The following is a 53,919-nucleotide window of genomic DNA, read 5'->3' as shown; positions in this document are numbered from 1 at the left end:
CGCGGGCGTGGCCACGCCGCTGCCGGCTTCGCCGGCGCTGGTGTCGGTGCCGGTCGCGCCGGGCACGCGCAACTTCGCGCAGGAGCCGGCGATGAGCACGGCGCAACTGCATGCCGCGCTGGCGGCGGGCGCGGCGCGCGTGGCGCACCACGCGGCGCTCGGCACCAACGTGATCGCGTTCGGCGAGATGGGCATCGCCAATACTTCGGCGGCCGCCTGCCTGATGAGCCGCCTGGTCGGCGTGCCGCTGGCCGACTGCGTGGGTCGCGGCACCGGCCTCGACGATCGCGGGCTGGCCCACAAGCGCGCGGTGCTCGAAAAGGCGCTCGCGCGCGACGCCGGGGCGATTGCGCCGCTCGACGTGCTGGCCGCGTTCGGCGGCTTCGAGATCGCGATGATGACGGGCGCGTTCCTGGCCGCCGCGCAGGCGCGCATGACGATCGTGGTGGACGGCTTCATCGCCAGCTCGGCGCTGCTGGTGGCGGTGGCGCTCGAACCGGCCGTGCGCGACTACTGCGTGTTCTCGCATGTGTCGGACGAGAACGGCCATCGCCGCATGCTGGCGCATTTCGGCGCCGAGCCGCTGCTCGCGCTCGACCTGCGGCTCGGCGAGGGCACCGGCGCGGCGCTGGCCTTGCCGCTGCTGCGCGCGGCCACCGCGTTCGTCAACGAGATGGCGAGCTTCGACGCGGCCGGCGTCGACAATCGCGACGACGCCTGAGGCGAGACGCACGATGCGCGCATCCGCCGAACTTCGCTATTTCTTCGTTGCGCTCGGCTATTTCACGCGCGTGCCGGTCCCGAAGCGGATCGGTTATGCATCCGGCGACCTCGATCATGCGGCGCGCTATTTCCCGCTGATCGGCGTGTGCATCGGTGCGCTGGCCGCGCTCGTCTACGGGCTGGCGGTGCGGGTCTGGCCGCCGGGCGTGGCGGTGCTGCTGTCGATGGCGGCCACGCTGATCGCGACCGGGGCGTTTCACGAGGATGGCCTGGCCGACAGTTGCGACGGCTTCGGCGGCGGCTACACGCGCGAGGACGTGCTGCGGATCATGCACGATTCGCGGATCGGCACGTTCGGCGCGGTGGCGCTGGTGGTGTCGCTCGCGCTGAAGTGGCAGGCGCTCGCGGCGCTGCCGCCGTGGCGGGCGGCCTGGGTCTTGCTGGCCGCGCACGCGGCGAGCCGCGTCGCCGCGGTCAGCCTGCTGGTGTCGCTCGATTACGTGCGCGGCGAGGGCAAGGCCAAGCCGGTCGCGCAGCGCATGTCGGCGCGCGCGTTCGCGTTCGCGGCGGCGTGCGGGCTGCCCTGGCTGTTCTGGCCGGACTGGCGGCTCGGGCTGCTGACGCTCGGCGTGCTGGTGCTGTTGCGCGCGGCCGTCGCCCGTTATCTGCTGCGGCGGCTCGGCGGTTATACCGGCGATTGCCTCGGCTTCGCGCAGCAACTGGCCGAACTCGCGATCACCCTGACGGTGCTCGGATGGATGTCGTCCTGATCCGCCATCCGGCGCCGGCCGTCGAGGCGGGCCTCTGCTACGGCGCGTCGGATGTGCCGCTGGCCGGCGATGCCGCAAGCGAGGCGCGCGCGATCGTCGCGCGGCTCGATGCGCGGCTCGATGCGCGCGGGTTGGCGTGGCCCGGCGTGATCGGCAGCAGCCCGCTCGTGCGTTGCGCATCGGTGGCGCGGGCGATGGGCGCGGCGTTGCAATGCGAGGTGCGCGTCGATGCGCGCCTGCGCGAGATCGATTTCGGTGCGTGGGAAATGCGCAGTTGGGACGCGATCGGCGGCGACGCGCTCGATCGTTGGCAGTCCGATTTGATGGGCGCGCGCGAACATGGCGGCGAGAGCGCGACGCAGTTGATGGCGCGGGTGGCGCCGCTCGGCGCGGAGTGGCTCGAAGGCGCGGCGCAGGGCAGCGCCGTGTGCGTCACGCATGCGGGCGTGATGCGTGCGCTGGCCGCGCAATGGCTCGGCGTGCCGCTCGCGAGTTTGCTCGCGCGCCGCATCGCCTATGGCGGATGTCTGTGGTTCACGCACGATGCCGCGCACGGCTGGCAACTGCGCTGGTGGGACGACACCGTTGCGTAACGATGGCGTCGGTGCTCGACGTCAACGCCGGCGCGAGCGCGCCACATCCAGATCGCGGCACACCTGCTCCGCACCGAGCGCGAGCCGTGGTGTCGGCCGCGTCAACCAATCCCCATCGATCGCGAACAGGTTGCCGCGTGCGACCGCCGTCAGTTGCGGCCAGCGTCGCCAGCGATCGAGGCTCGGCAGCGCGGCGTCGCCGACAGTCGCGCCCTGCGCCGTCGCCACGATCGCTTCGGGGTTGGCGGCCAGCACGGCTTCGTCGTCGACGGTCGGCGCGACCGGCTTCAGCGCCGCGAACACGTTGCGGCCGCCGCATACAGTCAAGACATCGCTGACGATCTGCGTGCCGTTCAGCGTGGTCAGCGGGCGATCCCAGATCTGCAGGAACACGTCGACGGGTGGTTTCGACGCGTAACGCTCACGCAGCGCGGCGATCCGCTGCCGATACGCGGCGGCCGCCGCGTCCGCCGTGTCGCGCGTGCCGAGCAGGCGGCCAAGCTTGTCGAGCGAGACGGCCACGTCGTCGAGCCGCTTCGGTTCGCTGACGTAGACGGGGATGCCGAGCGCTTCGAGCTGCGCCGTCTGGCGATCGGCGTTGCCGTGGCGCCAGACCACGATCAGGTCGGGCTTCAGCGCGACGATCCGTTCGAGATCGAGCGAGCGGTTGTCGCCGACGCGCGGCAGCGCGCGGGCCGCCTCGGGATAGTCGCTGTACGACACCGCGCCGACCATCGCCGGGCCGCCGCCGGCCGCGTAGAGCAACTCGGTGGCGTGCGGCGCGACGCTGATCACGCGCTGGGCCGGCGCGGCGAGCGTGACGGTGCGGCCGGCGTCGTCGGTCACGGCGATGCCGGCCGAAGTCGATGCGCAAGCCCATGTGGAAGCGGACGCCGCCCACAGCGCGACGGCGAGTGCGGCAACGTGAATGCGCGCCATCGTTCAGGATTCCGATGCAGCGGCGTGCGCCGAATAGCCGGAGAGTGCGGCTTCGAGCCGTTGCCATTCGTCCGGCCTGCCGGGCAGGCCGATCCGGATGCTCGGTGCGTGCGCGAAGAAGCGCGTCCAGATGCCTTGCGCGGCCAGCGCCTCGTGCAGCGCGAGCGCACGCGCGTCGTCGGTCCAGCAGAACAGCGGCGTGGCCTGTACCGCGAAGCCGTGCGCGGCCAGCAGCGCGGCAAGCCGCGCGCCGTCGGCGGCCAGGCGGGTGCGTGCCGCCTCTTGCCATGCGGTGTCGGCCAGCGCGGCCATGGCCGCATGCTGGGCCGGGCCGCTGACGGTCCACGCGCCGAGCGCGCCGCGCAATTGCGCGAGCCGCGCCGGCTCGGCCAGCACGAAGCCGACGCGTACGCCGGCCAGCCCGAAGAACTTGCCGACCGAGCGCAGCACGAACAACCCCGCCAGGTGCGTGTCGGCGGTGAGCGTGGCCGGTTCGTGCGCGCTGGCCGTATCGGCGAACGCTTCGTCGACGATCAAGGCGCCGCCGCGCGCGGCCAGTTGCGCGTGCCAGTCGAGCAACTGCGCGCGCTCGATGCGTTCGGCCGTCGGGTTGTTCGGATTGCCGACGATCACGTAGCGCAGCGCATCGGGCAGGCGCGCGGCGCCGATCGAGAAGCGCTCGACGGCGTGGCCGTGTCGCACGAAGGCCGGCGCGTATTCGCTGTAGGCCAGCGCCGCGACGCCGGCCGTGCCCGGCTCGAACAGCGCGGGCAGCGCGCGGATCGCGGCCTGGCTGCCGGCCACCGGCAGCACGTGCGCCGCGTCGGGCGCGCCGTAATGGCGGGCGGCCAGCGCGGCGAGTGGTGCATCGTCGCCCGGCAGTTGCCGCCACGCGGCGGCCGGTACTGGGGGCACCGGGTAGCCGATCGGATTGATGCCGGTGGAGAGGTCGAGCCAGTGCTCGAGCGCGATGCTATAGCGGCGCGCGGCGTCGTGCGGGTTGCCGCCATGCGTGATGGCGGGCGGGATCGGCGGGGAATCGGTCATGACACGGGACGAAGAGGGCGACGCGGGAGGCAGCGAGGAAAGGCGCGAGGAAGGACGCGACGCAGGCGACCAGGAGCGAGGCCGCGCGTGGCGGCCCGGGCCTCAGCCATGATGGGTGGCGACCGCGATCGCCGCGCAGGCGAGCAGCAGCGCGAGCCAGAGGACGACGGTGCGCATCACCAGCGATAACGCCGCGCGCACGTGTCCGGGCGCGGCCGGCTCGCCCGAGCCGAGCGTCGGGCGCGATTCGAGTTCGCCGTGATAGACGGCCGGCCCGCCGAGCAGCACGTTGAGGCTGCCCGCGCCCGCGGCCATCACCGGGCCGGCGTTCGGGCTGTCCCAGTGGCGCGCCTGGGTGCGCCAGCAGCGCCACGCGTTGACGGTGTCGCCGAGCAGCGCGTAGCTCGCGGCCGTCAGCCGGGCCGGCACCCAGTTCAGCGCGTCGTCGATGCGCGCGGCGGCCCAGCCGAAGCGCAGCAGGCGCGGCGTGCGATAGCCCCACATCGCATCGAGCGTGTTGGCGAGCCGGAACATCAGCGCACCCGGGCCGCCGACCAACGCGAACCAGAACAGCGCGCCGAAGATCGCGTCGTTGCCGTTTTCCAGCGCCGATTCGACGGCCGCGCGCGACAGCGCCGAGGCGTCGGCGTCGCGTGTGTCCCGCGAGACGATGCGGCCGGTCAGCGTGCGCGCCGCGTCGAGATCGCCGCGCGCGAGCGCCACGCCGATCGGCGCGATGTGTTCGGTCAGGCTGCGCGCACCGAGCGCGAACCACAGCAGCGCGACGTGCACGGCCGCCGCGAACGGCCAGGGCAGCAGGGCGATCAGCAGCAGCGCGGCCAGCACCGGCGGCAGCACGGCGAGGCACCAGGCCGCGACGCCGAACGGGCGGCCGAGCCGGCCTTGATTGAGCCGCGCCTCGATCGCCTGCGCCAGCTTGCCGAACGCGACGAGCGGATGCGCGCGGCGCGGCTCGCCGAACCGCCAGTCCACCAGAAACGCGGCGACGGCGAGGATCGCGACCGCCGGCAACGAGAGCATCAGCATCGCGGCTCCGTGCCCTTGATGGCCATCGGCAGGCCCGCCACCACCAGCGTCACGCGCGTGGCGAGCGCGGCGATGCGCTGGTTCAGGCGGCCCAGTTCGTCGACGTAGCGGCGCGTTTCGGCGCCGAGCGGCACCACGCCGAGCCCGATCTCGTTGCTGACCACGATCACGCGTGCGCGCGAGGCGAGCAGCGCGGCTTCGAGCGCGCCGATGCGGGCCTGCAGCGTGGCGTCGTCCACGCCCATGCAGTCGGCCGGGCACAGCAGGTTGGCGAGCCACAGCGTCAGGCAGTCGATCAGCACGCAGCCGTGCGGATCGTCGAGCGCGGCGACCGCCTCGGCCAGCGTGTCGGGCGCCTCGACCAGCGCCCAGGCTGCGGGCCGGCGCGCGCGATGATGGGCGATGCGGGTGTCGAATTCGGCGTCGCCGACCGTGCGCGCGGTCGCGACGTAGGTGACGGCGCGGCCGCTGTCGGCCGCGAGCCGCTCGGCGTGGGCGCTCTTGCCGGAGCGCGCGCCGCCGAGGACGAAGGTGAGGTCATGCGAAGTCATCGCGTGATTGTAACGGCGCGGGCGATAATGCGGCCTTCGCTTTCCGCCTGGCCGCCCCGCACCATGACCGCTCCCGACCGCCCGCTTCCCCCGTTTCCGCGCGGCGCGCTGATGATCCAGGGCACCACCTCCGATGCCGGCAAGAGCACGCTGGTGGCCGGGCTGTGCCGGCTGGTGCGGCGTGCGGGCGGGCGCGTCGCGCCGTTCAAGCCGCAGAACATGGCGCTCAACAGCGCGGTGACGGTGGACGGCGGCGAGATCGGCCGCGCGCAGGCGCTGCAGGCGCTGGCCGCCGGCATTCCCGCGCATACCGACCTGAACCCGGTGCTGCTCAAGCCCACCAGCGATCGCGGCTCGCAGGTCATCATTCACGGCCATGCGCGCGCCAATCTCGACGCGCGGGCCTATCACGCCTACAAGCCGGTGGCCTTCCAGGCGGTGCTCGAATCGTTCGGGCGCCTGCGCGGCGGCTACGACGCGGTGATCGTCGAAGGCGCGGGCAGCCCGGCCGAGATCAACCTGCGCGAGGGCGACATCGCCAACATGGGGTTCGCCGAGCGCGTCGATTGCCCGGTGGTGCTGGTGGCCGACATCGATCGCGGCGGCGTGTTCGCGCATCTGCTCGGCACGCTCGCGTGCCTGTCCGACAGCGAGCGCGCGCGCGTGCGCGGCTTCGTCATCAACCGCTTTCGCGGCGATCCGGCCTTGCTGAAGCCCGGCCTCGACTGGCTGGAGGCGCAGACGGGCAAGCCGGTGCTCGGCGTGGTGCCGTATCTGCACGGGCTCGCGCTCGACGCCGAGGACATGCTGCCGAGCCTCGCGCGCACCGAGGCCTCCGATCGCGCGGCCGGGGTGCTGCGGGTGGTGGTGCCGGCCGTGCCGCGCATCAGCAACCACACCGATTACGACGCGTTGCGCGCCCATCCGCGCGTCGATTTCAGCTACTGGAAGAGCGGCCCGATTCCGGCCGCCGACCTGGTGATCCTGCCCGGCTCCAAGAGCGTGCAGCGCGATCTGGCATGGCTGCGCGCGAACGGCTGGGATACCGCGCTGAAGCGGCACCTGCGCTACGGCGGCAAGGTGATCGGCATTTGCGGCGGGATGCAGATGCTCGGGCGCGGCATCGACGATCCGCACGGCGTCGAGGGCGAGCCGGGCCGGGTCGAAGGCCTCGGGCTGCTCGATTTCGAGACCGAACTGCTGGCGCGCAAGACGCTCGTGAACGTCACCGGCCACCTGGCCGACGGCGGCGCGAACGTGGCCGGCTACGAGATCCACATGGGCGAGACGCGCGGTCCGGCGCTCGATGCGCCGGCGCTGCTGCTCGACGAAGCGCACGGCGAGCACGGCGTGCGCGGCGACGGCGCGCGCTCGGCCGATGGCCAGATCCTTGCCACCTACGTGCACGGCCTGTTCGATGCGCCGGCCGCCTGCGCCGCGCTGCTCGACTGGGCCGGGCTCGATGGCGCCGAGGCGGTGGACTGGGCCGCGCTGCGCGAGGCGTCGATCGAGCGGCTGGCCGATACGCTCGGCGCGCACCTCGATCTCGATCGCGTGTTCGGCGCATTTGCTTGAGGCTGGCGTGGCGGTTCGATTGATTCCTGTTGGGAAGTAATTTAAGTCTGATTGGCGATTTTTCGGTTGTCATGGTTCGAATACAGTTCGCTCCATCCCATCCGAAACAGGAGTTCGCCATGCATCCCAACCGATCCGCCGACCTTGGCGCCACGCTGCTGCGCGTGGTGCTCGGCATCTGGTATCTCGCCCACGTCGCCCAGAAGGTGTTCGTGTTCACGCTGCCGGGCACCGCGCAGTTCTTCGTCTCGCTCGGCCTGCCGGGCTGGCTGGCGTACCTGACGACGGCCGTCGAATTGCTCGGCGGGCTCGCGCTGCTGACCGGTATTCAGGTTCGGATCGCCGCGATCGTGCTGCTGCCGTTCATGCTCGGCGCCGTGCACGCGCATTTCCCGAACGGCTTCGGCTTCGCGTCGCCGAACGGCGGCTGGGAATACCCGGCGTTCTGGGCGGCCGCGCTGGCGGTGCAGGCGCTGCTCGGTGCGGGCGCCTATGCGCTCGGCGGCAAGCGGGCCGGAGCGAACCCGGCCGCGGCGCGGCACGCGGCCTGAGCGGGCGGGGCCGGCGCGGAGGGCCTGGGGCTCACGCGTCGGCACCCGCTTTGCCGGCTGGGCCGATCCGCGCGCCGGCCTACGCCTCGTCCGATCGGCAAAACGCCTCGCGCCATCGCGGTGCAGGGCGTTTTGCCGATATCATCGCTCCCTGTATCCGCAACTTTTCGCGGCGCCCCCACCGGCGCCGCGTGGCATTCCGGGGGTGTACATGACGGTGATCGTGGTGGCAAATCCGAAGGGCGGCGTCGGCAAGAGCACGCTGTCCACCAATCTGGCGGGCTTTTTCGCGGCCCAGGGCGCCTGGGTGGCGCTGGCCGATCTCGATCGCCAGCAATCCTCGCACGGCTGGCTCGGCCTGCGGCCGGCCACGCTGCCGGCGATCGAGGCCTGGGCGCTGGATCCTTCCTCGCCGGCCAAGCCGCCGCGCGGCCTCGAATACGCCGTGATCGACACGCCGGCCGGTCTGCACGGCAACCGGCTCGACGTCGCGCTCGATCTGGCCGACAAGGTGATCGTGCCGCTCCAGCCGTCGATGTTCGATATTCTCGCGACCCAGCAATTTCTCGAACGCCTGGCCACCGAAAAGGCCGTGCGCAAGGGGCATGTGCAGGTCGGCATCGTCGGCATGCGCGTCGATGCGCGCACGCGCTCGGCCGAGCAGCTCCAGCGCTTTGTCGAGGGCCTGAAGCTGCCGGTGCTCGGCTACGTGCGCGACACGCAGAACTACGTCCAGCTCGCCGCGCATGGCCTGACGCTGTGGGATGTCGCCCGGAGCCGCGTCGAAAAGGATCTCGAACAGTGGCAGCCGATCGTCGAGTGGGCGCAGGCGAAACCGGCCAAGGGCGACTGAGCCGGGCCGGCTTGCCGGCCGCCGCGTGTTCCGCGCCACAAAGCAAAAAACCCGCCGTCCGCGAGGACGACGGGTTTTTTCTTGGCGGGTCGGCCGGCCGAATACCGCGCCGGTTCAGGTCCAGGTCTGGGTCGGGACGTGATCGCGGCTGTCCTTGATCTTGTTGGCCTCGTCGACGAATACCAGGTCCGGCTTCCAGCCGGCCTTCAGGTCGGCCTCGTCCACCACCGCGAACGCGGCGATGATCACCAGGTCGCCGAGCTGCGCGCGCCGCGCGGCCGAACCGTTCAGCGAGATCATGCCGCTGCCGCGCTCGCCCTTGATCGCATAGGTCGAGAAGCGCTCGCCGTTGTTGATGTTCCAGATGTCGATCCGTTCGTTTTCGACGATGTTCGACGCTTCGAGCAAATCTTCGTCGATCGCGCACGAGCCTTCGTAGTGCAGCTCGCAGTGCGTGACCGTGGCGCGGTGGATCTTCGATTTCAGCATGTGACGCTGCATGGCGTGTCCTGATGCGGGTTGGGCAGAAACGGCGGCCGTCGGCCGTCAGATTTCGAGGTTGTCGATGAGGCGCGTGGCGCCCAGCTTGGCGGCGGCCAGCACCACCAGCGGTTCGCCGGCTTCGAGCTGTTCGGCGCTGGGCGCGACCAGGTTGGCGCGGCGGCGCACCGAGATGTAGTCGGGCTGCCAGCCGCGCGCGGCCAGCGCCTCGCGGGCGGCCGTCTCGACCCGGGCGATATCGCGTGCGCCGCCCAGCATCGCATCGCGCACCTGGTGCAGCGCCCGCGCCAGCTCGGGCGCCTCGGCGCGCTCGGCGGCCGACAGGAAGCGGTTGCGCGAGGACATCGCGAGGCCGTCCTCGTCGCGCACCGTTTCGGCGGCCACGATGTCCACCGGCAGCGCGAGCTGATGGCACATGCGGCGCACGATCATCAGTTGCTGGTAATCCTTCTTGCCGAACACGGCCACCTTCGGCTGCACGCAGGCCATCAGCTTGGTGACGACGGTGCACACGCCGGTGAAGAATCCGGGGCGGAACTCGCCCTCCAGAATGCCGCCGAGGTCGTCGGGCGGCTGCACGCGGTATTCCTGCGGCTCCGGATACAGATCGCGCTCGGTCGGCGCGAACACCACGTAGACGCCTTCGTTCTGCAGCTTGTCGATGTCGTCCTGGAGCGTGCGCGGGTATTTGTCGAAATCCTCGTTCGGGCCGAATTGCAGCCGGTTCACGAAGATGCTCGCGACCACCGGGTCGCCGTGCTGGCGCGCGAGCCGCATCAGCGACAGGTGGCCCTCGTGCAGGTTGCCCATGGTCGGCACGAAGGCCGTCCGGTTCTGGCCGCGCAACTGGTCGCGCAACTCCTGGATCGTGCTGATGACTTTCATGATCGGTAAGGCGGTTCCTCGCGCGAGTGGCGCGTTGCCGCCGCGCGGGGCGCGGCGTCGTGATCGAACGGTTCGCCCGCGACCGGGCGGGGTGGCGAGCGTCGGCGATTGTAGAGGATTTGCCGTTGCGACGCATCGATAAACGCACGATCGTTCGCTTTTTATTCTGTTATTTGCCGAGGAATGGGCCGATCGGCGCGGCGTTTCGCGGCCGGGCAACGGGGGCTGGCGCGGGATCGAACGAGGCAGGGGCGAGGCCGCCGGGCACGTCGGCCGCCCCGGAAACCGGGCCGGCCGCACCGCGCGGGACGGCGGGGTTCAGGCGGGCAGGTACGCGAGCCGCACGTAGATCGGCGCGAACGGTTCGGGCTGGGTGATTTCGATGAGCGATTCGCGCGCGAGTTCGAGCATGGCGATGAAGTTGACCACCACCACGCGCACGCCGCGCGAGGTGTCGAACAATTCGGCGAACTCCATGAAGCGCACGTTCTGCAACTGGCGCAGGATCAGGCTCATGTGCTCGCGCACCGACAGCTCCTCGCGCGAGATCTTGTGATGTTGAACCAGCTTGGCGCGCTTGAGCACGTCGGCCCAGGCGGCGCGCAGGTCGTCCGAATCGACGTCGGGGAAGCGCGGCGTGATGCTCTGCTCGATATAGACATCGGCGCGCAGGAAATCGCGGCCGAGCTGCGGCAATTGGTCGAGGCGCTGCGAGGCCAGCTTCATCTGCTCGTATTCGAGCAGGCGGCGCACCAGCTCGGCCCGCGGGTCCTCGGCTTCGTCGCCGGTGTCGGCCTTCTTGACCGGCAGCAGCATGCGCGACTTGATCTCGATGAGCATCGCGGCCATCAGCAGGTATTCGGCCGCCAGTTCGAGATTCGACTCGCGGATCTGATCCACGTAGCCCAGATACTGCGCGGTGACCTCGGCCATCGGGATGTCGAGGACGTTGAAGTTCTGCTTGCGGATCAGGTACAGCAGCAGGTCGAGCGGGCCTTCGAAGGTTTCGAGGAACACCTCGAGCGCATCGGGCGGGATGTAGAGATCCTGCGGCAGCTTGAAGAGCGGCTCGCCGTACAGGCGTGCGAAGGCCGCGATGCCGTCGACCGTGTCGGGCGTCGTATCGACGCCGGCGCGCGCGGCGAGTGCGTCTTCCGGCCGGGCGGCCTCGTCGGCGGCGCTCACGGGATCAGAAGTTCTGGTAGTAGACGTAGGACGTTTGCTTGACGCGCGAGGTTTGCTGGGCCGAACGTTCGTCGAGGTCGATCGGCTGCTTGTCCCACAGCAGCGCGCGGCCCTTGCGCTGTTCGTCTTCGAGCGCCGGCTTCTGTTGCTTGAGCTGGTTCAGAAATTGCGTGACGTCGGACTGATACGACATGGTGGATTCCGTTCTGGACAGGCCAGCCGCGCGTTCGCGGGCCGCCCGAGGTGGGGATGGCGGGATTTTACCGCATCGCGGGAACAGCCGGCGCCAATCCGCGTCGAATGCGCAGCTTGCCCGAACGTCAGGACTTTTGAACATCTTTCAAGCTTTGCCCACGGAAGCGCGATGGCGCTGTGGTCAAATGTGGGCTTTTATCCGATCTATCCTCGAGGGGGCGGTATTTGACAGGGCTGGCCATTCCACCAGACGAGCGTCGCGCCGGGTGCGCGGCCGCATGCGCTCGCACGGCCTTGCGGCCGTCCCCTTCGTTGCTGTCGCTGCCGCGCCTGGCCAGGCTCACGCTCGGCGGCTGCCTGGCCGCCGCGTTCGCGATGCCGGCCTGGGCCAAGTTCGAGGTGAACATCGACGCGCCGCGCTCGGTGCGCAGCCTGCTCAAGCAGCATCTCGACCTGTCGCGCTTCGCCAAGCGCGACGATATCTCCGACGATCAGTTCGAGTTTCTGATTACCGCCACGCCGCAACAGGTGCGCGACCTGACGGCCACGGCGGGCTATTTCTCGCCGGTGGTGTCGACCGACGTGCGCACGCGCGACGGCAAGCGCTCGGTAACGATCAAGGTCGATCCGGGGCCGCAAACCGACGTGTCGGGCGTCGATCTGCAATTCCACGGCCCGGTGGGCACCGAAGATCCGAAACAGGAGACGGCCGCGCGGCTGGCGTTCTCGCTGCACGAGGGCGAACCGTTCACGCAATCGGGCTGGGACGACGCGAAGAACGCGGCGCTGCGGCAATTGCAAGCGCGCCGCTATCTCGGCGCGAAGATCCTCGCCTCGCAGGCGCGCATCGATCCGCGCACGCGCACGGCGAAGCTGTCGGTCACGTACGACAGCGGCCCGACCTTCACGATCGGCAAGCTCGACGTGTCGGGCGTGCGCCGCTACCCGGGGCAGATCATCGACAACGTCGATCCGCTCGGGGTGGGCGAGATCTACGACGTGCAGCGCATCAACGAACTGCAGCGGCAATTGCAGAACACGCCGTATTACGCGAGCGTGGCGATCGATGTCGGTGACGACACGTCGAAGCCGGACCAGACGCCGGTGCACGTGAAGGTCAGCGAGTATCCGTACAACAGCGTGCGCGGCGGCGTGGGTTACGCCACCGACACCGGGCCGCACGTGCAGGGTTCGTACACCTATCTCGACACGTTCGGCCGCGCCTGGCCGCTGCAGATCTCGGGGCGCATCGACCAGATCCAGCAATACGGCCAGGTGCAGCTGTCGATGCCGCCGAGCCCGCACGCGTGGACCAACAGCGTGCTGGCGTCGTACACCAACACCAACGTGTCGGATGTGCGGATCTACAGTGGGCGGCTCGGCGTGCAGCGCACCAAGACCAGCCAGAACATCGATTACACGTACTCGATCATGTATTACCAGGACCGGCTCGACCAGAACGCTGCCGGCCCGACCACCAGCCGCGCGCTGGTGCCGCAATGGTCGTGGACGCGCCGCAACGTCGACGATCCGCTGTTCCCGCGCTCGGGCAACCTGATCCACGCCGAGGCCGGCTTCGCGATCAAGGGCGTGGCGACCGACCAGACCTTCATCCGCGGCTATGCACGCGGCCAGCAATACCTGCCGGTCGGCAAGCGCGATCTGGTGCTGTTCCGCGCGGAGCTGGGCGGCGTGTTCACCAGTGGCGGGTCGGCCGGCGTGCCGGCCTCGCTGCTGTTCCGCGCGGGCGGCTCGAACTCGGTGCGCGGCTACGGCTATCAGAGCATCGGCAACAACGTCGACGGCTCGGTGCTGCCGACCAAGTACCTGATGACCGCCACCGCCGAATACCAGCACTGGTTCAACCACGATTGGGGCATGGCCACCTTCTACGATCTCGGCACCGCGACCGACGATTGGGGCGACAAGGTGTTCTATCAGGGCGTGGGCGTCGGCGCGCGCTGGCGCAGCCCCGTGGGGCCGGTCAACGTCGACCTGGCCTACGGCATCCGCAACCGCAGCGTGCGTCCGTACCTGACGCTCGGCATTGCATTCTGACCAGGGTTTTCCGGATTCCAGCATGACGAAGGACGATTCCACCGTACCGCCGGCCGGCGCCACGCCGGGCGGCCCGCCACCGGGCGAGCCGCCGCAGCCGCCGTCGACCGAGCCGCCTGCATCGAACCGGCGCCGGGGCCGGCTCGGCCGCGCGCTGGCCTGGACGGCCGGCGTGCTGGTGCTGCTCGTGGTGTTGCTGGTGGGAGCGCTGGCCGCCGCCGTGCTGACCGAGCGCGGCACGCGGCTGGCCTGGAACACGGCGGTCTCGGTGCTGGGCGGCCGGCTGGCCGGCACGCTCGAAGGCGGCTCGCTCGCGCACGGCGTGCGGATCGACCGGCTGGCCTGGCTGTCGCCGGGCGGCACGGGCACCGACGTGCGGATCGACCGGGTGGAGGCGCGCTGGGCGCTGACGCGCGCGCCGCTGCGCTTCACGCTCGATTACCTGCGGGCCGGCACGATCGACGTGAGCGTGGTGCCGTCGCCGCCGAGCACCACGCCGACCGTGCTGCCGCAGAACCTGAACCTGCCGCTGCAGCTGGTGCTGCGCGAGGTGCGTTTCGATACGCTGCGCATCCACCAGGCCGGTTCCACGACCGAGCTGTCGCATTTCCTGCTGCACGGCGACAGCGATGGCCGTCACCATACGCTGGCGGTCGAGCGGCTCGACACGCCGTTCGGCGCGGTGAGCGCGAACGCGCGGCTCGACGGCCAGCGGCCGTTCGCGATCGAAGGTGCGGCCACGTACTCGGGCAAGGTGTCGAAGGAGCAGGTCGATGCGCATGCCACGCTGTCCGGCTCGCTGGAGGCGCTCGGCGTCGATCTCGACGCATCGGGGATGAAGCTGGCCGGGCGCGCGCATCTCGAGGCCGCGCCGTTCGGCGCGGTGCCGCTCACGCGCGCCACGCTGGCGTTCGATCACGTGAACCCGCGTGTGCTGGTGCCGACCGCGCCCGAGGCCGATCTGAGCATCCATGCCGATCTCGCCCCGGCGGGCGAGGCGGCGGACGCGAACGACAGCGTGTCGGCGAAGGCGCTGGCGGCGATCATGGCGTCGGAGGCTTCCGGGGCTTCCGCAGCCTCGGCAGGTGCGTCCGCAACTGTGGCGGGCAGCGCTGCGTCGGCTGGGAAGGTACAAGTCCAATCACAAGCGGCGGCCAAGCCTGCTTCCGGCGCCAGCGGGCCTCAAGCCGCGGCCACCGCGAACTCGCACGCGCTCGTGGTGGTCGGCAAGCTCGCCATCGTCAACGCGAAGCCGGGCACGCTGGCCGAAGGCAAGCTGCCGCTGGTCGACATCCACGCGAACCTCCACCTCGACGCCCACGCCCAACGCATCGACGATTTCGCGCTGCGCCTGCTGCGCAACGGCAGCGTGACGGGCGGCGGCGCGCTGGCTTCGCCACGCGGCCGCTTCGACCTGAACGTCGCCGACCTCGATCCGACGCTGTTCTCCACCGCCGTGCGGCCGATGCGGCTCGGCGGCCCGGTCGCCGTGACGCTCGACAACGGCTCGCAGCGCGCCACCGTCGATCTCAAGGACCCGAAGCTCGCGCTCGGCCTGAGCGCCGACGTCACGACCGACGCCAACGCCACCACGATCAAGCGCGCGCGCGTGTCGGCCGGCAAGGGCCGTGTCGATCTGAGCGGCGTGCTCAAGCACGACAAGACGTCGAGCTACGACCTCAAGGCCGCGCTCGTCGATTTCAACCCGCTGGCGTTCTCGACGCTGACGCCGGCTGCCAAAAGCGCCCCGGTCGCCAAGGGCGGCAAGCCGGCGGTGAAGGCCGCGGCAAAGCCCGTCGGCCGCCCGGTCGATGCGCGCGTGAACGGCACGTTGACCGCCACCGGCGCGCTCGCGCCGGCGCTGTCGAGCAAGCTTCAGTTCAAGCTCGGCGAGAGCGTCTACGACGGCGTGCCGATGACCGGGCAGGGCACCTTGCAGGTGGCCGGCATGCGCCTGCTGCCGAGCACGGCCGACCTGTCGGTGGCGGGCAATCGCGTCTCGCTGAACGGCAGCTTCGGCGCACCCGGCGACCGGCTGCGCTTCGCGATCGACGCGCCGCAACTCGACCGCCTGGGCTTCGGCCTGCAAGGGCTGGTGTCGGCGCACGGCGAACTGACCGGCAGCATCGCGCACCCGAACCTCGCCGCCGACTACCGCGCCACCGGCGTGGTGATCGGCAGCAACCGGATCGGCTCGGCGCAGGGCAGCGCCGAGATTCGCGATGGCGCGAACGGCGCGCTGGCGTTCAGCGTCGATGCGAACGACCTGGCGCTCGGCTCGCTCGACCTGAAATCGGTCAAGGCCAAGCTCGACGGCACGCGCGCGAAACACACGCTCGACGCCACCGCGCTCGGCAGCGCCGACGGCCGCGTCATCAACCTGCACGTGGCGGCGGCCGGCGGCCTGATCGAGGCGGGCGGCGCGAGCCGCTGGGACGGCACCGTCTCGCAGCTCGTCAACCGCGGCACGCCGGCGGTATCGCTCGACGCACCGCTCACCGTGTCGGCCGGCGCGGGCCGCGTGGTGCTCGGCGCCAGCAAGCTGACGATCGAGGGCGCGGTGCTCGACCTGCGCAGCTTCGTGCTCGATCACGGCGCGCTGCGCACGGCCGGCACGCTGACCAACCTGTCGATCGCGCGCGCGTTGCAGGTGCGCGAATTCCTGACCGGCGAGCGCGCGCCCGTGCGCACCGATCTCGTGCTCGACGGCGACTGGGACCTGTCGCTCGCCAATACGGCCAGCGGGCATGTGCAGATTCGCCGCCGCTCGGGCGACGTGACGATCGAGGCCGGGCGCGGCATCGCCTCGCTCGGCATCACCGACCTGAACGCGCGCGCCGAATTCGGCGCGGGCAATCGCCTGAACGCCACGCTGCACGCGAAGGCAAGCCGGATCGGCACCGCCGACGCCACGCTCGGCATCCCGTTCGCGATGAACGACGGCACCATCGGCGTGGCCGAGAACGGGCCGCTGTCGGGCAACATCGCCGTCGACGTGCCCGCGTTGCGCACCACCGGCGGCCTGCTCGGGCCGAGCTACCTGTTCGATGGCCGTGCCGCGCTGAAGCTGACGGTGGCCGGCACGCCGGCCAAGCCCGATCTGTCGGGCGACCTGACCGGCGACAAGCTGTCGGTCACGGTGGTCGATCAGGGCGTGCAGTTGAAGGACGGCATCATCCGCGTCAAGCTGACCGACAATCTCGTCGAGTTCCAGCAGGTGGAATTCCACGGCGCCGACGGCACGCTGCGCGCGCTCGGCCAGGTGCGGCTCGACGGCAACGCGCCCGACCTGAAGGCCAGCATCGTGGCCGACAAGCTCGAACTGTTCGCCTCGCCCGACCGCAAGCTGTCGCTGTCGGGCAGCGCCAGCATCAAGAACGACGGCCCGCGCGGCCAGCTCGCGATCGACGGCAAGTTCGCCGTTGACCAGGCGCTGTTCGACCTGCCCGAATCGTCGGCGCCGTCGCTGTCCGACGACGTCGTGATCGTGCGGCCCGACGGCACCGTGCCGGGCGAATCGAAGAACGCGGCCGGCCTGCCGAAGTCGGTTGCCGACAAGCCCGCGCCCGCGCTTGGCCCGCGCGCCAACATCGACATCGACCTCGGCGACCGCTTCCGGTTCAAGGGGCACGGCGCCGATCTCGGCCTGCGCGGCACCATCACCGTGATGAGCGCGCCGGGCAATCCGCTGCGCGCGGTCGGCAACGTGCGCGTGACCGAAGGCTCGACCTACTCGACGTTCGGCCGCAAGCTGTCGATCGAAAATGGCTTCTTCACGTTCAACGGGCCGATCTCGAATCCCGGCATCAACATCCTCGCGATGCGCCGCAACCAGGAGGTGGAAGCCGGCGTGCAGGTGACCGGCACCGTGCAGGCGCCCACCGCGAAGCTGGTATCCGAGCCGAACGTGACCGACAACGAGAAGCTGTCGTGGCTGCTGTTCGGCCATGGCACCGACACCGGCAACAACCTCGGCCAGCAGAACACCATGACCACCGCGCTCGCGCTGTTGGGCAGCGCGAGCGGCAAGCGCATCGCGCAGACGGTGGGGCTCGACGAGTTCACGGTGGGCCGCAGCGACGTGGGCCTGACCGATCCGCAGGTGGTGCAGATCTCGAAGGCGATCAACGAGCGCTTCGTGCTCGGCTACGAGCAGGGGCTGCAGTCGGCCAGCAACGCGTTCAAGGCGACGCTGAACCTGTCGCGGTTCTGGGCCGTGTCGGCGTACGGCGGGACGTTCCAGGGCGTGGATCTGAACTACACGCGGCGGTTCGACAAGTGGTGGTGGGCGCGGGGGCGCAGGCAATAAAAAAACCCGCTCGGGGACGAGCGGGTTTTTTGCAGGGCCGGCGCGACGGGGTGGTCCCGGGGCGCGCGGCCGTGGCGCCGGGCGTCAGCTCACGCGCATGCCCGGCTTCGCGCCGCTGTGCGGCTCGAGAATATACAGGCCCGGTTCCGCGTTCTCGTCCTTCGACGAAGCCGCCAGCACCATCCCTTCCGACATGCCGAACTTCATCTTGCGCGGCGCGAGGTTCGCGACCATCACCGTCAGCTTGCCGACCAGATCCTCCGGCTTGTAGGCCGACTTGATGCCCGAGAACACGTTGCGGGTTTTTTCCTCGCCGACGTCGAGCGTAAGCTGCAGCAGCTTGTCCGAGCCTTCCACGGCCTGACACGCGACGATCTTCGCGATGCGCAGGTCGATCTTCGTGAAATCGTCGATCGAGATGATGCCGTCGCCGGCCGGCGCGGCGGCTTCCTTGGCGGGCTTCTTCTTCGCGTCCTTGCCGTCCTTGGCGGTGGCCGTGGCGGCCGCGCCGGCTTCGCCCGCCGGGGCGAGCGAGCTGCGGTTGGCGGCCAGCAGCGCCTCGATCTGCTTCGGATCGACGCGGGTGGTCAGGTGCTGATACGCATTGACCGGCTGCGTGGACGACAGCGGCGTGGCCGCATCGGCCCAGGTCAGCGGCGCGATGCCGAGGAAGCGTTCGACCGATTCCACCAGCTTCGGCAGCACCGGCTTCAGCGCGAGCGACAGCAGGCGGAACGATTCGAGGCTCACGCTGCAGGTTTCATGCAGCGCCACGGCGTTGGCCGGGTCCTTGGCCTGCTCCCACGGCTTGGCGGTATCCACGTAGACGTTCACCGCGTCGGCCAGCTCCATCGTCTGGCGCAGCGCGCGGCCGTATTCGCGCGCTTCGTAGTGCGCGGCGATCTGCGGGATCGCGTCGCGCAGCGAGGCGATCAGCGGGTGGTTCATCGCGCTGTCCTGCACGCGGCCGCCGAAGCGCTTGAACAGGAAGTTCGCCGCCCGGCTCGCGATGTTCACGTACTTGCCGACCAGGTCGCTGTTCACGCGCGCCTGGAAATCGTCGAGGTTCAGGTCGATGTCTTCCATCGTCGCGTTCAGCTTCGCGGCGAAGTAGTAGCGCAGCCATTCCGGGTTCAGGCCGGTGTCGATCACGCTCTTGGCCGTGATGAAGGTGCCGCGCGACTTCGACATCTTCGCGCCGTCGACGGTCAGGAAGCCGTGCGCGAACACGTTGGTCGGCGTGCGATGGCCCGAGAACTCGAGCATCGCCGGCCAGAACAGCGTGTGGAAGTAGAGGATGTCCTTGCCGATGAAGTGATACTGCTCGGCGTTCGAACCGGGGCGCGTCCACGCGTCGAAATCGAGGCCGAGCTTGTCGGCCAGGTTCTTGAAGCTCGCGTAGTAGCCCACCGGCGCATCGAGCCAGACGTAGAAATACTTGCCCGGCGCGCCGGGGATCTCGAAGCCGAAGTAGGGCGCGTCGCGCGAGATGTCCCAGTCGGCGAGCTTGGCTTCGCCGTCGTCGCCGAGCCATTCGCGCATCTTGTTGGTGGCTTCGGGCTGGGCGAGGCCGCCCACCCAGCCGCGCAGAAACGATTCGCAGCGCGGGTCGGACAGCTTGAAGAAGTGGTGCGTGGAAGTCTTGCGGATCGGCTTGGCGCCCGACACCACCGAGTACGGATTCAGCAGGTCGGTCGGCAGGTAGGTCGAGCCGCACACTTCGCAGTTGTCGCCGTATTGGTCCTTGGCATGGCACTTCGGGCACTCGCCCTTGATGAAGCGGTCCGGCAGGAACATTTCCTTGACCGGATCGTAGGCCTGCTCGATGTCGCGCTCGGCGATCAGCCCGGCCTGCTTCAGCGCCAGGTAGATGTTCTCGCTGAGGACGCGGTTTTCCTCGGAATCGGTCGAATAGAAATTGTCGAACGACACGCCGAAGCTGTCGAAATCGCGCTTGTGCTCGCCCCAGACGCGCTCGATCAGCTGCCTCGGCGTCAGGCCTTCCTGTTCGGCGCGCAGCATGACCGGCGTGCCGTGCGTGTCGTCGGCGCCGATGTAATAGATCTCGTGACCGTGCATTCGCATCGTCCGCACCCAGATGTCCGTCTGGATGTACTCCACCAGATGGCCGATGTGGATTTGCCCGTTGGCGTAGGGCAGGGCGGACGTGACGAGGATCTGGCGGCGGCTCGCGGGAGCGCCGGCCGGCACGGTATTGAGATCGGATGCGGACATAGGGTCGTCAGGAAAGCCGCGGCGAGCGCGGCATGGTACGGGGGGAAACGCGTTGGAACCTGCGATTCTAGCAGGCACGACACAATCGATCGTGGCGCGGGTGGCCCGAACGGTGCCGCCGCCATCGTGTCGTGGATTTTTCGCCGGATTCGGTGCGATTCAAACCGAAATCGGTTGAATTCGTGCATCGCGCGGACATCGCCGCAACAGTCTTTCGAATGGCTTTCCGTATGCGCGCGACGCGGAAATTGTTGCAGGGCAGCAGCCGAATTTCAGGCAAAAAAAACCGGGGCGACTGGTGCCCCGGAGCAACAACGACAAGAGGAGAATGGTGACGCATCTGCAATGCAACAGACGCGTACCGTAAGGAAAGACCAAGGCAAAATCAATAAGTTCGAAATTTCTTCGAATCTGCGCCGATTAGCCCAAAGTCCTTGCCCGGTGTGCCTCGCGTGTCGTTACTGTTGCGGTTGCTGCGGCGCGCGCAGGTAGATTTCGACGCGGCGGTTCTGGGCGCGGCCGGCTTCGGTGGCGTTGTCGGCCACCGGGTTCGAGGCACCCATGCCCTGGGCCGACAGGCGGCCACCGTTGACGCCGCGTTGCACCATCGCCGTCACGACGCTTTGCGCGCGGTTCTGCGACAGCGTCTGGTTATGCGCGGCCGAGCCGGTGCTGTCGGTGTAGCCCACCACCGCCGCGGTGATCTGCGGGTTCTGGTTCAGCGAGGAGGACAGATCGTTGAGCAGCGGCGCGAAGGCCGGCGTGATCGCATATTGATCGGTTGCGAACGTCACCGAGCTCGGCACGTTCAGCTTCAGCGAGCCGTCCGGCTGTTCCGTCACTTGCGTGCCGGTGCGTTGCGCCGACGGGGCGATGCGGTTCTTGATCGCCTGCCAGTTGTAGCCGGTCACGCCGCCTGCCAGCGCGCCGATGCCGGCGCCGATCGCCGCGCCCTTGCCGCCGCCCGCCAGCGCGCCGATGCCGGCGCCGAGCGCGGCGCCGGCACCGGTGCCGACCGCGGTGTTGTTGCCCTGCGGGGAGGCGCAACCGGCGAGCAGCGCGCCGGCAAGAGCGAAGACGGACAAGCGCGTCGCGATTTTGGTATTCATGTCGAGTTCCTCTCTGAATTGAACGAGTCGGTCACTACGCGGTGCGACGCCTCGGTAACGAGACGCCGCCGGCAGGCTGCATGCCCCGTTCGAGACCAAGGCTGTTCGGACGAAGCAGCGTCCAGCCTCTACAATATAGGCGTTGCGGGGCCGATGTGGCCCCGAGGTGCACCGCTGGCGATCATTGCGCCCCCGCCGTTTTCGCGCAATGACGTGCAATAAATTCTTTCACTTTTCTTGCCTGCCGCGCTCTCGTCGGAGGATTGACGGCGTTGCGAAGGCAGCATCGCCGGCTGCGCGGCACGCCTCGCGCGGCATGGCGAACCACGATTCCACGGAGTTTCGATGAGTATTGAACGGGCCACTGTCGACGCCGCGCTCGCGGCGCTCGTCGATCCCAACACGAACCGCCCCTACGCGGCGGGCAAGGGTATTCGCGACGTCGCGATCGATGGCGACACCGTCACGCTGACGGTGGTGCTCGGCTATCCGGCGCGCAGCCAGCACGAGGCGGTGCGCCAGTGCATGGCCGAGGCGCTGGCTCGGGTGCCGGGCGTGCGCGCGGCGCGCGTGGCGGTCGAGCAGGACATCGTGACGCACACCGTGCAGCGCGGCGTGAAGCTGTTGCCGAACGTCAAGAACATCGTCGCGGTGGCCTCGGGCAAGGGCGGCGTGGGCAAGAGCACCACCGCCGTCAACCTGGCGCTCGCGCTGGCCCAGGAAGGCGCCACGGTCGGCATCCTCGATGCGGACATCTACGGCCCGTCGCTGCCGACCATGCTCGGCGTGCAGGGCCGCCCCGAGTCGCCCGACAACCAGTCGATGAACCCGATGATGGGCCACGGCCTGCAGGCCAACTCGATCGGCTTCCTGATCGACGAGGACAACCCGATGGTCTGGCGCGGCCCGATGGCCACCTCGGCGCTGGAACAATTGCTGCGGCAGACCAACTGGCGCGACCTCGATTACCTGATCGTCGACATGCCGCCGGGCACCGGCGACATCCAGTTGACGCTGGCCCAGCGCGTGCCGGTGACGGGCGCGGTGATCGTCACCACGCCGCAGGACATCGCGTTGCTCGACGCCAAGAAGGGCTTGAAGATGTTCGAGAAGGTCGGCATCCCGATCCTCGGGCTGGTCGAGAACATGAGCATCCACGTGTGTTCGAACTGCGGCCACGAAGAGCACATCTTCGGCTCGGGCGGCGCGGCACAGATGGCGACCGAATACGGCGCGCCGGTGCTCGGCAGCCTGCCGCTCGACATCGCGATCCGCCAGCAGGCCGACAGCGGCACGCCCACCGTGGTGGCCGCGCCCGATTCGGCGGTGGCGGCGCGTTATCGCGAGATCGCGCGCAAGGTGGCGATCGCGATCGCGGAGCGTTCGAAGGACATGACGTCGAAATTCCCGTCGATCGTGGTTCAGAATACGTAAAACCCTGTCCTTCCTGCTGTTTCACGCGCCGGAACCCGGGGTATGATGGCGACTTTCCCCTGGTCCCCTTTTTTCAGGCCTGCGGGCGCGCTTATCCGGCGCGTGCGCCGGCGTGAGGATCGCATGAAACAACGATTCGACGGGACGGCCTGCGCCACCGCGCTCGCCGTCCTGGCCGCGATGGTCGTGCTGAACGGCTGCACGTCCTTCGCGTCGACCCACGAAAAGCGCGCCACCGCGCTGCTGCAACCCACGTTCGGCAGCCAGACGCGCGGCGCGCTGACCTTCGTCGAGCGCCCCGACGGCGTGCAGGTGTCCTACAACTTCGTCGGCTTGCCGCCCGATACCGATCACGCGCTGCAGGTGCACGACCGCGGCGACTGCAACGCCGTGGACGGCGCCAGCGCCGGCCCGGTGTTCGCGCCCTCGGCCGACCGGCTGCGCGCCGGCGCGCGGGTGGCGGGCGATCTCGGCAATATCCACGCGGATTCCAACGGCGTCGCCGCCGGCTTCATCGTCGCGCCCGACGTGGCGCTCGACGGCGTGCGCTCGGTGTTCGGCCGCTCGGTGCTGATCCACCGCGACGCGGGCGACCCCGCCTTCCCGCAGCACGGCGCCGGCCCCGGCCTGGCGTGCGGTGTCGTCAGGCCGTGACGCAAGCTCGCGCGCCGGCCGTGATCGCGTAAAATGTGCGCCTTTCCTTGCCACCGGGCATGCCCGGTGGCGCGACCCCGATCTGTAGCCTTATCTGGCGCCTTCTTATGAGCATCAAGTCCGACAAGTGGATTCGGCGCATGGCCGAACAACACAAGATGATCGAGCCGTTCGTGCCCGGTCAGGTGCGCGAGTCCGAGGACGGCCGCAGGATCGTCAGCTACGGCACCTCGAGCTATGGCTACGACATCCGCTGCGCGGACGAATTCAAGATCTTCACCAACATCAATTCGACCATCGTCGACCCGAAGAACTTCGACGAAGGCTCGTTCGTCGACTTCAAGGGCGATGTGTGCATCATCCCGCCGAACTCGTTCGCGCTGGCCCGCACCGTCGAATATTTCCGCATTCCGCGCACGGTGCTGACCGTCTGCCTCGGCAAGTCGACCTACGCGCGTTGCGGCATCATCGTCAACGTCACGCCGTTCGAGCCCGAATGGGAAGGCTACGTGACGCTCGAATTCTCGAACACCACGCCGCTGCCGGCGAAGATCTACGCGAACGAAGGCGTCGCGCAGGTGCTGTTCTTCGAGAGCGACGAAGTGTGCGAAGTGTCCTACGCCGATCGCGGCGGCAAATACCAGGGCCAGCGTGGTGTCACGCTGCCGAAAACCTGATCTGGTTGGATACACGTTTTGCCAACCGGTTACCGGGTGACCGCTGCGCTTGACGCGCCGCGGTCGTTCTTTTTGGAGATTCGCCCATGAAGTTTCGCTTCCCCGTCGTCATCATCGATGAAGACTTCCGCTCCGAGAACATTTCGGGCTCCGGCATTCGCGCATTGGCCGAAGCGCTCGAAAAAGAGGGCGTCGAGGTCAACGGTCTGACGAGCTACGGCGATCTGACGTCGTTCGCGCAACAGTCGAGCCGGGCGTCGTGCTTCATCCTGTCGATCGACGACGACGAGCTGATGCTCGGCGAAACCGGCCCGGACGGCGAGCTGCCCGAACTGGCCACGGCGATCATCGAGCTGCGCGCGTTCGTGACCGAAGTGCGCCGCCGCAATGCCGACATTCCCATCTTCCTGTACGGCGAGACGCGCACCTCGCGCCATATCCCGAACGACGTGCTGCGCGAGCTGCACGGATTCATCCACATGTTCGAGGACACGCCCGAGTTCGTCGCGCGCCACATCATCCGCGAAACCAAGGTGTACCTCGATTCGCTGGCGCCGCCGTTCTTCAAGGAACTGGTCAAGTACGCCGACGAAGGTTCGTACTCGTGGCACTGCCCGGGGCACTCGGGCGGCGTGGCGTTCCTGAAGAACCCGCTCGGCCAGATGTTCCACCAGTTCTTCGGCGAGAACATGCTGCGCGCCGACGTGTGCAACGCCGTGGACGAACTCGGCCAGCTGCTCGACCACACCGGGCCGGTGGCCGCGTCCGAGCGCAACGCCGCGCGCATCTTCAGCGCCGATCACCTGTTCTTCGTGACCAACGGCACGTCCACCTCGAACAAGATCGTCTGGCACGCCACCGTGGCGCCGGGCGACATCGTGCTGGTCGACCGCAACTGTCACAAGTCGATCCTGCATGCGATCACCATGACGCACGCGATTCCCGTGTTCCTGACGCCCACGCGCAATCACTTCGGCATCATCGGCCCGATTCCGCGCGACGAATTCAAGCCGGAAAACATCCGCAAGAAGATCGAGGCGAACCCGTTCGCGCGCGAGGCGCTGAAGAAGAACCCGAACGCGAAGCCGCGCATCCTGACGATCACGCAGAGCACGTACGACGGCGTGATCTACAACGTCGAGCAGATCAAGGATCTGCTCGGCGATCTGCTCGACACGCTGCACTTCGACGAAGCGTGGCTGCCGCACGCCGAATTCCACGAGTTCTACCAGGACATGCACGCGATCGGCGCGGGCCGCCCGCGCACCGGTTCGCTGGTGTTCGCGACGCACTCCACGCACAAGCTGCTGGCCGGCATCTCGCAGGCCTCGCAGATCGTCGTGCAGGATTCGGAGAACCGCACGTTCGACAAGCATCGCTTCAACGAGGCTTACCTGATGCACACCTCCACCAGCCCGCAGTACGCGATCATCGCCTCGTGCGACGTCGCGGCCGCGATGATGGAGGCGCCCGGCGGCCCGGCGTTGGTCGAGGAATCGATCGCCGAGGCGATCGATTTCCGCCGCGCGATGCGCAAGGTCGACGCCGAATACGGCGACGACTGGTTCTTCTCGGTGTGGGGCCCGGACACGCTGCCGGACGAAGGCATCGGCTCGCGCGAGGACTGGATCCTGCGCCCGAACGATCGCTGGCACGGCTTCGGCAATCTGGCCGAAGGCTTCAACATGCTCGACCCGATCAAGGCGACGATCATCACGCCGGGGCTCGACGTGGATGGCGAATTCGGCGAAACGGGCATCCCGGCCGCGATCGTCACGAAGTATCTGGCCGAGCACGGCATCATCGTCGAGAAAACCGGCCTGTACTCGTTCTTCATCATGTTCACGATCGGCATCACGAAGGGCCGCTGGAATTCGATGGTGACCGAGCTGCAGCAGTTCAAGGACGATTACGACAACAACCAGCCGCTGTGGCGCGTGCTGCCGGAATTCGTCGCGCAGTATCCGATCTACGAGCGCGTGGGCCTGCGCGATCTGTGCGCGCAGATCCACGACGTGTACCGCGCCAACGATATCGCCCGCCTGACGACCGAGATGTACCTGTCGGACATGGAGCCGGCGATGAAGGCGTCCGACGCGTTTGCCAAGCTTGCGCACCGCGAGATCGACCGCGTGCCGCTCGACGAACTCGAAGGCCGCGTGACCAGCATCCTGCTGACGCCGTACCCGCCGGGCATTCCGCTGCTGATCCCGGGCGAGCGCTTCAACGCGACCATCGTCAGCTACCTGCGGTTCGCGCGCGACTTCAACGAGCGCTTCCCGGGCTTCCATACCGATGTGCACGGGCTGGTGGCCGAGGAAGTGAACGGGCGCGTCGAGTACTACGTCGATTGCGTGCGCGACTGACGATGAGCGGCTTCGCGATCTTCAGTCCGGGCCGCCGCGCGCTGCGTGCGCGGGCGGTGGCCGCGGCGGCGCTGGCCGTGGCCGGCTGGCTCGGCGCGGCGGCGCCGGTGCCGGCGCATGCCGAGGTGGCGGCCGCCGATCCGATCGATGTCGCGATGCGCCAGTGTCTGGCACGGCGCGACCGTTCCTCGACGGTCGGCCAGATCCAGTGCATGGACGAGGCCCGCGCGCAGTGGCTGAGTGCCGTGGACGACGCGTTCAAGCAATTGGGCACGGTGGAGCCGGCCAGCGCCAGACGGGGCTGGCAGGAAAGCCAGCGGCGCTGGCTGCTGTGGCGCAATGACGAGACGCTGCTGACGCAGGCGGTGTACGCCACCACCTCCGGCACGATGTATGCGCTGGCCAGCGCCGACATGCGCATCCAGCCGGTGCGCGATCGCGCGCTGTCGCTGCGCGACGCGGCCGATCGCTACAGCAAGCCGAACGGCGGCGCCGACGCCGTGCATCGCGTGCGCGCCTGTTCGGACGATGCCGCCTGCGAGCACGCGCTGTTCGACCTGAACCGCTATTACGTGAAGCTGCAAAAGCGCATGCCGGCGCGCGGCCGGCCGGTGCTGGTGCGGGCGCAGCGCGCCTGGGTCAGCTTCCGTGACGGCACCACGCCGATGATCAGCGAGCAGCAGCGCGTCGATCTGATCGGCGCGCGCGTGGCCACGCTCAAGCGTCTGTCCGAGACGGTCAACAACAAGTGACGGCGGGCGCGTCATGCGCCTGCTTTCGCTTCAGCCCGGGCGCCCCACCGCGCTGTCGGCGGCGAATTCCCCCACCACGCGTTGCCAGTCGAGCCGCTCGATCACGTCGCGGAACGCGCTGGCGGTCTGGCGCATGCCGAGATCGCGACCCGTTTCATCGAGCAGCATCACGTTGCTGCGCACGTCGTCGTCGGCCAGCGCGGTGCGCCCGCATTCGTCGACGAACCAGTCCCAGCCCACCGTGATGTAGCGGCAGGTGTCGCTGCGGCATTCCCATTCCGTGATGCCGGCGCAGCGCGCCATGATGTTGCCGACGTTCAGTTCGTCGAGCAGGCTGCGGTCGAGTTCGGTCGCGCGGTGCGCGAAGCTGAGCACCCGCAATTGATGCCGGGGAAGCCGGACATAGCCGTCGTTCGGCATGCGGTTCTGCGAGATGACGTGCATATTCGATATAAGGTTCGTCGATTTTCCGATAAGGATGATTTGGATTGCCAACTAAATTCGCGACCATGTAAACACATCGGCGCGCGGGCAATAACTGTCAGTTCTGGCAGGAGAGGGTTTTTGCGTAATCAATTGCGTTCGCAATTGATGAGGGCGTTGCCGTTATGCCTCGGACAGAACGCCGGCGCAAAAAAACAAAACCCCACGCTCCGCAGAACGTGGGGTCGAAACCGGCGCGTGACGTTCCGGTCAGGCGAGCGCAGCGCGCGCCGCGGCGATGGCCGCGCGCACCTGGTCGGGCGCGGTGCCCCCCGGGTGATTGCGGCTTGCCACCGAGCCTTCGAGGGTCAGGTAGCCAAACACGTCGTCGCCGAGCAGATGCGCGACGTTCGGCAGATCCTGCTTCATTTGTTCGAGCGTCAGGTCGGCCAGGTCGATGCCGCGGTCGTCGCAGATCTTCACGGCGTGCGCGACGGCTTCGTGCGCATCGCGGAACGGCAGGCCGCGCTTGACGAGGTAGTCGGCGAGATCGGTGGCGGTCGAGAAGCCCTGAAGTGCGGCGGCGCGCATCGCCTCGGCCTTGACCGTGATGCCCGCCACCATTTCGGCGAAGATTCGCAGCGTGTCGGCAACGGTATCGACCGTGTCGAACAGCGGTTCCTTGTCTTCCTGGTTGTCCTTGTTGTACGCGAGCGGCTGGCCCTTCATCAGCGTCAGCAGCGCCATCAGGTGGCCGTTCACGCGGCCGGTCTTGCCGCGCGCGAGCTCGGGCACGTCCGGGTTCTTCTTCTGCGGCATGATCGACGAGCCGGTGCAGAAGCGGTCGGCGATGTCGATGAAGCCGACGCGCGGGCTCATCCACAGCACGAGTTCTTCCGAGAAGCGCGAGACGTGCGTCATGACGAGCGCGGCCGCGGCCGTGAATTCGATCGCGAAATCGCGATCCGACACGGCGTCGAGCGAGTTCGTGCAGATGCCGTCGAAGCCGAGCGTGGCGGCCACGGCGTGACGATCGATCGGGTAGCTGGTGCCGGCCAGCGCGGCGGCGCCCAGCGGCAGGCGGTTCACGCGGGCGCGGCAGTCGCGCATGCGGCCGGCGTCGCGCGTGAACATTTCCACGTAGGCGAGCAGGTGATGGCCGAACGTGACCGGCTGCGCGACCTGCAGGTGCGTGAAGCCCGGCATGATCGTGGCGGCGTGTTGTTCGGCGAGGTCGAGCAGGGCGCCGCGCAGGTCGGTCAGCAGGCCGCCGATGCGGTCGATTTCGCCGCGCAGCCACAGGCGGATGTCGGTGGCCACCTGGTCGTTGCGCGAACGGCCCGTGTGCAGGCGCTTGCCGGCGTCGCCGATCAGCGCGGTCAGGCGCGCTTCGATGTTGAGGTGGACGTCTTCGAGGTCGAGCTGCCATTCGAATTCGCCACGCTCGATTTCGCCCTGGATCTGCGTCATGCCGCGCTCGATCGCGGCGAAGTCGTCGGCGTGGATGATCTTCTGCGCGGCGAGCATCTTCGCGTGCGCGAGCGAGCCGGCGATGTCGACGAGGGCCAGGCGCTTGTCGAAGAACACCGACGACGTGTAGCGCTTGACCAGCTCCGACATCGGTTCCGAGAAGCGGGCCGACCAGGCCTCGCCCTTTTTGTGCAATTGGGACGTCATGGCGATTCGTAAGGAGAGTGGAGCGGCGCGAGCCGCAGAGCAGATGCGGATTCTAGCATTCGACGGTGCGCGGGCCGACCCGCAGCGGGCGGTTGGCGCCGTGGTGGCGGGTGTGGTTGCCTACGGCGCGCGCAGCACCACGGTGGTCGATGGCGTGTCGGGACGATGGCGCTGCCGTTGCTTACGGCGTGGGCGGCGCCACGGTGGCTGGCGCGGCGTACCGGGACGATGGCGCTGCCGTTGCTTACGGCGTGGGCGTCACCTCGGTGGCCGACGGCATGCCGGGAATCAGCATCACGAATTTCAGATCTTCACGATGGGCGGGCTTCAGCGTGGTCTGCTGATAGACGACGCGGCCGTCGCGCGGATGGTCGAACGCACGCTCGCCGCCCTCGCGCTCGACCACGTCCTGCGAGGCCCAGTAGTGCGCGAATGCCTCGCTGCCGGCCACCAGCGAATCGATCAGCGTGCGGGTGGGCGCGTCGTTCAGGTGCCGGATCGAATCGGCGCGGAATTCGGCCACCAGCCGGCGCGCGCGCGTATCCCAATCGACAATCAGCGTACGTGCGGCCGGCGACATGAACGTGAAGCGCAGCAGGTTGCGATCCTGTCCGCCGCCGTTGCCAAGGTCGCCCGGCTGGTCGAGCCAGCCCGTAAACAGCGCGGCGGCCGGCTCGTTCCAGGCCAGTGCGTTCCATTGGCGATCGAGCACGTAGGCCGGCGCGGCGACCAGCCGGACGGCCGCCACCAGCGTGTCGGGCACGTCGGCGGTGGCCAGCTCCGGCTCGGCCGGATCGCGCTGGGCGGCCAGTTCGAACAGGTAGGCGCGTTCGGCGCGCGACAGGCGCAGCGCCACGGCGATACGCGCCAGCGCGTCGGCGGAGGCCGACACCTGCCGGCCTTGCTCGATCCAGGTGTACCAGGTCGGGCTGACGCCGCAGAGCTGCGCGACTTCCTCGCGGCGCAGGCCCGGCGTGCGGCGGCGCGGGCCGGGCGGCAGGCCGACGGCTTCGGGCGTGAGGCGCTCGCGGTGGGCGCGGATGAAATCGCCGAGCGCGCGGGCGGGCGTGGCGTCGAGCGGGGGCGGGGCGGAACGGGACGGACTCATCGGATCGCGATGCGGCGGGGGATCGGAAACTCGAAAACTTGGAAAGCGACGGAAGCGGGTGCTGTCGATACCGGGATAGTGCCGGCCCTGGTACTGGTACCCGTGCGAGCGCCATTGTAGCGGGTCGCCGGGTGCGATGCCGCGACCGGGGCTGCGAGCGGGCTGCAAGCGGGGCGGCAACCGGCGCCGCAAAGAAACACGGCGCGAACACCGTTGCCGATGTCCGCGCCGTGGCGGGCCGGGGCCGAAACCCGGGCGTGCGAACCACTGCACGCCCGGATCGGCTTAGCCGGTATTGCGCAGGCCGGCCGCGATCCCGTTGATGCTCAGATGAATCCCGCGGCGCACGCGAGCGTTGGTGTCGCCGGCGCGGTGGCGCTTGAGCAGTTCGACCTGCAGGTGGTTGAGCGGGTCGAGGTACGGGAAACGGTTCTGGATCGAGCGCGCCAGCAGCGGATTGGCCGCGAGCCGCGCTTCGTGCCCGGTGATCTGGGCCAGCGCCGCCGCCGTGCGTTCCCATTCGGCCACGATCCGCCCGAACACCTGCTTGCGCAGCTTGCGGTCCGCCACCAGCTCGGCGTAGCGCGAGGCCACGGCCAGGTCGGTCTTGGCCAGCACCATGTCCATGTTCGACAGCAGGTGCGAGAAGAACGGCCAGGTCTTGTTCATCTTCTGCAGCAGCGCGAGGCGCTTGGCGCGCTCGGCCTCGTTCGCGGCGCCGTCCAGATAGGCGGCGAATGCGCTGCCGAAGCCGTACCAGCCCGTCAGCAGCAGGCGGCACTGGCCCCACGAGAAGCCCCACGGAATCGCGCGCAGGTCCTCGATCTTGCGGTTCTTCGGGTCCTGCAGCTTGCGCGAGGCCGGGCGGCTGCCGATGTTCAGCTCGGCGATTTCGCTGATCGGCGTGGAGGCGAAGAAGTAATCCTTGAAGCCCGGGGTTTCGTAGACGAGCGCGCGGTACGCGGCCATCGCGGCGTCCGACAGCGTCTGCATTGCCGCCTCGAACGCCGGCAATTGCGCCGGGGCGTTGTTGCGCGGCAGCAGCGAGGCCTCCAGCGTGGCGGCCACCACCGTTTCGAGGTTGCGGCGGCCGATTTCCGGGTTCGCGAACTTGCTGGCGATCACCTCGCCCTGCTCGGTCAGGCGGATCTGGCCGTTCACCGTGCCCGGCGGCTGCGACAGGATCGCCTGATAGGTCGGGCCGCCGCCGCGGCCGACCGTGCCGCCCCGGCCGTGGAACAGGCGCAGCTTGATGTCGTGCCCGCTGAACAGTTCGACCAGCGCGAGTTCGGCGTGGTACAGCTCCCAGTTCGAGGTCAGGAAGCCGCCGTCCTTGTTGCTGTCCGAGTAGCCGAGCATGACTTCCTGCTCGCCGCCCTGGTGGGCCACCATCGCCTCGGCGCCCGGCAGCGCGAAGTAGTCGCGCATGATGTCCGCGGCGTTGCGCAGGTCGGCAATGGTTTCGAACAGCGGAATCACCATCAGGCCGTGCTTCGCGTTGCCGTTCGCGCCGAAGGTGCCGTCGAGCAGGCCGGTTTCCTTCTGCAGCAGCAACACCTCGACCAGATCCGACACCGTTTCGGTGTGCGAGATGATGTAGTTGCGCACGGCGCGCGCGCCGAACATCGCGCGCACCTCGCGCGCCTTCTCCAGCACGCCGAGTTCGCTGGTCGCCAGTGCCGAGTAATCGAGATACGGAATGCGCAACGGGCGCGGGTCGGCCAGGGCCGCCAGCAGCACGCGCAGCTTGTCGGCTTCGGCCAGCGCGGCGTAATCGGCCTCCACGCCGGCGCGCGCGAACAGTTCGGCGATCACCGCTTCGTGGATGTCCGAGCTCTGGCGCAGGTCGATGCTGGCCAGATGGAAGCCGAACACCTCGGCGGCCCGCACCAGCGGCGCGAGGCGCGGCGTGGCGAGCGAGGCGCCGTGGTGGGCGATCAGCGATTCGTGCAGCACGCGCAAGTCGCGCGCGAACGCTTCCGAATCGGGGTACGGCGTGGCCCGCACGGGCGGCGCGCCGCGGCCCGCGCTGCGCACGGCCACCGCGCCTTCGCCGAGGCGCACGCGCGCGCTCGCGGCGACGCGCGTGTAGATGCCGATCAGCGCGCGGCGGTACGGCTCGTCGACGCGGTGCGGCGACTGGTCGGGCGAGGCGGCGGCCAGCGCCTTGACGTCATCGCTCGCGCCCACCAGCAGGTGCGAGACCGACAGCTCGGCGCCGAGCTTGTGCACCTGTTCCAGGTAATGCTCGAGGATCACCGTGCCCTGGCGATGGATCGCCTCCTCGAGCGTGGCGGCCGTCACGTTCGGATTGCCGTCGCGGTCGCCACCGATCCAGCTGCCCATCTGGAAGAACGCCGGCACGCGCGCGTCGAGGCCGTGCTCGGCCAGCGCTTCCTCGATGTCGGCGTAGAGCGCCGGCAGCTCGTCGAGGAAGGTCGCGCGGTAATAGGAGAGGGCGTTGTCGATTTCGTCGCCGACCGTCAGGCGCGCGTCGCGCAGCATGCGGGTTTGCCACAGCGTCGTGACGCGGGCGCGCAGCAGCGCTTCGTTGTGCGAACGCTCGCGGGCGGTCAGTTCCTGATCGCGCTGGGCCAGCAGGCGCGCGATGTCGTGCTGCGCGTCGAGAATGCTCTTGCGCTGCACTTCGGTCGGGTGCGCGGTCAGCACCGGCACGATCAGCGCCTCGTCGAAGAAGCGGCGGACCACGTCGGCGGATGCGTCGCCGGCCGCCTTCAGCGATTGCAGCGCGAACGCCACCGTGCCGGCCTGCGGCGCCGAGCCGGCCAGCGCGTGGATGCGGCGACGGCGGTTGTGATGGCGATCCTCGGCGATATTGGCCAGGTGCGAGAAGTAGCTGAACGCGCGCACCACGCTGACGGTTTGCTCGGGCGTGAGCTTGCGCAGCATGCGGTCGAGCGTGGTGGCGGCTTCGCGGTCGTCCTCGCGGCGGAATTTCACGGCGTGCTGGCGGATCGTTTCGACCACGTCGAACACGGCGTCGCCTTCCTGCTCGCGCACCACGTCGCCCAGCAGGCGTCCCAGATAGCGGATGTCCTCGAACAGCGGCCGATCCTTGTCGTCGCGCGTACGGCCGTTCGTTTTCGGCGCGGCTTTGGTCTTGCCTGCGGCGCGAGCCGGCGCTGCTGCCGCCTTTTCGACGGCGGCCTGGGCTGCGGTCTTGGCGGTGGCGCGCTGTGCGGCGGCCGGTTTCACGGTGACGTCAGCGGCCTTCCCGGCGGGTTTGGCCGAGGTCTTGGCGGTGGCGCGTTGCGTGGCAACCGGTTTCACTGCGGTGTCGACGGCTTTTGCGGCCGGCTTGGCCACGGTCTTGGCGGTGGCGCGTTGCGTGGCAACCGGTTTCACTACGGCGTCGGCGGCCTTTGCATCCGGCTTGACTGCGGTGCGGGCGGTCCGGGGCTTCGTGGTGGCCGTGGCCGTGGTCTTGGCGGCTTTCGTGGCGACCGTCTTCGTGGCTTTCTGGGTGGCCGATGCGCCGCGGGCGGGGGCGGCAGTTTCGGTGTCGGCGGTGGACGAGGCAGTATTGCGGCGCGCGGTGCGCGCCGATCCGGAGGACTTCACGATGGGTTTCCTTGGGAAAGCACGAGTGAGCAGGGATTTCGGGCACTGACTGCGGTACTGACGATTGCGGGCGGCGGACCGCCGCGCATCACGTCGGCCGCCGGCGGGCGGCCGTGCTCGCGCGCCGCGCCGCCCGTAAAAGGGGGACGGGCGTGCGTGCTACCATTGTCCGATCCTGGTTCCCGTCCTTCGATGCCGCTGCAATGAATTCCGAGACTCTTACGGCCGACGCGCCGGCGACCCTCACGATCGCTTCGCGGGAGAGCCGCCTGGCGATGTGGCAGGCTGAACATGTGCGTGATGCGCTGCGCAAATTATATCCAGCTTGCGACGTGAAAATCCTCGGCATGACGACACGAGGCGATCAGATTCTCGATCGCACCTTGTCGAAGGTCGGCGGCAAGGGCCTGTTCGTCAAAGAGCTGGAGAATGCGCTGGCCGACGGCCGCGCCGATCTGGCCGTGCATTCGCTGAAGGACGTGCCGATGTCGCTGCCGGAAGGCGTCGCGCTGACGGCCGTGATGAGCCGCGAAGATCCGCGCGACGCCTTCGTCTCTAATCACTACGCCTCGCTCGACGAGCTGCCCACGGGCGCAATCGTCGGCACCTCCAGCCTGCGCCGCGAGGCGATGCTGCGCGCCCGATACCTCGATTTCGACGTGCGTGCGCTGCGCGGCAATCTCGACACGCGGCTCGCCAAGCTCGATCGCGGCGAATACGCGGGGATCATCCTGGCCGCCGCCGGCCTCAAGCGGCTCGGCCTCGGTGACCGGATCCGCTCGCTGATCGACGTCGAGACCAGCCCGCCTGCCGCCGGTCAGGGCGCGCTCGGCATCGAGATCGCGGCGCACCGCGCCGATGTGGCGCGCTGGCTCGTGCCGCTGCACGACACGCCCACGGCGCTGGCCGCCGAAGCCGAACGGATGGTGTCGCGCGCGCTGGGCGGCAGTTGCTCGGTGCCGCTCGCGGCGCACGCCGTCTGGCACGGCGATCAGCTCGAACTGACCGGCCGCGTGTCGTCGGTCAACGGCGCACGCGTGTTGAACGCCCGCCGCCGCGCGGCGATCGGCACGCCGGAGCAGGCGCTCGCGCTTGGCCGCGAGGTGTCCGACGACCTCGTGCAGCAAGGCGCCTTCGAAATCATCGAGGCGCTGACCGGAGCGCAAACCTGATGGCCGCCCGCGCGTTCACGGCGGTGCTGACGAAGCCCGAGGGGCAATCGGCGGCGCTCGCCGCGCAACTCGCGGCCGCCGGCATCGAAGTCTTCGATTTCCCGCTGATCGACATCGCGCCTGTTGCCGATCCGGCGCCGCTCGACGCGGCGTTCGCGCGGCTCGACGCTTATGCGCTGGTGGTGTTCGTCTCGCCGAACGCGATCGATCGCGCGCTCGCCCGCTACAACGCGATCTGGCCGCATTCGCTGCCGATCGGCGTGGTCGGGCCGGGCAGCGTGGCCGCGCTGGCGCGGCACGGCATCGCGGCGCCCGCGCATCGCGTGATCGCACCCGTTGCCGGGCCGGACGACGAGAGCGGCACCGACGACGCCCCGCGCTACGACTCCGAAAGCCTGTTCGCGCAGATCGAGCGCGCGTTCGCCGCGAGCGGCCGCGCACCGGGCGCTTCGGCTGCCGCCGCGATTGCTTCGGATTCCCTCGAATCGCCGGATCAAGAATCGCCGCATCAATCATCCGACGAAACGCCGGCCCCGGCCGCTTCCACGCCCGCCTCCGGCCCGCTGGCCGGCAAGCGGGTGCTGATCGTGCGCGGCGACGGCGGTCGCGAATGGCTGTCGACGGCGCTGCGCGACGCCGGCGCCGAGGTTGACCGGGTGGCCGCCTACCGCCGCATCGCGCCGGAGCCGTCGATCGGCGCCTGGGAGCGCGTCCACACGCTGCTGGCCGGTGCGCCGCACGCCTGGCTCGTCACGAGCTCGGAAGGCGTGCGCAACCTGCACGATCTGGCCGTCGATCACCTGACCTCCGCCGAAACCGAAGCACTCAAGCATGCCCCGGTCGTAACGCCACACCCGCGGATCGCGGACACGGCGCGGGCACTCGGTTTTGATACGATTACGCTGTCCGGCGCGGGCGACGAACGCATCGTCCGCGCATTCCGAACGTTGGCCGACTCGGCCGCTCACGCGGCGCAAGCCGCATCGGTGCCCTCCCGCATGACAGATACCAACGAATCCAGCAAGGCTTCCTCGCCGGGTACCGGCAGCGCCGCCGCGCGTCCTGCCGCACCGGTCACGCCCCCCAATCAACCGTTCACGCCGTTCGAGGCGAAATCCGCGCGACGTTCCGGCGGTGGCGCGGCCGGCGTGCTGCTGTGGTGCCTCGTGGTGGTGCTCGCCTGCGGCGCCGGCGCGGGCGGCTTCGTGCTGAACCGCAAGATCGAGAAGCTCGATCAGGCCACGCTGGCTCGCCAGAAGGCGGCCGACGTCGCCACCGCCGATGTGCGCACGCAGTCGGCCCAGGCGCTGGCGCAGGCGCATCAGGTGGACGAGCAGGTCGCGCAGTTCGCGGGCAAGCTCGCCGACGCGCAGGCGCACCAGGACGCGCTGCAACAGCAATATCAGGACCTGTCGCGCAACCGCGACGCCTGGCTGCTCGATCAGGTCGAGCAAACCCTGCAGGGCGCGAGCCAGCAACTGCAACTGACCGGCGACACGCAACTCGCGCTGGTGGCGCTGCAAAACGCCGATTCGCAATTGGCGACGTCGCAGGGCGCGCAGGCGATCGCCGTGCGCAAGGCCATCGCACAAGACATCGACAAGCTCAAGGCCGCGCCGTCGGTCGATCTCACCGGCATGGCGATCAAGCTCGACGACGCGATCGGCCGCATCGACGCGCTGCCGCTGTCGGGCGAAGCGCCGATCGCGCGCGCGCAGCCGCGCACCGCGCATCCGGGCGACGTGGCGAGCGAAGCCGCCGCCACCGGCCAGCCGAGCTGGAAGATCTGGTGGCACGACATCACGGCCGGCATCGGCGCGCAACTCACCAGCCTCGTGCAGGTGCGCCGCATCGACAACGCCGATGCGATGCTCAATTCGCCTCAGCAGGGCTATTTCCTGCGCGAGAACATCAAGCTGCGCCTGCTGACCGCGCGCCTGTCGCTGCTCGCGCGCAACGAGCCGGCCATGAAGTCGGATCTGCACGCGGCGCAAGCGGCGCTCGCGCGCTACTTCGACGCGTCGTCGAAGGACACGCACACGGTCGAGGATCTGCTCAAGCAGGTCGATGGCGCGTCGCTGGCGGTGGCGGTGCCGAACCTGAACACCAGCCTGTCCGCGATCCAACAGTTCAAGAGCCGGGGGTGACATGACGTTGCGAGGAATCCTCTGGTTGGCCGTGCTGTTCGCGATCGCCGTGGCGCTGGCCACGGTCGGCCGCTTCGACGGCGGGCAGGTGCTGATCGTCTATCCGCCGTATCGCGTGGACGTATCGCTGAACCTGTTCATCGTCGCGATCGTGGTGCTGTTCATCGTGATCTACGCCGTGCTGCGCATCGTGCGCAACATCTGGCGCATGCCGCATCGCGTGGCGGCCTACCGTGCGCGGATGCGCAACGAGAAGGCGCAGGGCTCGCTGCGCGACGCCATCTCCAACCTGTATGCCGGCCGCTTCTCGCGCGCCGAGAAGGCCGCGCGCGATGCGCTGGCCGTCGATGCCAACCAGAGCGCCGCCGGCCTGGTGGGCGCGGTGGCCGCGCACCGGATGCACGAATACGCGCGTCGCGACGAATGGCTTGCGAAGGTCGATGCGAACGAATGGCAGGAGGCGCGGCTGCTGGCCACCGCCGACATGCGCGCCGAGGCGCGCGATGCCGAAGGCGCGCTGGCCGCGCTGGCCGAAATGCAGGCCTCGGGCGGCAAGCGCATTCATGCGCAGCAGGTCGCGCTGCGCGCCCAGCAGCAACTGAAGAACTGGGCCGAAGTGCTGAAGCTCGCCAAGGTGCTCGAAAAGCGCGATGCGCTGCACCCGGCCGCCGCGGTGCGGATGCGCCAGCAGGCCGCCGAGCATCTGCTGCGCGACCGTCGCCACGATGCCGACGCGCTGCTCGAAGTCTGGCAATCGCTGTCGGCCGTGGAGCGGCAGTCGCCGCGCCTGGCCGATCTGGCCGCCGAACTGCTGGTGGCGCTGGAGCGCCTGCCCGAAGCGCGCCGCATCGTCGAGGACGCGCTGGCCCATCACTGGGATGCGCGCCTGCTGCGCCGCTATCCCGATACGGCCGGCGTCGATGCGCTGCCGCTGATCCAGAAGGCCGAGGGCTGGAAGCGCGATCACCCTGACGACGCCGATCTGCTGGTCGCATTGGGCCGGCTCTGCGAGAAGCAACAGCTGTGGGGCAAGTCGCAGTCGTTCCTCGAAGCGGCGCTCAAGCTGTCCGACAACGACGCGCTGAAGGTGCGCGCGCACCGTGCGCTGGCGCGCCTGTTCGAGAATCTCGGCGACCAGGAAAAGGCCGCACGCCACTATCGCGAAAGCGCGCTGGCGATGCAGGTCGGTTGACACACCGCGCTACGTTGAGCGCGGCATCCATGCGAAACGGCAGCCCTCGGGCTGCCGTTTCGCATTGAGGGGCGACCCGAAAGGCCACCGTGCCCGCGTGTGCTCAGTTCATTTCAGCGATTGACCAGCGCCTTCGGCACCGACAGCGCCAGCAGGCCGCCGAGCACGCAGAACGCCGCCAGCATGAACATCCCCGCGTTGTTGCTGCCCGTGGCCTGTTTGAGCCAGCCGATCATGTACGGGCTCAGGAAGCCGGCCAGGTTGCCGATCGAATTGACCAGCGCGATGCCGGCCGCGGCCGCGGTGCCGCCGAGGAAGGCGGTCGGCAGGCTCCAGAACAGCGGCAGCGTGGTCAGGATGCCGATCGTCGCGAGCGTCAGGCCCACCATCGCGAGCGCCGTCTGGTCTGCCCAGGCCACCGACAGCAGCAGCCCGATCGCCCCGAGCGCGGCCGGAATCGCCACGTGCCAGCGGCGCTCGCGGCGGCGATCGGCGCTGCGCGAGATCAGGATCATGCCGACCACGGCCGCCGCGTACGGAATCGACGACAGCAGCCCGATCGTGAACGAATCGGTCACGCCAGTGGACTTGATGATGGTCGGCAGCCAGAAGCCCACGCCGTACAGCCCCATCACGAACGAGAAGTAGATCAGCGCCATCAGCCAGACGCGCGGGCTGGCCAGCACGCGGCCGATCGGGGCGTCGTCCTTGAGCGCCTCCTCGGCCTGCACGTTGCGCGACAGCAGCGCCTTCTCCTCGTCGGTCAGCCAGCGCGCGCCGGCGATCCGGTCTTCCAGCCAGATCAGCACCAGCACGCCGACGATGATCGACGGAATGCCTTCGATCAGGAACAGCCACTGCCAGCCGGCCCAGCCGTTCATGCCGTGGAAGCTCTTCAGGATGTAGCCCGACACCGGGCCGCCGATCACGCCCGACAGCGCGATCGCCGTCATGAAGAAGGTGGTCATGCGCCCGCGCCGGTTGGCCGGATACCAATACGTCAGGTAGAGGATCACGCCCGGGAAGAAGCCCGCTTCGGCAATGCCGAGCAAAAAGCGCATCACGTAGAACATCGCGGGCGTGGTGACGAACATCATCGCCGCCGAAATCAGGCCCCAGGTGATCATGATCCGTGCGATCCAGACCCGCGCGCCGACGCGGTGCAGGATGATGTTGCTCGGCACCTCGAACAGGAAATAGCCGAAGAAGAAGATCCCGGCGCCAAGGCCGTACACGGTGTCCGACAGGTTCAGGGCGGTCGCCATCTGCAGCTTGGCGAAGCCGACGTTGACGCGGTCGAGATACGCGACCACGTAACAGAGCATCAACAGCGGCGCGAGCCGCCAGGTGACCTTGCGATAGGTGGCCGTCTCGAAATCGGACGGCTGGCCGGGGTAGGCCGGAACGGTGCTTGCCATGGGTGTTGTCTCCTGTGTGCGAATCGTGCGTCGAATGCGCACTGTGCGATTGTCGCGATGCCACGTCGTCGTGCTGCCACGTTGCGGCGGCGCCCGGGTGATGCGGCTTCGGGCGGCCGCCGGTCTTGCCGGACTACTGAAGATTCGAGGTCCTGCTGTTTTTTTGCCGAGCCGCTCAGATGCAGCGGCCGCCATCCACTTCGAGGCACACGCCGGTGATGAATTCGGCGTCGTCGGAAGCCAGGTAGAGCGCCGCGTTGGCGATGTCCTGCGGCGTCGAGAGCCGGCCGAGCGGGATCGTCGCGAGAAAGCGCTGGCGGTTCTCGGGGGTATCGGCCACGCCCATGAATTCGGTCATCAGGCCGGTTTCGCCGAGCACCGGGTTGATGCAGTTCACGCGGATGCGGTCGGCGCCGAGCTCGGCGGCCAGCGTCTTGCTGGCGGTGATCATCGCGCCCTTCGTGCTGTTGTACCAGACGAGCCCGGGGCGCGGCCGGATGCCGGCCGTCGAGGCGATGTTGACGAACACGCCGCCGCCGGCCTGGCGGAAATACGGCACAAGTGTTTGCACGCTCCAGAACAGGCTTTTCATGTTGACGGCGTAGACGCGGTCGTATTCGGCCTCGGTCACTTCCAGCACCGGCTTGTTGCGGTGGGTGGTGCCGGCGTTGTTGACGATCACGTGGACGCGCTGGAAATCCGCCAGCGCGGCGGCCAGCAGCGCCTGCCAGTCCTCGCCCTTCGACACGTCGCCGGCGATCGCGATCGCCTTGCCGCCGGCCACCGCGATCTCGCTGGCCACGCGCTCGGCCGCCGCGCCGTTCAGATCGTTGACGACCACGTTCGCGCCCTCGCGCGCGTAGGTCTTCGCAATGCCTTCGCCGAACCCCGAACCGCCGCCCGTGACGATGGCTGTCTTGCCTGCAAGCCGCATGAAGTGTCTCCGATGATGGGTGATCCTGCGCCTGGCGCGCGAGCCCTGCCCGCGCGTCGCGTGGTTGCTGCGTGCTGCTGAGTGCTTTTTGCGTGGTAGGTGCCGGCTTGGCTAGCCGTGCCTGAATGCGATGGTCTTGAGCACCGTGAAGCCGTACAGCGCCTCGAAGCCCTTCTCGCGGCCATGCCCCGAGCGGCCGCTGCCGCCGAACGGCAGCTCGACGCCGCCGCCCGCGCCGTAGTTGTTGACGAACACCTGGCCGGCCCGCACGCGCCGCGCGAGCCGCATCTGGCGCGCGCCGTCGCGAGTCCAGACGCCCGCCACCAGCCCGTAGGCGGTGCCGTTGGCGAGCGCGAGCGCCTCGTCCTCGTCGTGGAAGCGCATCGCGGCCAGCACCGGGCCGAACACTTCCTCTTGCGCGAGGCGGTGGTCGGGCGGCACGTCGCGCAGCAGCGTGGGCGCCTGATAGAAACCGCTTTCGGGCGCGTCCGGCACCACCTCGCCCTGCGCGGCCATCGCGATGCCGTCGTGCTGCGCGTCGGACAGGAAATCCCAGACGCGCTGCTGCTGCTTGGCGTTGATCAGCGGCCCGCAATCGAGATCGGCGCGGCCGGGGCCGACGCGCAGCGCGGCGAACGCGCCGGCGAGCCGGTCGAGCAGCGGCTCGTAGATGCCGCGCTCGATCAGCACGCGGCTGCCGGCCGAGCACGTCTGCCCGCCGTTCTGGATGATCGCGGACACCAGCACCGGCAGCGCGGCGTCGAGATCGGCGTCGGCGAACACGATTTGCGGCGACTTGCCGCCCAGTTCGAGCGTGACCGGCACATGCCGCTCGGCGGCGGCCAGCGCGACGAGCCGGCCGGTGTCGGGCGAGCCGGTAAACGAGATGTGATCGATGCCCGGATGGGCCGACAACGCGGCGCCGGCCTCGTGGCCGTAGCCGGTGACGATGTTCAGCGCGCCGGCCGGCAGCCCGGCCTCCGCCGCCAGCCGCGCCACGTAGAGCAGCGACAGGCAGGCATCCTCGGCCGGCTTGACGACGCAGGCGTTGCCGGTGGCGAGCGCCGCGCCCACGCTGCGGCCGAAGATCTGCATCGGGTAGTTCCACGGCACGATGTGGCCGGTCACGCCGTGCGGCTCGCGCACGGTCAGCACGGTGTAGCCGTCCTGATAGGGCAGCGTTTCGCCGTGGAGCTTGTCGGCCGCGCCGGCGTAGAACTCGAAATAGCGCGCGAGCGCGGCGGCGTCGGCGCGGGCCTGCTTGAGCGGCTTGCCGGTATCGCGGCATTCGAGCTGCGCGAGCGCTTCCTGGTGGTCGGCCACGCGTTGCGAGAGCCGGTACAGCAGCCGGCCGCGTTCGGCGGCGCTGGTGGCGCCCCAGGCGCCTTCGCAGGCGGCGCGGGCGGCCTGCACCGCGGCGTCGATGTCGGCGGCGGTGCCGCGTGCCAGGCGCGCGAACGGCGCGCCGTCGGACGGATCGATGACGGCGAGCGTCTCGCCGTTCGCGGGCGCGACCCATTCGCCCGCGATGAAGTGCCTTGCCTCTTCCATGCCTGCTCCCGGCTCGTTGGTATCGATGCGTGATTCGGGTGTTGCGGATGATGCCCACGGCGATGGCGGCGCACGCCGATTGGATCGCGCGACGGGCAAGTGTGCGCCGAACTTCACCGGAGCGCCATCGGGTGATTGGCTATAATGGCGGCTCCTCGCGAAGGCGCGCCCGCCCAGTCGGTTGCCGCGCCCCGTCCCGATTTCCCATCGTCAAGCAGAGAGCGCTCATGAGCTTCAGCAATGTTCCCGCCGGCAAGGATCTGCCGCACGACTTCAACGTGATCATCGAAATCCCGGCGCAAAGCGATCCGGTCAAGTACGAAGCCGACAAGGACCTCGGCCTGCTCGTGGTCGACCGTTTCGTCGGCACCGGCATGCGCTATCCGGTCAACTACGGCTTCATTCCGCAGACGCTGTCGGGCGACGGCGATCCGGTCGACGTGCTGGTGATCACGCCGTTCCCGCTGCTGGCCGGCTCGGTGGTGCGTTCGCGCGCGCTGGGCATGCTGCAGATGACCGACGAATCGGGCGTCGACGCGAAGCTGATCGCCGTGCCGCACGACAAGGTCTGCCCGATGACGGCCAGCCTCAAGTCGCTCGACGACGTGCCGGCCTACCTGAAGGACCAGATCAAGCATTTCTTCGAGCAATACAAGGCGCTGGAGAAGGGCAAGTGGGTCAAGGTCGAAGGCTGGGCCGACATCGATGCCGCCCACAAGGAAATCACGGAAGGCGTCGCGAACGCGGCCAAGTAAGCCTGTCCGGCCGGGGCGCGCGAGCGCGCCGGCCTCTGCCGTGCGAAACCGCGCGTGCCCCCTGTCGGGGCCGCGCGGTTTTTTCATGGGCGCGCGATGCGCCCCGGCTGCCCCCGGCACCGGTGTGCGGCGGGAACGGCGGCGATCAGGCCGCTTTGCTGCGTGAAGGGCGGGGGCGTGCCGCACGGCCTTGCGCCATGCCGGGCGAGAGGTCGTCCGCGGCCGTGACGATATCGAGGACGGTGCCGGTGAACGGCGCGCCCGACGTGGGCGCGATCCCGATTGCCGCGGTTGCCGTCGTGTCCGCCGCGACCGTGTCGGGGCGGGCTTGCGCATGCGGCTGCGCCTCGACCACCGGCAGCACCGATTCGAGCGTGCGCTGCCCGCTTGCCAACGCGCGCTTCTGGGCAGGCGCGAGCCGCTTGACCCAGTATTCGGCGCTCGAGGCGCTCGAGCGGTCGGCCAGCGCGAACGAGGCCAGCACCCTGAGTGGCTTGCGCGCACGCGTATAGCGTGCGCCCTTGCCGTTGGCATGCTGCGCGAAGCGGGCGTCCACGTCGGTCGTGATGCCGGTGTAGATGCTGCCGTCCTCGCATTCGATCAGATAGAGAAACCAGGACATGGCGGAGCGGGATAAACCGGTTGGATGAGGCAAGGCCGTCAGTTTCTCAGAAAAAGCGCAGCACCCTCCCACCGAATTCGAAAACGCCGTCGCCCGTTTCTGGCAGAAAGCGAGGATGGCGCGGTAATTCGGACAATCGATCATGCTCGGCCGCGCAGGATGGTTCGCTCTGCAAATCATGCGGACGATATCGCCCTCGCAACGACCAACAACGTCGTCCGGAGGCTGCGGGGCGGGGGGCGTTTGCGCTCGATCACGACGGCTGAATATTTCGTAACGCAAAAAAATGTTTCCGCGGGTCGCAAAAATCAGATTTTCCTGATTGATATCAAGTCTTGAACTGGTCGATCATGGCGCCTGCAGAAAAGTTTTGCGGGATATGGGATCGATATTCTATAAATTGCGAAATCTCTGTTATTGGTAGTACTAATTATTTAATAGGTGCAGGTATGAAAATGGAAAAGATGGGTGTGGCGATCGGCGCGGCAGTGCTGCTGCTGGGTACGATGAGCGCGGCCCAGGCCGAGGTGGTTCAGCGGAACATCACATTGACCGCTCAGATCAGCGACAGCATGTTCGTTTCGAAGCCGGACGGCTCCACCTGGTACGGCACCGAAGAGCTGGAGGCGGCCGACTACTCGCAGGCGAAATTCTCCAAGACGCTGCCCATTCGCGTCTGGACCAAGAACAAGGACTTCAACATCTCGTTGGCGCAGCCGCTGAAGATGACAAGCGGGCGTTATGAAATGGCGAATGCCGTGGTTACGCTGTCGAGCAACGCCGGCGACAACGAAATCAAGTTCGGTACGCAGCAGAAGATCACGCAAACGGCGGCGGGCAATGGCGGCTTCGACGAAGTCCACGACCTGACGATCACGGCGAACGCACCGGAGAAAGTCGGCGATGCAAGCACGAACGGCAGTTACAGCGGCGATCTCGTGATGCTGTTCGAGCCGGTCGCGTCGGCCGAGCCCTCCGAGTAAATCGGTTGTTGGTACGGGAGCCTCGTTCGCGCGAGATTCCCGTCATTTGTCATGAATTGCTATGGCTCCTCGATATTCCGTCTCCGCTGCCAATAAGTCCGCGTGTTTTCCGAATCCATTCCGGTTCGACTCAATGCGATATGGGTCGGGGCCTTCCTTTTCATTTCGTCGAACGCGTTCGGGAACCTGAAGGTTTCGTACGGCGTTCCGGAAGGATTCAGTGCGGCCGAGCTGGATGACAGCGCGCATTACGTGGCGACCTTTAGCGGGCGCACCCTCCCGGGCTTCGTGGCCTATTCGTCGGAGACGAACGAGCTTGAATTCGACGAGGAAAAATATCGGGAAAACGGGATTTCCGCGGAGGACGTGGCAAAGCTGAAGCGGATTGTTGCGCAACTGGATTACAAGCGTTGTCGCAACGGTTGCGACACGCGTATCGACGGCCATTTCGTGACCGTCGACAAAATCAGGCGGTCGATCGCGATACGCGATTCGCGCGACGACTACGTTGCGCCGCCCACGCATTTCGGCATCGTCAGCAACCATGCGTTGGACCTGCGCGCGTCGTCCGACGCCTACCGCGCGGCGAACGTCAATGGCAATACCTGGGTGGGGTTGCCGTCGCAGAGCTTCGGCTATGCGAGCTGGTATGTGAACAATACGTGGTCGCGCCAGTATCGCGGCGGCACACGCGGCGTGTCGTCGTACTACCTGCAGAAAAACTTCGCGAACACCTATGTTCGGGCCGGCAAGCAGAACAGCATCGACTATGCGTCGGGATCGGTCGGCACGCTGATTTCACCGAGTTTCGATCAGTTCGTGACGGTCGGGAGCCAGTCGCATCTGAAAGTCAGCAGCAACACGGCATCGATGATCCTGTATGCCACCGTTGACGGCAATTACGAGTTCTATCGCAGTGGTCGCCTCGTGACCAAGCGGCCGGCCGTGATCGGGCGCAACGAAATCAGCTACGCGGATCTGCCGGGCGGCTACTACACGATGGAAGTTCGGCTGGTCGACCGAAACGGCAATATCGTGAGCCGCGAGACGCGCGAGATCAACAATCTCAGCTTCGGCCAGTCCGGCGGCAATGCCTGGCATGTGACGGCCGGCAAGGAGCTGCAATTCGGCGGGTATCTGCTCGAGGCGGCAGCGAGCCGGAACCTGAAGCAGTTCTATCTGAACACGTCCGTGCTGGCCGGGCAGGGCGGCAAATGGGCCGCCGAAGCGAACGTGACGCGTCCGACGCGAATCGCCGGTGCCGAGGTGACGCCCACCTTGGGCATCCTGGCCGGCGAGCGCGGCGCGGGCGGCTACGTGAATCTCGCGGTGTCGCACGAGACGCTCGGCACGCTGTCGTTCAGCCGATACCAGAACACCGATGTTTCGCGCTTTTATCGCGGGCAGCCCAGCATGGCGGCCTCGTACAGCCGGAACATCCGCAAGGCCAGCTTCAACTACAACTACCAGCAATCGAACTTCGGCCGCTCGCATCAGGCCGAGGTGCGTTGGAACTATCGTCCGAACGGCTTGTGGGCCACCTTCGCGCTGGGCGTGCAGCAAGGCGGCTTCCAGCGCGGCAGAAGCGGCTACGGCGTGTATCTCAACATGACCATGACGCTGGATAGGGTGCAGGCGAGCTTCGGCGCCGCACATTCCGGCGGACAGACCCAGTTGAACGCTGATGTGCGAAAGGATTTCCAGGATAGTTTCGGCACCTCCTCGATCGGGTTGAATGCCAATCGCGTGGGCAACGATTTCGGCGCCTATGCCTATGGCAGCCGCTCGGGCACGCGCGGCGACGCGTCGTTGAACATCGGCTACTCGGCGGCTGCCACCAACGTCGATTTCAACTACCGCGGCATGGTGGCCGCGAGCCGGGATGGCGTGGCCCTCGGCCGCTTCGCCGGCAGCGGAAGCGCGATGCTGCTGACGACGCCCAAGATCGAAGGAACGAAATACGGCTTCAATGTCGAAGGCAACCCGGTGGCCGGCAACGGCATCTACGCGGTGCCGCTGGCCGCTTACCGGGACGTCCCGTTCGCGCGCGTGTTCAGCAACAGCCAGGATCTCGACATGAATATCGAGGTGCCCGCGAACGTGGTGCGCGCGCATCCCGGGCAAGTCTATTCGGCGTCGGCGCGCGTCGATATCAGCATGATCTACAGCGGTTTCCTGACCGATGCCGAAGGCCGGCCGCTGAGTGGAACGATCGAGGAGAGCGGCGACACCGTTCACAAGAACGGGCTGTTCTCTCTGGTCAGCAAAAAGATGCTGCCGCAGCTCACGGTCGAGCGCGACGGGAAGCGCTACAACTGCAACCTGAAGGATGTGCAAGGCAGCTATTACCGCTGCCAATGACGCGCATTCGAATTTTTTGAGAGGCAAGCCGATGAAACCGATGCTGCGAATCGCATCCACCGCATGCTGCATGGCGCTCGCGCTGTGCATGAGCCAGGGCGCACGGGCGGAGGGCGAGCTGATGGTGCTGCCCGCCACCACGAAGGTGTTCAATGCCCACGAACGGCATGTGACCGTCAAGAACCTGGGCGATGCGCCGTTGTATCTCAATATCTCGGTGGAAAAAGTCACCAACCCGGGCATGACGCCGGAAACGAAGCTCGCGCTTGGCGACCTCGACAGCCCCGGGATGCTCGCGAGCCCGGACAAGCTGACGCTCGGGCCGAGCCAGACGCGCTCGATCGTGCTGAAGTCGTTGATGGAGCCCGAGAACGAGGAACTCTACCGGCTGTACGTCGTGCCCGTCAGGGCGCTGCAGGTCGATGACGCGCCGCAGGACAAGATTTCCGCGCCGATGTCGGTGGCGATCGGCTATGGCGTGCTGGTGCGGCACATGCCGGCGCCGGGCAGGCAACGTTCGGGCTGGACGCATCGCTGCGAAGGCGACGGGCTGACGCTCGAGAACACGGGCAACGTCCGCAAGGTCCTGACCGACGTGGTGGACGATACGGCGAAGCCCGCGCAAAGCGTCGCCGTGTTTCCGGGCACGCCGCAGCATTTCGCAACGCATCGGCTGACGTTGAAGGACGACGACGAGCCGGTGACGCTGACATGTCCGTGACGAAGCGCAGGGTGCGTTGGGCGGTGGGCACCCTGGCGGTGTCGTGGTGCGTGACGTGTTCGGCGGCCGGCGCGCTGAAATTGTCCCGGACCGAACTGACCGTGAAGCCGGACGGCACCGCCAGCCCGCTGTGGGTCGAAAACACCGGCGATTCGCCGCTGTATCTCGACGTGACGCAGCAACGGGTCGCCAATCCGGGGCAAGTTCCCGAGCGGCTCGAACCGGTCGAGGAGGTGCAGCGGCCCAGCTTGCTGGTGCTGCCCGGGCGGCTCGCGCTCGCGCCGGGGCAACGATACGGGATCGTGCTGAAAGCGCTCGCGGTGCCGCAGCGCACGCAAGTGTGGCGCGTCACGTTCCGGCCTCGGGAGCGCATTGTCGTCGACGGCGGCCGGGACGGCGATACGGCCGCGCCGCTGTTCGTCAGCGTCGGATATGGCGTGGTGATTTATCAATTGCAGGGTGGCGACCATCCAGGTCGCGAAGCGAAATCGGCTCCCTGACTCGCCGGGTGGCGTTGTCGTGCGTTAGCCGCAACTGTTGTTGCGTTCGGGCGTGGCGGATCTTGCTTCGAAGTTCAAGGTGATTCGAATGGTGGGGAAAACAGGATGTCGCGGAGCGTCGATCGGGGTTGCGCTGCTGGCCTTGCTGCTAACGGGTAGCGCGCAAGCCGCCGATCTGGCGTTGCTCGATGTGGCAAGCGGTTATAGCGGATGCCGTTGGGTTGATCATGGCGGCGGTGATGCCACGGTTTCTGTTGATGTTCACTTCAAGGAATTGCCTTCCGGAATTCCGGCGGGTGCGAAATTCAGATCGCGAGGTCTGCTGGTGTATTCCTATGATGAAAATGGTGTCGCGAAGCCGATTACGACTTTGGTTCGGAAGATTCTGTTAAATAATAGTACCAATAATCGTGCGTATTTTTTGCGTGATAAATATGTTCTTCATTATTCGGAGGCCAATTTCATTGGTTGGGTGGACTCCGAAGATTTCGTGGCCCATTTCGAGATTTCTTTGAATAGCAATCTTATTTCGTCCTGGCCGGCCATTTCCGTCAGGGCGGGAAATGCCACGAATCGCGGTGACGTCGCCGAAGTATCCGGCGCTGCGTACATAAGACTGGGTGACGATTCAGGGGTCTGCGAAATCGTAAACACCCCGGACATCGCGGGCCCGCTGGACATCAAGATCGGCATGACGGCCCCGGACTGGAACCTCGGCGAATTGCCGCGAGGCGATTCGGAAAAAACCTTTCCCGAAGTGGCCAACCAGCTCTGCTTCACGTATTCCGGGGCGTCGGTCAAGGGCAGGCGCTTCATCGTCAATGCAAGCAATGCCAATGGTGTCGTCGGCAATCGATATCGGCTCAAGAACATGAGCGACGCCACGCAGTACGTTCCTTACGACCTTGCGTTGTCCGGCGCCACTTCGTTTCCCTTGCCGAATTCGTCGGACGTCGCGCTGACGATGGACCCGTCCGGCAAAACCTGCTTTGTGCCGACATTCAAAACAACGGTCGACAACAAGGTGAAGGATGGCGACTACAGCGACGTGCTGACCTTCACTGTCGTCACCCAACCCTGAGGAAGATCCGTGAAAAAGACCATCTGGCGGACCTGGCTGCTTATCGGATCGATCGGATCGATGCTGCCTGCCATGGCGTGCGCGCAGTCGGTGACCCTGAGCGGAAAAACCACCAGCAAGGTGACCGCGCATGTCGCGCGGCCGAACAACCTGTTCGTGACGGACGACAAGGGGGGCTGGTTCGATCAGGGGCTCGAGATGAAGCAGGTCGGCGGCTGGGATACGCCGTTCGAGGCGCAGGCGCGCCTGAAGATCGTATCGAGCAGCGGCACGTTTCAGGTTCGTCTCGATGCACCGCTGACCATCCGGCATCAATCGAATCCCGCGCTGGCATTTCGAACGCCCAAAGTCACGCTCGGCATGGAAGGCGGCGCACCGAAGCCGTTGACGATCGATCGAAGCGCGGCATTCCGGAACCCGGCGCCCTCGGAAGCGGGCGAGGATTCGGAAGGCCATTACGTTCTGGATGTGGCGGCACTGCCGCCAGCCGGGGATTTCAAGAGCACCTCGGGCACCTACAGCGGGGTGCTGTCGATAACGTTCGAGCCGGTCATCACGGAGCATTGACGAACAACGCGTCGCCCGGCGCTGGCCGGGCGGCATCACGGAGCGGGAGATTTCACCATGAAGCGCATGTCGATTGCATGGCGTTGCGCCGCCGGCGTGGCGGCGATGGCCGTGCCGATATCGGCGGCCGCGACGATCGACGTCGGTCCGAAAGACGCGACGGTGCGCAGCGGCGTGACGTCGATCACGGTCGTCAACAACGGCAATCGCGCCGAATACGTCAGCGTGACGCTGTCGCGCTTGCTCAATCCCGGCGCGCCGCAGGAGGACGAGCGCCTCGAGCCGGTCGGCGACGCGGCCCGGCCGGCGTTGTATGCCTATCCGTTTCAGATGAGCCTCGCGCCGGGGCAGACGAAAACCATCAAGCTCAAGGTGCTGCATCCGGTCGAGACCGAAACCGTCTATCGGCTGGAGGTCAAACCGGTCGTCAAGCTGCTCGGCGGCGATCGCGCCAAGCCGTCCGCCGCCGTGGTCGCCAATCTCGCGTTCAGCAACATCGTTCGCCAATTGCCGCCGTCCCCCCGCGAGGGGATCGCCGTGACGTGCGAAGCGTCCGGCGCGCGGCTGACCGCGACGGGCAATGTGCACTATCGCGTGGAAGGGGCCGAGGTGGACGATCGGCGCCTCGATGCATTCAACGTATATCCGGACGTGCCGCGCCTGCTGACGGGCACGGTCGTGGCGGTGCCCGGCCGTCCGGCCTGTCGCGGGGCGCAGCCCGACCGGTAGCGGCTTCGTCGTGCAATCGATGCGCGATCAGGCCTTGAACGGGTTGTGCTCGCGCAGTTCGTCGACGTAGGCGTGGATCTGACCCGTCTCGCGCTTGAGAAATTCGCCCACCGCATCGGCGAACGCCGGATGCGCGAGCCAGTGCGCCGAGTGCGTGACCGTGGGCATGAAACCGCGTGCGAGCTTGTGCTCGCCCTGCGCGCCGCCCTCGAAGGCACTCAACTTCTCCTCGATGCAAAACTCCAGCAACTGGTAGTAGGCGGTTTCGAAGTGCAGGCACGGCACGTGTTCGAGCGCGCCCCAGTAGCGGCCGTACAGCGTGCCGCCGCCGGCCGGATCGCGCCGGTACACGGCCAGCGAACTGGCGATCGGCCGGCCGTCGGCCTCGGCGATCACGAGCAGCAGGTTCTCGGGCATCGTCTCGCCGATGCGCCGGAAGAAGTCGAGATTCAGGTACGGGCTCGAATGATGCTCGCGGTAGGTTTGCCGGTAGCAGCGCGAGAAGAAGCGCCAGTCGTCGTCGGTGGCGTCCTCGCCGCGCACGCGCCGGAACGTGACGCCGGCTTCGGCCACCTTGCGCCGCTCGGCGCGGATGTTCTTGCGCTTTTTCTGTTCGAGCGTGGCGAGGAAATCGTCGAAGTGCCGGTAGCCCTGGTTGAGCCAGTGGAACTGCACGCCCTCGCGCAGCATCATGCCCATCTCGGCCAGCAGCGTGGCTTCGTCCGCGGTGGGAAACAGCACATGCAGCGACGACACCTCGCTCTGCTCGGCCAGCGCCACCAGCGTGGCGGCGAGCTGGCGGCGCGCGGCGTCATTGGCGGCGATCAGGCGCGTGCCCTGCACCGGCGTGAACGGCACGGCGCACAGCAGCTTCGGGTAGTACGGGATGTCGTTGCGCTGGTAGGCGTCGGCCCAGGCCCAGTCGAATACATACTCGCCATACGAATGATGCTTGGCGTAGACGGGCGCTGCCGCCACCAGCGCGCCGCTCGCCTCGTCGGTCAGTGTCAGGAAGTTCGGCGCCCAGCCCGATTCGTCGACGGCGCAGCCGGTGGCGTGCAGCGCGGCCAGGAATTCATGGCGCAGGAACGGCGTCGGGTGCGCCTGTTGCTCGAGCAGGGCGTTCCATTCGGCCGCGTCCGTTTCGAGCGGAGAGCGCAGGAGCCCCATGCGATAATCGTTGCGTTCGTGTTTCAACCGTCTGACATCCGTTTCGTTCGGCGTGCGCGCGTTTGCGCGCGGTGCGCCGGTGATGCGCCGGCAAGGCGCCTGTCACGCGGCCCGTGAGGCCGCGCAGTTCCCGTCATGAAAACCCGTATCGCTCTCGCCCAACTCAACGTCACCGTCGGCGATTTCGCCGGTAACGTCGCCCGGATCGTCGATGCCGCCCGCGCCGCGCACAAGGATGGTGCGCATTTGCTGGTCGCGCCGGAACTGGCGCTGTCGGGCTATCCCCCGGAAGACCTGCTGCTGCGGCCCGCGTTCTACGTGGCGGCCGCCGAGGCGCTCGCGGAACTGGCCGCGCGCCTCGCGCCGCTCGACGGCCTGGCCGTGCTGGTCGGCCATCCGCTGCGCACCGCCAGCGCCGATGGTAATGCAAACCGTCCGATCGAGCGCGGCGTCAATCCGGTCGATACCTGGAACGCCGCGTCGCTCATCGCAGGCGGCGAAATCCGCGCCACCTACCGCAAGCACGAACTGCCGAACACCGAGGTGTTCGACGAGAAGCGTTACTTCGCGAGCGATCCGCAACCGTGCGTGTTCGAATTGAACGGCACGAAGTTCGGCGTGGTGATCTGCGAGGACGCCTGGCATGCGGCGGCCTCGCAACTGGCCAAGGCGGCCGGCGCCGAGGTGTTGCTGGTGCCGAACGGTTCGCCGTATCACATGAACAAGGACGCGGTGCGCGTCGACATCCTGCGCGCGCGGATTCGCGAGACGGGCCTGCCGATGGTCTATGTGAACCTGGTCGGCGGGCAGGACGAACTCGTGTTCGATGGCGGCTCGTTCGTGCTCGACGGCGCGGGCCAACTGGTCGCGCGCATGGCGCAGTTCGAGGAGGGGCACGCGATCGTCGAATTCGACGGCGCGCGGCCCGTGGCGGCCACGGCCGAGATCGCGCCGGGGCTGTCCACCGAGGCGCAGGTCTATCGCGCGCTGGTGCTCGGCGTGCGCGACTACATCGGCAAGAACGGCTTTCCGGGCGTGCTGATCGGCCTGTCGGGCGGCGTCGATTCGGCGCTGGTGCTGGCGGTGGCCTGCGACGCGCTCGGCGCGCAGCGCGTGCGCGCCGTGATGATGCCGTCGCGCTACACGGCCGACATCTCCACCACGGATGCGGCCGAGATGGCGCGCCGGGTGGGCGTGCGCTACGACGAGATCGCCATCGCGCCGATGTTCGACGCGTTCCGCGGCGCGCTGGCGGCCGATTTCGCCGGCCGCGACGAGGACGCCACCGAGGAGAACATCCAGGCGCGCATCCGCGGCACGCTGCTGATGGCGCTGTCGAACAAGTTCGGCTCGATCGTGCTGACCACCGGCAACAAGAGCGAGATGGCGGTCGGCTACTGCACGTTGTATGGCGACATGGCCGGCGGTTTCGCCGTGATCAAGGACATCGCCAAGACGCTCGTTTATCGTCTCTGTCATTACCGCAACGGTGCGGCCGAGTTCGGCAAGACCGACGTGATCCCGGAGCGGATTCTCACGCGCGCGCCGTCGGCGGAACTGCGCGAGAACCAGACCGACCAGGACAGCCTGCCGCCGTACGACGCGCTCGATGCCATCATGCGCATGTACATGGAGGAAGACCGGCCGCTCGCGCAGATCGTCGCGGCCGGCTACGACGAGGCGGACGTGCTGCGCGTCACGCGCCTCATCAAGATCAACGAATACAAGCGGCGCCAGGCGCCGATCGGCATTCGCGTCACGCACCGGGCTTTCGGCCGCGACTGGCGCTATCCGATCACGTCGCGCTTCAACGAGCGTATCGACTGACGGGGCGCCGCGCGTAGAATCCGTCTCAGTCGTCCCCTTATCCGGAGCATCATCATGAAACGCATTACCGCCATCATCAAACCGTTCAAGCTCGACGAAGTGCGCGAGGCGCTGGCCGAAGTCGGCCTGACCGGCCTCACCGTGACGGAAGTGAAGGGCTTCGGCCGCCAGAAAGGCCATACCGAGCTGTATCGCGGCGCCGAGTACGTGGTCGATTTCCTGCCGAAGATGAAGATCGAAGTGGTGGTCGCGGCCGATCAGGTCGACCAGGTGATCGACGCCGTGATCGGCGCCGCGCGCACCGGCAAGATCGGCGACGGCAAGATCTTCGTGTCCGACGTGGAGCGCGTGATTCGCATCCGCACCGGCGAGGAAAACGAAGCGGCGGTC

44 protein-coding genes and 1 pseudogene are annotated in these 53,919 nt (G+C 67.9%); 26 read left to right on the top strand and 19 right to left on the bottom strand.

Annotation, left to right across the window (positions count from 1 at the left end; all coding sequences use genetic code 11):
* The 3 genes from ACYP33_RS27380 to cobC all read left to right on the top strand — a co-directional run.
* The coding region (locus ACYP33_RS27380; protein WP_459624613.1) for a nicotinate-nucleotide--dimethylbenzimidazole phosphoribosyltransferase at positions 1 to 721 on the top strand (721 nt) is incomplete at its 5' end.
* A 13-nt stretch (positions 722 to 734) separates the two neighbouring features.
* A complete protein-coding gene (locus tag ACYP33_RS27375) occupies positions 735 to 1,493 on the top strand; it encodes an adenosylcobinamide-GDP ribazoletransferase (protein WP_459624612.1) in 759 nt (252 codons plus the stop codon).
* On the top strand, positions 1,478 to 2,086 hold the full coding sequence (cobC, locus tag ACYP33_RS27370) for an alpha-ribazole phosphatase family protein (RefSeq protein WP_459624611.1): 609 nt from the start codon (positions 1,478 to 1,480) through the stop codon (positions 2,084 to 2,086). Before ACYP33_RS27375 ends, cobC begins: the two co-directional genes overlap by 16 nt.
* A 21-nt stretch (positions 2,087 to 2,107) precedes the next feature.
* Here cobC and ACYP33_RS27365 read toward each other — a convergent pair whose 3' ends face one another.
* The 4 genes from ACYP33_RS27365 to cobU form a co-directional block, all read right to left on the bottom strand.
* Entirely contained in the window at positions 2,108 to 3,025 is a 918-nt protein-coding gene (locus ACYP33_RS27365) for a cobalamin-binding protein (RefSeq protein WP_459624610.1), read from the bottom strand.
* 3 nt (positions 3,026 to 3,028) lie between these two features.
* Entirely contained in the window at positions 3,029 to 4,072 is a 1,044-nt protein-coding gene (gene cobD / locus ACYP33_RS27360; RefSeq protein WP_459624609.1) for a threonine-phosphate decarboxylase CobD, read from the bottom strand.
* 102 nt (positions 4,073 to 4,174) lie between these two features.
* Positions 4,175 to 5,119, bottom strand: coding sequence for an adenosylcobinamide-phosphate synthase CbiB (cbiB, locus tag ACYP33_RS27355; RefSeq protein ID WP_459624608.1), 945 nt, complete (start codon positions 5,117 to 5,119; stop codon positions 4,175 to 4,177).
* On the bottom strand, positions 5,113 to 5,670 hold the full coding sequence (gene cobU, locus ACYP33_RS27350) for a bifunctional adenosylcobinamide kinase/adenosylcobinamide-phosphate guanylyltransferase (protein WP_459624607.1): 558 nt from the start codon (positions 5,668 to 5,670) through the stop codon (positions 5,113 to 5,115). The genes cbiB and cobU overlap by 7 nt, the downstream gene beginning before the upstream one ends.
* A 63-nt stretch (positions 5,671 to 5,733) precedes the next feature.
* Here cobU and ACYP33_RS27345 point away from each other — a divergent pair, with 63 nt between their 5' ends.
* The 3 genes from ACYP33_RS27345 (at position 5,734) to ACYP33_RS27335 (ending at position 8,649) form a co-directional block, all read left to right on the top strand.
* A complete protein-coding gene (locus ACYP33_RS27345) occupies positions 5,734 to 7,245 on the top strand; it encodes a cobyric acid synthase (protein ID WP_459624605.1) in 1,512 nt (503 codons plus the stop codon).
* 119 nt (positions 7,246 to 7,364) lie between these two features.
* Positions 7,365 to 7,796, top strand: a complete 432-nt coding sequence (locus ACYP33_RS27340; protein ID WP_414451204.1) for a DoxX family protein — start codon at positions 7,365 to 7,367, stop codon at positions 7,794 to 7,796.
* Positions 7,797 to 8,007: 211 nt separating this feature from the next.
* A complete protein-coding gene (locus tag ACYP33_RS27335; protein WP_414442824.1) occupies positions 8,008 to 8,649 on the top strand; it encodes a ParA family protein in 642 nt (213 codons plus the stop codon).
* A gap of 114 nt (positions 8,650 to 8,763) precedes the next feature.
* Here ACYP33_RS27335 and panD read toward each other — a convergent pair whose 3' ends face one another.
* From panD to ACYP33_RS27315, 4 genes are all read right to left on the bottom strand, one after another.
* Positions 8,764 to 9,150, bottom strand: coding sequence for an aspartate 1-decarboxylase (gene panD, locus ACYP33_RS27330; RefSeq protein ID WP_459624604.1), 387 nt, complete (start codon positions 9,148 to 9,150; stop codon positions 8,764 to 8,766).
* 45 nt (positions 9,151 to 9,195) lie between these two features.
* Positions 9,196 to 10,035 (bottom strand): pantoate--beta-alanine ligase, encoded by an 840-nt coding sequence (gene panC / locus ACYP33_RS27325; protein ID WP_414442822.1) that lies wholly within the window; start codon positions 10,033 to 10,035, stop codon positions 9,196 to 9,198.
* A gap of 318 nt (positions 10,036 to 10,353) precedes the next feature.
* Positions 10,354 to 11,220, bottom strand: a complete 867-nt coding sequence (locus tag ACYP33_RS27320; RefSeq protein WP_414442821.1) for a segregation and condensation protein A — start codon at positions 11,218 to 11,220, stop codon at positions 10,354 to 10,356.
* 4 nt (positions 11,221 to 11,224) lie between these two features.
* Positions 11,225 to 11,413, bottom strand: coding sequence for a DUF3460 family protein (locus tag ACYP33_RS27315; RefSeq protein WP_414442820.1), 189 nt, complete (start codon positions 11,411 to 11,413; stop codon positions 11,225 to 11,227).
* A gap of 377 nt (positions 11,414 to 11,790) precedes the next feature.
* On the opposite strand from ACYP33_RS27315, the gene ACYP33_RS27310 reads away from it, so the two are divergent.
* The gene (locus ACYP33_RS27310) at positions 11,791 to 13,473 is read left to right on the top strand and encodes an autotransporter assembly complex protein TamA (RefSeq protein WP_414451901.1); all 1,683 of its coding nucleotides are present in this window, start codon (positions 11,791 to 11,793) and stop codon (positions 13,471 to 13,473) included.
* A 22-nt stretch (positions 13,474 to 13,495) separates the two neighbouring features.
* A complete protein-coding gene (locus tag ACYP33_RS27305) occupies positions 13,496 to 17,782 on the top strand; it encodes a translocation/assembly module TamB domain-containing protein (RefSeq protein WP_459624603.1) in 4,287 nt (1,428 codons plus the stop codon).
* A gap of 84 nt (positions 17,783 to 17,866) precedes the next feature.
* Here ACYP33_RS27305 and metG read toward each other — a convergent pair whose 3' ends face one another.
* Positions 17,867 to 20,017 (bottom strand): methionine--tRNA ligase, encoded by a 2,151-nt coding sequence (gene metG / locus ACYP33_RS27300; RefSeq protein ID WP_459624602.1) that lies wholly within the window; start codon positions 20,015 to 20,017, stop codon positions 17,867 to 17,869.
* Positions 20,018 to 20,475: 458 nt separating this feature from the next.
* Positions 20,476 to 21,126: an OmpA family protein gene (locus tag ACYP33_RS27295; protein ID WP_414451208.1), complete on the bottom strand. Its 651-nt coding sequence runs from the start codon at positions 21,124 to 21,126 to the stop codon at positions 20,476 to 20,478.
* A gap of 345 nt (positions 21,127 to 21,471) precedes the next feature.
* Here ACYP33_RS27295 and apbC point away from each other — a divergent pair, with 345 nt between their 5' ends.
* The 5 genes from apbC (at position 21,472) to ACYP33_RS27270 (ending at position 27,009) form a co-directional block, all read left to right on the top strand.
* Positions 21,472 to 22,560, top strand: a complete 1,089-nt coding sequence (gene apbC / locus ACYP33_RS27290; RefSeq protein ID WP_414442816.1) for an iron-sulfur cluster carrier protein ApbC — start codon at positions 21,472 to 21,474, stop codon at positions 22,558 to 22,560.
* 123 nt (positions 22,561 to 22,683) lie between these two features.
* On the top strand, positions 22,684 to 23,214 hold the full coding sequence (locus ACYP33_RS27285; protein ID WP_459624600.1) for a superoxide dismutase family protein: 531 nt from the start codon (positions 22,684 to 22,686) through the stop codon (positions 23,212 to 23,214).
* A gap of 107 nt (positions 23,215 to 23,321) precedes the next feature.
* The gene (gene dcd / locus ACYP33_RS27280; protein ID WP_414442814.1) at positions 23,322 to 23,891 is read left to right on the top strand and encodes a dCTP deaminase; all 570 of its coding nucleotides are present in this window, start codon (positions 23,322 to 23,324) and stop codon (positions 23,889 to 23,891) included.
* Positions 23,892 to 23,977: 86 nt separating this feature from the next.
* Positions 23,978 to 26,257 (top strand): Orn/Lys/Arg family decarboxylase, encoded by a 2,280-nt coding sequence (locus ACYP33_RS27275; RefSeq protein WP_414442813.1) that lies wholly within the window; start codon positions 23,978 to 23,980, stop codon positions 26,255 to 26,257.
* 2 nt (positions 26,258 to 26,259) lie between these two features.
* Entirely contained in the window at positions 26,260 to 27,009 is a 750-nt protein-coding gene (locus tag ACYP33_RS27270) for a lysozyme inhibitor LprI family protein (RefSeq protein WP_459624599.1), read from the top strand.
* 30 nt (positions 27,010 to 27,039) lie between these two features.
* On the opposite strand, the gene ACYP33_RS27265 is transcribed toward ACYP33_RS27270, so the two are convergent.
* The 4 genes from ACYP33_RS27265 to ppc form a co-directional block, all read right to left on the bottom strand.
* Positions 27,040 to 27,453 carry a DUF4902 domain-containing protein gene (locus tag ACYP33_RS27265; protein WP_414451211.1) on the bottom strand — a complete coding sequence of 138 codons (414 nt, stop codon included), beginning with the start codon at positions 27,451 to 27,453 and terminating at the stop codon, positions 27,040 to 27,042.
* 249 nt (positions 27,454 to 27,702) lie between these two features.
* Positions 27,703 to 29,109: an argininosuccinate lyase gene (gene argH / locus ACYP33_RS27260; protein ID WP_414451212.1), complete on the bottom strand. Its 1,407-nt coding sequence runs from the start codon at positions 29,107 to 29,109 to the stop codon at positions 27,703 to 27,705.
* A gap of 244 nt (positions 29,110 to 29,353) precedes the next feature.
* Positions 29,354 to 30,217: a helix-turn-helix transcriptional regulator gene (locus ACYP33_RS27255; protein WP_459624598.1), complete on the bottom strand. Its 864-nt coding sequence runs from the start codon at positions 30,215 to 30,217 to the stop codon at positions 29,354 to 29,356.
* A gap of 285 nt (positions 30,218 to 30,502) precedes the next feature.
* Positions 30,503 to 33,283: a phosphoenolpyruvate carboxylase gene (gene ppc, locus ACYP33_RS27250; RefSeq protein WP_459624676.1), complete on the bottom strand. Its 2,781-nt coding sequence runs from the start codon at positions 33,281 to 33,283 to the stop codon at positions 30,503 to 30,505.
* Positions 33,284 to 34,002: 719 nt separating this feature from the next.
* On the opposite strand from ppc, the gene hemC reads away from it, so the two are divergent.
* The 3 genes from hemC to ACYP33_RS27235 are packed head-to-tail and all read left to right on the top strand — an operon-like array spanning position 34,003 to position 38,310.
* Entirely contained in the window at positions 34,003 to 34,971 is a 969-nt protein-coding gene (hemC, locus tag ACYP33_RS27245; RefSeq protein ID WP_459624597.1) for a hydroxymethylbilane synthase, read from the top strand.
* Entirely contained in the window at positions 34,971 to 37,118 is a 2,148-nt protein-coding gene (gene hemDX / locus ACYP33_RS27240; RefSeq protein ID WP_459624596.1) for a fused uroporphyrinogen-III synthase HemD/membrane protein HemX, read from the top strand. Before hemC ends, hemDX begins: the two co-directional genes overlap by 1 nt.
* A 1-nt stretch (position 37,119) precedes the next feature.
* The gene (locus tag ACYP33_RS27235; RefSeq protein ID WP_414442806.1) at positions 37,120 to 38,310 is read left to right on the top strand and encodes a heme biosynthesis protein HemY; all 1,191 of its coding nucleotides are present in this window, start codon (positions 37,120 to 37,122) and stop codon (positions 38,308 to 38,310) included.
* A gap of 113 nt (positions 38,311 to 38,423) precedes the next feature.
* Here ACYP33_RS27235 and ACYP33_RS27230 read toward each other — a convergent pair whose 3' ends face one another.
* From ACYP33_RS27230 to ACYP33_RS27220, 3 genes are all read right to left on the bottom strand, one after another.
* Complete coding sequence (locus ACYP33_RS27230) at positions 38,424 to 39,728, bottom strand: MFS transporter (RefSeq protein ID WP_414451217.1); 1,305 nt, start codon at positions 39,726 to 39,728, stop codon at positions 38,424 to 38,426.
* Positions 39,729 to 39,903: 175 nt separating this feature from the next.
* Positions 39,904 to 40,662 carry an SDR family oxidoreductase gene (locus ACYP33_RS27225; RefSeq protein WP_414451218.1) on the bottom strand — a complete coding sequence of 253 codons (759 nt, stop codon included), beginning with the start codon at positions 40,660 to 40,662 and terminating at the stop codon, positions 39,904 to 39,906.
* A 111-nt stretch (positions 40,663 to 40,773) separates the two neighbouring features.
* Positions 40,774 to 42,213, bottom strand: coding sequence for an aldehyde dehydrogenase family protein (locus ACYP33_RS27220; protein WP_459624595.1), 1,440 nt, complete (start codon positions 42,211 to 42,213; stop codon positions 40,774 to 40,776).
* 227 nt (positions 42,214 to 42,440) lie between these two features.
* On the opposite strand from ACYP33_RS27220, the gene ppa reads away from it, so the two are divergent.
* Positions 42,441 to 42,968 carry an inorganic diphosphatase gene (gene ppa, locus ACYP33_RS27215; protein WP_414442802.1) on the top strand — a complete coding sequence of 176 codons (528 nt, stop codon included), beginning with the start codon at positions 42,441 to 42,443 and terminating at the stop codon, positions 42,966 to 42,968.
* A 238-nt stretch (positions 42,969 to 43,206) separates the two neighbouring features.
* Here the strand turns inward: ppa and ACYP33_RS27210 are convergent.
* Positions 43,207 to 43,590, bottom strand: a pseudogene (locus tag ACYP33_RS27210) (GIY-YIG nuclease family protein); the annotation flags it as partial.
* A gap of 464 nt (positions 43,591 to 44,054) precedes the next feature.
* Between ACYP33_RS27210 and ACYP33_RS27205 the strand changes: the two are divergent.
* The 7 genes from ACYP33_RS27205 to ACYP33_RS27175 all read left to right on the top strand — a co-directional run bounded on the left by ACYP33_RS27205 (position 44,055) and on the right by ACYP33_RS27175 (position 50,532).
* A complete protein-coding gene (locus ACYP33_RS27205; RefSeq protein ID WP_459624594.1) occupies positions 44,055 to 44,573 on the top strand; it encodes a CS1 type fimbrial major subunit in 519 nt (172 codons plus the stop codon).
* 231 nt (positions 44,574 to 44,804) lie between these two features.
* Positions 44,805 to 46,934 carry a TcfC E-set like domain-containing protein gene (locus tag ACYP33_RS27200; RefSeq protein ID WP_459624675.1) on the top strand — a complete coding sequence of 710 codons (2,130 nt, stop codon included), beginning with the start codon at positions 44,805 to 44,807 and terminating at the stop codon, positions 46,932 to 46,934.
* A gap of 40 nt (positions 46,935 to 46,974) precedes the next feature.
* Complete coding sequence (locus ACYP33_RS27195; RefSeq protein ID WP_459624593.1) at positions 46,975 to 47,655, top strand: pilus assembly protein; 681 nt, start codon at positions 46,975 to 46,977, stop codon at positions 47,653 to 47,655.
* A complete protein-coding gene (locus ACYP33_RS27190) occupies positions 47,646 to 48,155 on the top strand; it encodes a hypothetical protein (RefSeq protein WP_459624592.1) in 510 nt (169 codons plus the stop codon). The genes ACYP33_RS27195 and ACYP33_RS27190 overlap by 10 nt, the downstream gene beginning before the upstream one ends.
* A gap of 88 nt (positions 48,156 to 48,243) precedes the next feature.
* Entirely contained in the window at positions 48,244 to 49,236 is a 993-nt protein-coding gene (locus ACYP33_RS27185; protein ID WP_459624591.1) for a hypothetical protein, read from the top strand.
* A gap of 9 nt (positions 49,237 to 49,245) precedes the next feature.
* The gene (locus ACYP33_RS27180) at positions 49,246 to 49,803 is read left to right on the top strand and encodes a hypothetical protein (protein WP_459624590.1); all 558 of its coding nucleotides are present in this window, start codon (positions 49,246 to 49,248) and stop codon (positions 49,801 to 49,803) included.
* Between the two features lie 57 nt (positions 49,804 to 49,860).
* On the top strand, positions 49,861 to 50,532 hold the full coding sequence (locus tag ACYP33_RS27175) for a hypothetical protein (protein WP_459624589.1): 672 nt from the start codon (positions 49,861 to 49,863) through the stop codon (positions 50,530 to 50,532).
* A gap of 27 nt (positions 50,533 to 50,559) precedes the next feature.
* Here the strand turns inward: ACYP33_RS27175 and ACYP33_RS27170 are convergent, their stop codons facing one another.
* Positions 50,560 to 51,729: a GNAT family N-acetyltransferase gene (locus ACYP33_RS27170; RefSeq protein ID WP_459624588.1), complete on the bottom strand. Its 1,170-nt coding sequence runs from the start codon at positions 51,727 to 51,729 to the stop codon at positions 50,560 to 50,562.
* A 108-nt stretch (positions 51,730 to 51,837) separates the two neighbouring features.
* Between ACYP33_RS27170 and ACYP33_RS27165 the strand changes: the two genes are divergently transcribed.
* Positions 51,838 to 53,529 carry an NAD+ synthase gene (locus ACYP33_RS27165; protein WP_459624587.1) on the top strand — a complete coding sequence of 564 codons (1,692 nt, stop codon included), beginning with the start codon at positions 51,838 to 51,840 and terminating at the stop codon, positions 53,527 to 53,529.
* Between the two features lie 54 nt (positions 53,530 to 53,583).
* Positions 53,584 to 53,919 (top strand): P-II family nitrogen regulator (locus tag ACYP33_RS27160; protein ID WP_013699037.1); only part of this gene is annotated, 336 nt, incomplete at its 3' end.

It is taken from the genome of Burkholderia sp. 3C (assembly GCF_054589155.1).
Note: the sequence above shows the minus strand (reverse complement) of the source record. Positions and strands in the feature narration are given on the sequence as shown.

Excerpts from the sequence above, each read along its gene's own strand:
- ACYP33_RS27205 (WP_459624594.1), top strand. The coding sequence starts at position 44,055 with ATGGGTGTGGCGATCGGCGCGGCAGTGCTGCTGCTGGGTACGATGAGC.
- ACYP33_RS27265 (WP_414451211.1), bottom strand. The coding sequence starts at position 27,453 with ATGCACGTCATCTCGCAGAACCGCATGCCGAACGACGGCTATGTCCGG.
- cobC (WP_459624611.1), top strand. The coding sequence starts at position 1,478 with ATGGATGTCGTCCTGATCCGCCATCCGGCGCCGGCCGTCGAGGCGGGC.
- ACYP33_RS27165 (WP_459624587.1), top strand. The coding sequence starts at position 51,838 with ATGAAAACCCGTATCGCTCTCGCCCAACTCAACGTCACCGTCGGCGAT.
- ACYP33_RS27270 (WP_459624599.1), top strand. The coding sequence starts at position 26,260 with ATGAGCGGCTTCGCGATCTTCAGTCCGGGCCGCCGCGCGCTGCGTGCG.
- metG (WP_459624602.1), bottom strand. The coding sequence starts at position 20,017 with ATGTCCGCATCCGATCTCAATACCGTGCCGGCCGGCGCTCCCGCGAGC.
- panC (WP_414442822.1), bottom strand. The coding sequence starts at position 10,035 with ATGAAAGTCATCAGCACGATCCAGGAGTTGCGCGACCAGTTGCGCGGC.
- ACYP33_RS27230 (WP_414451217.1), bottom strand. The coding sequence starts at position 39,728 with ATGGCAAGCACCGTTCCGGCCTACCCCGGCCAGCCGTCCGATTTCGAG.
- cbiB (WP_459624608.1), bottom strand. The coding sequence starts at position 5,119 with ATGCTGATGCTCTCGTTGCCGGCGGTCGCGATCCTCGCCGTCGCCGCG.
- ACYP33_RS27315 (WP_414442820.1), bottom strand. The coding sequence starts at position 11,413 with ATGTCGTATCAGTCCGACGTCACGCAATTTCTGAACCAGCTCAAGCAA.
- ACYP33_RS27275 (WP_414442813.1), top strand. The coding sequence starts at position 23,978 with ATGAAGTTTCGCTTCCCCGTCGTCATCATCGATGAAGACTTCCGCTCC.
- ACYP33_RS27335 (WP_414442824.1), top strand. The coding sequence starts at position 8,008 with ATGACGGTGATCGTGGTGGCAAATCCGAAGGGCGGCGTCGGCAAGAGC.
- ACYP33_RS27225 (WP_414451218.1), bottom strand. The coding sequence starts at position 40,662 with ATGCGGCTTGCAGGCAAGACAGCCATCGTCACGGGCGGCGGTTCGGGG.
- ACYP33_RS27195 (WP_459624593.1), top strand. The coding sequence starts at position 46,975 with ATGCTGCGAATCGCATCCACCGCATGCTGCATGGCGCTCGCGCTGTGC.
- cobD (WP_459624609.1), bottom strand. The coding sequence starts at position 4,072 with ATGACCGATTCCCCGCCGATCCCGCCCGCCATCACGCATGGCGGCAAC.
- ACYP33_RS27305 (WP_459624603.1), top strand. The coding sequence starts at position 13,496 with ATGACGAAGGACGATTCCACCGTACCGCCGGCCGGCGCCACGCCGGGC.
- cobU (WP_459624607.1), bottom strand. The coding sequence starts at position 5,670 with ATGACTTCGCATGACCTCACCTTCGTCCTCGGCGGCGCGCGCTCCGGC.
- ACYP33_RS27365 (WP_459624610.1), bottom strand. The coding sequence starts at position 3,025 with ATGGCGCGCATTCACGTTGCCGCACTCGCCGTCGCGCTGTGGGCGGCG.
- ACYP33_RS27235 (WP_414442806.1), top strand. The coding sequence starts at position 37,120 with ATGACGTTGCGAGGAATCCTCTGGTTGGCCGTGCTGTTCGCGATCGCC.
- ACYP33_RS27340 (WP_414451204.1), top strand. The coding sequence starts at position 7,365 with ATGCATCCCAACCGATCCGCCGACCTTGGCGCCACGCTGCTGCGCGTG.
- ACYP33_RS27345 (WP_459624605.1), top strand. The coding sequence starts at position 5,734 with ATGACCGCTCCCGACCGCCCGCTTCCCCCGTTTCCGCGCGGCGCGCTG.
- ACYP33_RS27190 (WP_459624592.1), top strand. The coding sequence starts at position 47,646 with ATGTCCGTGACGAAGCGCAGGGTGCGTTGGGCGGTGGGCACCCTGGCG.
- hemDX (WP_459624596.1), top strand. The coding sequence starts at position 34,971 with ATGGCCGCCCGCGCGTTCACGGCGGTGCTGACGAAGCCCGAGGGGCAA.
- ACYP33_RS27220 (WP_459624595.1), bottom strand. The coding sequence starts at position 42,213 with ATGGAAGAGGCAAGGCACTTCATCGCGGGCGAATGGGTCGCGCCCGCG.
- dcd (WP_414442814.1), top strand. The coding sequence starts at position 23,322 with ATGAGCATCAAGTCCGACAAGTGGATTCGGCGCATGGCCGAACAACAC.
- ppa (WP_414442802.1), top strand. The coding sequence starts at position 42,441 with ATGAGCTTCAGCAATGTTCCCGCCGGCAAGGATCTGCCGCACGACTTC.
- ACYP33_RS27285 (WP_459624600.1), top strand. The coding sequence starts at position 22,684 with ATGAAACAACGATTCGACGGGACGGCCTGCGCCACCGCGCTCGCCGTC.
- ACYP33_RS27255 (WP_459624598.1), bottom strand. The coding sequence starts at position 30,217 with ATGAGTCCGTCCCGTTCCGCCCCGCCCCCGCTCGACGCCACGCCCGCC.
- hemC (WP_459624597.1), top strand. The coding sequence starts at position 34,003 with ATGAATTCCGAGACTCTTACGGCCGACGCGCCGGCGACCCTCACGATC.
- ACYP33_RS27185 (WP_459624591.1), top strand. The coding sequence starts at position 48,244 with ATGGTGGGGAAAACAGGATGTCGCGGAGCGTCGATCGGGGTTGCGCTG.
- panD (WP_459624604.1), bottom strand. The coding sequence starts at position 9,150 with ATGCAGCGTCACATGCTGAAATCGAAGATCCACCGCGCCACGGTCACG.
- argH (WP_414451212.1), bottom strand. The coding sequence starts at position 29,109 with ATGACGTCCCAATTGCACAAAAAGGGCGAGGCCTGGTCGGCCCGCTTC.
- ACYP33_RS27175 (WP_459624589.1), top strand. The coding sequence starts at position 49,861 with ATGAAGCGCATGTCGATTGCATGGCGTTGCGCCGCCGGCGTGGCGGCG.
- ACYP33_RS27295 (WP_414451208.1), bottom strand. The coding sequence starts at position 21,126 with ATGAATACCAAAATCGCGACGCGCTTGTCCGTCTTCGCTCTTGCCGGC.
- ACYP33_RS27375 (WP_459624612.1), top strand. The coding sequence starts at position 735 with ATGCGCGCATCCGCCGAACTTCGCTATTTCTTCGTTGCGCTCGGCTAT.
- apbC (WP_414442816.1), top strand. The coding sequence starts at position 21,472 with ATGAGTATTGAACGGGCCACTGTCGACGCCGCGCTCGCGGCGCTCGTC.
- ACYP33_RS27310 (WP_414451901.1), top strand. The coding sequence starts at position 11,791 with ATGCCGGCCTGGGCCAAGTTCGAGGTGAACATCGACGCGCCGCGCTCG.